General features: G+C 32.3%; 44 protein-coding genes, 2 tRNA genes and 2 pseudogenes (1 of these 48 only partly in view). 17 read left to right on the forward strand and 31 right to left on the reverse strand.

What is annotated here, in order from left to right:
• The first annotated feature begins 63 nt into the window (after positions 1 to 63).
• Positions 64 to 216 carry a hypothetical protein gene (locus tag HSX44_RS00900; RefSeq protein ID WP_275601908.1) on the forward strand — a complete coding sequence of 51 codons (153 nt, stop codon included), beginning with the start codon at positions 64 to 66 and terminating at the stop codon, positions 214 to 216.
• Positions 217 to 2,282: 2,066 nt separating this feature from the next.
• On the opposite strand, the gene HSX44_RS00905 is transcribed toward HSX44_RS00900, so the two are convergent.
• From HSX44_RS00905 to pgsA, 4 genes are all read right to left on the reverse strand, one after another.
• Complete coding sequence (locus HSX44_RS00905) at positions 2,283 to 3,140, reverse strand: M23 family metallopeptidase (protein ID WP_410543453.1); 858 nt, start codon at positions 3,138 to 3,140, stop codon at positions 2,283 to 2,285.
• A gap of 42 nt (positions 3,141 to 3,182) precedes the next feature.
• On the reverse strand, positions 3,183 to 3,923 hold the full coding sequence (locus HSX44_RS00910; RefSeq protein WP_275601910.1) for a YebC/PmpR family DNA-binding transcriptional regulator: 741 nt from the start codon (positions 3,921 to 3,923) through the stop codon (positions 3,183 to 3,185).
• 97 nt (positions 3,924 to 4,020) lie between these two features.
• Positions 4,021 to 4,710, reverse strand: coding sequence for an outer membrane protein assembly factor BamD (locus HSX44_RS00915; RefSeq protein WP_275601911.1), 690 nt, complete (start codon positions 4,708 to 4,710; stop codon positions 4,021 to 4,023).
• Between the two features lie 1,113 nt (positions 4,711 to 5,823).
• Positions 5,824 to 6,366 carry a CDP-diacylglycerol--glycerol-3-phosphate 3-phosphatidyltransferase gene (gene pgsA / locus HSX44_RS00920; protein WP_275601912.1) on the reverse strand — a complete coding sequence of 181 codons (543 nt, stop codon included), beginning with the start codon at positions 6,364 to 6,366 and terminating at the stop codon, positions 5,824 to 5,826.
• 144 nt (positions 6,367 to 6,510) lie between these two features.
• On the opposite strand from pgsA, the gene HSX44_RS00925 reads away from it, so the two are divergent.
• From HSX44_RS00925 to uvrB, 6 genes are all read left to right on the forward strand, one after another.
• Positions 6,511 to 7,827: a malic enzyme-like NAD(P)-binding protein gene (locus HSX44_RS00925; protein ID WP_275602398.1), complete on the forward strand. Its 1,317-nt coding sequence runs from the start codon at positions 6,511 to 6,513 to the stop codon at positions 7,825 to 7,827.
• Positions 7,828 to 7,889: 62 nt separating this feature from the next.
• Positions 7,890 to 8,108, forward strand: coding sequence for a BolA/IbaG family iron-sulfur metabolism protein (locus HSX44_RS00930; RefSeq protein WP_275601913.1), 219 nt, complete (start codon positions 7,890 to 7,892; stop codon positions 8,106 to 8,108).
• A gap of 16 nt (positions 8,109 to 8,124) precedes the next feature.
• On the forward strand, positions 8,125 to 8,454 hold the full coding sequence (gene grxD / locus HSX44_RS00935) for a Grx4 family monothiol glutaredoxin (protein WP_275601914.1): 330 nt from the start codon (positions 8,125 to 8,127) through the stop codon (positions 8,452 to 8,454).
• Between the two features lie 199 nt (positions 8,455 to 8,653).
• Positions 8,654 to 9,886 (forward strand): cytochrome b, encoded by a 1,233-nt coding sequence (locus HSX44_RS00940; RefSeq protein WP_275601915.1) that lies wholly within the window; start codon positions 8,654 to 8,656, stop codon positions 9,884 to 9,886.
• Positions 9,883 to 10,650 carry a cytochrome c1 gene (locus tag HSX44_RS00945; RefSeq protein WP_275602399.1) on the forward strand — a complete coding sequence of 256 codons (768 nt, stop codon included), beginning with the start codon at positions 9,883 to 9,885 and terminating at the stop codon, positions 10,648 to 10,650. Before HSX44_RS00940 ends, HSX44_RS00945 begins: the two co-directional genes overlap by 4 nt.
• An 80-nt stretch (positions 10,651 to 10,730) precedes the next feature.
• Positions 10,731 to 12,668, forward strand: coding sequence for an excinuclease ABC subunit UvrB (gene uvrB / locus HSX44_RS00950; RefSeq protein WP_275601916.1), 1,938 nt, complete (start codon positions 10,731 to 10,733; stop codon positions 12,666 to 12,668).
• A gap of 59 nt (positions 12,669 to 12,727) precedes the next feature.
• Here the strand turns inward: uvrB and HSX44_RS00955 are convergent, their stop codons facing one another.
• The 6 genes from HSX44_RS00955 to ligA all read right to left on the reverse strand — a co-directional run bounded on the left by HSX44_RS00955 (position 12,728) and on the right by ligA (position 18,404).
• Positions 12,728 to 13,471, reverse strand: coding sequence for a putative folate metabolism gamma-glutamate ligase (locus tag HSX44_RS00955; RefSeq protein WP_275601917.1), 744 nt, complete (start codon positions 13,469 to 13,471; stop codon positions 12,728 to 12,730).
• A gap of 2 nt (positions 13,472 to 13,473) precedes the next feature.
• Positions 13,474 to 13,959: a dihydrofolate reductase gene (locus HSX44_RS00960; protein WP_275602400.1), complete on the reverse strand. Its 486-nt coding sequence runs from the start codon at positions 13,957 to 13,959 to the stop codon at positions 13,474 to 13,476.
• The gene (folP, locus tag HSX44_RS00965; RefSeq protein ID WP_275601918.1) at positions 13,956 to 15,257 is read right to left on the reverse strand and encodes a dihydropteroate synthase; all 1,302 of its coding nucleotides are present in this window, start codon (positions 15,255 to 15,257) and stop codon (positions 13,956 to 13,958) included. The genes HSX44_RS00960 and folP overlap by 4 nt, the downstream gene beginning before the upstream one ends.
• Positions 15,257 to 15,661: a dihydroneopterin aldolase gene (locus tag HSX44_RS00970; RefSeq protein ID WP_275601919.1), complete on the reverse strand. Its 405-nt coding sequence runs from the start codon at positions 15,659 to 15,661 to the stop codon at positions 15,257 to 15,259. Before HSX44_RS00970 ends, folP begins: the two co-directional genes overlap by 1 nt.
• Positions 15,658 to 16,200 (reverse strand): iron-containing redox enzyme family protein, encoded by a 543-nt coding sequence (locus HSX44_RS00975; protein ID WP_275601920.1) that lies wholly within the window; start codon positions 16,198 to 16,200, stop codon positions 15,658 to 15,660. The genes HSX44_RS00970 and HSX44_RS00975 overlap by 4 nt, the downstream gene beginning before the upstream one ends.
• 152 nt (positions 16,201 to 16,352) lie before the next feature.
• On the reverse strand, positions 16,353 to 18,404 hold the full coding sequence (ligA, locus tag HSX44_RS00980) for an NAD-dependent DNA ligase LigA (RefSeq protein WP_275601921.1): 2,052 nt from the start codon (positions 18,402 to 18,404) through the stop codon (positions 16,353 to 16,355).
• 219 nt (positions 18,405 to 18,623) lie between these two features.
• On the opposite strand from ligA, the gene surE reads away from it, so the two are divergent.
• On the forward strand, positions 18,624 to 19,373 hold the full coding sequence (gene surE, locus HSX44_RS00985; RefSeq protein ID WP_275601922.1) for a 5'/3'-nucleotidase SurE: 750 nt from the start codon (positions 18,624 to 18,626) through the stop codon (positions 19,371 to 19,373).
• 867 nt (positions 19,374 to 20,240) lie between these two features.
• Here surE and HSX44_RS00990 read toward each other — a convergent pair.
• The 11 genes and pseudogenes from HSX44_RS00990 to rpsD form a co-directional block, all read right to left on the reverse strand.
• Positions 20,241 to 21,618 (reverse strand): annotated as a pseudogene (locus HSX44_RS00990) (PleD family two-component system response regulator).
• Positions 21,590 to 21,889 (reverse strand): Sec-independent protein translocase subunit TatB, encoded by a 300-nt coding sequence (tatB, locus tag HSX44_RS00995; protein ID WP_275601923.1) that lies wholly within the window; start codon positions 21,887 to 21,889, stop codon positions 21,590 to 21,592. The pseudogene HSX44_RS00990 and the gene tatB overlap by 29 nt, the downstream one beginning before the upstream one ends.
• Positions 21,890 to 21,894: 5 nt before the next feature.
• Positions 21,895 to 26,630: pseudogene (locus tag HSX44_RS04020) on the reverse strand (NAD-glutamate dehydrogenase).
• 24 nt (positions 26,631 to 26,654) lie between these two features.
• Positions 26,655 to 29,216, reverse strand: a complete 2,562-nt coding sequence (clpB, locus tag HSX44_RS01005; protein ID WP_275601924.1) for an ATP-dependent chaperone ClpB — start codon at positions 29,214 to 29,216, stop codon at positions 26,655 to 26,657.
• A gap of 202 nt (positions 29,217 to 29,418) precedes the next feature.
• Positions 29,419 to 30,291, reverse strand: coding sequence for a lipoyl synthase (gene lipA / locus HSX44_RS01010; protein WP_275601925.1), 873 nt, complete (start codon positions 30,289 to 30,291; stop codon positions 29,419 to 29,421).
• Complete coding sequence (gene rpmB / locus HSX44_RS01015; RefSeq protein WP_275601926.1) at positions 30,284 to 30,598, reverse strand: 50S ribosomal protein L28; 315 nt, start codon at positions 30,596 to 30,598, stop codon at positions 30,284 to 30,286. Before rpmB ends, lipA begins: the two co-directional genes overlap by 8 nt.
• Before the next feature lie 19 nt (positions 30,599 to 30,617).
• Positions 30,618 to 30,977, reverse strand: a complete 360-nt coding sequence (locus tag HSX44_RS01020) for a DciA family protein (RefSeq protein WP_275601927.1) — start codon at positions 30,975 to 30,977, stop codon at positions 30,618 to 30,620.
• A 498-nt stretch (positions 30,978 to 31,475) separates the two neighbouring features.
• A complete protein-coding gene (locus HSX44_RS01025; protein ID WP_275601928.1) occupies positions 31,476 to 31,646 on the reverse strand; it encodes a hypothetical protein in 171 nt (56 codons plus the stop codon).
• Positions 31,647 to 31,885: 239 nt separating this feature from the next.
• Positions 31,886 to 32,086 (reverse strand): Fe-S cluster assembly protein IscX, encoded by a 201-nt coding sequence (iscX, locus tag HSX44_RS01030; RefSeq protein WP_275601929.1) that lies wholly within the window; start codon positions 32,084 to 32,086, stop codon positions 31,886 to 31,888.
• 28 nt (positions 32,087 to 32,114) lie between these two features.
• A tRNA-Leu gene (locus HSX44_RS01035) sits at positions 32,115 to 32,201 on the reverse strand.
• 9 nt (positions 32,202 to 32,210) lie between these two features.
• Positions 32,211 to 32,825: a 30S ribosomal protein S4 gene (gene rpsD, locus HSX44_RS01040; RefSeq protein ID WP_014869080.1), complete on the reverse strand. Its 615-nt coding sequence runs from the start codon at positions 32,823 to 32,825 to the stop codon at positions 32,211 to 32,213.
• A gap of 113 nt (positions 32,826 to 32,938) precedes the next feature.
• Between rpsD and tkt the strand changes: the two genes are divergently transcribed.
• Positions 32,939 to 34,963 carry a transketolase gene (gene tkt / locus HSX44_RS01045; RefSeq protein ID WP_275601930.1) on the forward strand — a complete coding sequence of 675 codons (2,025 nt, stop codon included), beginning with the start codon at positions 32,939 to 32,941 and terminating at the stop codon, positions 34,961 to 34,963.
• 457 nt (positions 34,964 to 35,420) lie between these two features.
• Here tkt and prmC read toward each other — a convergent pair whose 3' ends face one another.
• Positions 35,421 to 36,257, reverse strand: a complete 837-nt coding sequence (prmC, locus tag HSX44_RS01050; RefSeq protein ID WP_275601931.1) for a peptide chain release factor N(5)-glutamine methyltransferase — start codon at positions 36,255 to 36,257, stop codon at positions 35,421 to 35,423.
• Between the two features lie 1,799 nt (positions 36,258 to 38,056).
• Between prmC and HSX44_RS01055 the strand changes: the two genes are divergently transcribed.
• The 7 genes from HSX44_RS01055 to HSX44_RS01085 all read left to right on the forward strand — a co-directional run bounded on the left by HSX44_RS01055 (position 38,057) and on the right by HSX44_RS01085 (position 46,220).
• Complete coding sequence (locus HSX44_RS01055; protein ID WP_275601932.1) at positions 38,057 to 40,033, forward strand: heme lyase CcmF/NrfE family subunit; 1,977 nt, start codon at positions 38,057 to 38,059, stop codon at positions 40,031 to 40,033.
• Positions 40,034 to 41,318: 1,285 nt separating this feature from the next.
• Positions 41,319 to 42,200 carry a protein translocase subunit SecF gene (gene secF / locus HSX44_RS01060; RefSeq protein WP_275601933.1) on the forward strand — a complete coding sequence of 294 codons (882 nt, stop codon included), beginning with the start codon at positions 41,319 to 41,321 and terminating at the stop codon, positions 42,198 to 42,200.
• A 457-nt stretch (positions 42,201 to 42,657) separates the two neighbouring features.
• Complete coding sequence (yidC, locus tag HSX44_RS01065) at positions 42,658 to 44,376, forward strand: membrane protein insertase YidC (RefSeq protein ID WP_275601934.1); 1,719 nt, start codon at positions 42,658 to 42,660, stop codon at positions 44,374 to 44,376.
• Entirely contained in the window at positions 44,354 to 44,785 is a 432-nt protein-coding gene (locus tag HSX44_RS01070; protein WP_275602401.1) for a 6,7-dimethyl-8-ribityllumazine synthase, read from the forward strand. The genes yidC and HSX44_RS01070 overlap by 23 nt, the downstream gene beginning before the upstream one ends.
• Positions 44,785 to 45,267, forward strand: coding sequence for a transcription antitermination factor NusB (gene nusB, locus HSX44_RS01075; RefSeq protein WP_338063350.1), 483 nt, complete (start codon positions 44,785 to 44,787; stop codon positions 45,265 to 45,267). The genes HSX44_RS01070 and nusB overlap by 1 nt, the downstream gene beginning before the upstream one ends.
• Before the next feature lie 115 nt (positions 45,268 to 45,382).
• Positions 45,383 to 45,646 (forward strand): translation initiation factor IF-1, encoded by a 264-nt coding sequence (infA, locus tag HSX44_RS01080; protein WP_014869087.1) that lies wholly within the window; start codon positions 45,383 to 45,385, stop codon positions 45,644 to 45,646.
• Positions 45,624 to 46,220: a Maf family nucleotide pyrophosphatase gene (locus HSX44_RS01085; protein ID WP_275601936.1), complete on the forward strand. Its 597-nt coding sequence runs from the start codon at positions 45,624 to 45,626 to the stop codon at positions 46,218 to 46,220. Before infA ends, HSX44_RS01085 begins: the two co-directional genes overlap by 23 nt.
• 1,094 nt (positions 46,221 to 47,314) lie before the next feature.
• On the opposite strand, the gene HSX44_RS01090 is transcribed toward HSX44_RS01085, so the two are convergent.
• From HSX44_RS01090 to HSX44_RS01130, 9 genes are all read right to left on the reverse strand, one after another.
• Positions 47,315 to 48,646: an alanine:cation symporter family protein gene (locus tag HSX44_RS01090; RefSeq protein ID WP_275601937.1), complete on the reverse strand. Its 1,332-nt coding sequence runs from the start codon at positions 48,644 to 48,646 to the stop codon at positions 47,315 to 47,317.
• Between the two features lie 219 nt (positions 48,647 to 48,865).
• Entirely contained in the window at positions 48,866 to 49,735 is an 870-nt protein-coding gene (locus HSX44_RS01095; RefSeq protein WP_275601938.1) for a P44/Msp2 family outer membrane protein, read from the reverse strand.
• A gap of 112 nt (positions 49,736 to 49,847) precedes the next feature.
• Positions 49,848 to 51,887 carry a type IV secretory system conjugative DNA transfer family protein gene (locus tag HSX44_RS01100; protein ID WP_275601939.1) on the reverse strand — a complete coding sequence of 680 codons (2,040 nt, stop codon included), beginning with the start codon at positions 51,885 to 51,887 and terminating at the stop codon, positions 49,848 to 49,850.
• A gap of 27 nt (positions 51,888 to 51,914) precedes the next feature.
• Positions 51,915 to 52,907 carry a P-type DNA transfer ATPase VirB11 gene (virB11, locus tag HSX44_RS01105; RefSeq protein ID WP_275601940.1) on the reverse strand — a complete coding sequence of 331 codons (993 nt, stop codon included), beginning with the start codon at positions 52,905 to 52,907 and terminating at the stop codon, positions 51,915 to 51,917.
• The gene (locus tag HSX44_RS01110; protein WP_275601941.1) at positions 52,904 to 54,397 is read right to left on the reverse strand and encodes a TrbI/VirB10 family protein; all 1,494 of its coding nucleotides are present in this window, start codon (positions 54,395 to 54,397) and stop codon (positions 52,904 to 52,906) included. Before HSX44_RS01110 ends, virB11 begins: the two co-directional genes overlap by 4 nt.
• Positions 54,398 to 54,413: 16 nt before the next feature.
• Positions 54,414 to 55,220 (reverse strand): P-type conjugative transfer protein VirB9, encoded by an 807-nt coding sequence (virB9, locus tag HSX44_RS01115; RefSeq protein WP_275601942.1) that lies wholly within the window; start codon positions 55,218 to 55,220, stop codon positions 54,414 to 54,416.
• Positions 55,207 to 55,890 carry a VirB8 family type IV secretion system protein gene (locus HSX44_RS01120; protein ID WP_025264062.1) on the reverse strand — a complete coding sequence of 228 codons (684 nt, stop codon included), beginning with the start codon at positions 55,888 to 55,890 and terminating at the stop codon, positions 55,207 to 55,209. The genes virB9 and HSX44_RS01120 overlap by 14 nt, the downstream gene beginning before the upstream one ends.
• 62 nt (positions 55,891 to 55,952) lie before the next feature.
• Positions 55,953 to 57,035 carry a GTP cyclohydrolase II gene (locus tag HSX44_RS01125; RefSeq protein ID WP_275601943.1) on the reverse strand — a complete coding sequence of 361 codons (1,083 nt, stop codon included), beginning with the start codon at positions 57,033 to 57,035 and terminating at the stop codon, positions 55,953 to 55,955.
• 29 nt (positions 57,036 to 57,064) lie between these two features.
• A tRNA-Leu gene (locus HSX44_RS01130) sits at positions 57,065 to 57,152 on the reverse strand.
• A 190-nt stretch (positions 57,153 to 57,342) separates the two neighbouring features.
• Here HSX44_RS01130 and HSX44_RS01135 point away from each other — a divergent pair.
• Positions 57,343 to 57,671 carry the start of a metallophosphoesterase gene (locus HSX44_RS01135; protein WP_275601944.1) on the forward strand. Its footprint extends 925 nt past the window's final position, so 329 of the gene's 1,254 nt are visible here — the first part of the coding sequence; it begins with the start codon at positions 57,343 to 57,345; its stop codon lies beyond the right edge, outside the window.

Consider the following 57,671-nt stretch of genomic DNA (forward strand, 5'->3'; position numbering starts at 1 on the left):
CCATAAGCTAGTGTATCAAAGTCAAGATGTTTTATCTCTATATCTACTGTAGCAATAGAAACTATGTTAGCGTTAAGTTTGATAACGGAAGTATCTATAACAGATATTAAACTATTGATTGATGATCGTAACTCAGGAAAAGTAGTTATATGTCAGCTGAGTAATTTACTAGAGTTTATACTGAATCTTGAGATAGTAAAGATGTGTAAAATATAGAAATGGTGAATTATTAATTATTGTTTTGAGGAACTAAAAAGCTCTCATAGAGATGAGTGATAATAATCTGTTTGATATTGTCAAAGAATATTTTCAAAAATTTTGCGGAAAGTTAGAATTAAAATCTGAGACAAACACATAAATAAAGCCTAGTTTTAGGAGTCAATTAAGTAGGTACTCCTACTTCCTATCCTTGAAATGGTAGACCTCCTGCTCATTGTAATGAGTATGTTCATGGTAGTTAAGAACTATAATTTATATATAAGCTGTTTCAGGGTTAAGATACTAGAATTCAGAAATTTTTGGACTGAAGCTTGTAATTAAAATGGCCAAACTTTTTTGATTGGCTATCTCAAGACCTCATTATACTAACAGTAAAGGTATTTTAGAACTCAAAACTCATCTCTGTTTGCGGATTTTCCATCTAAATAACCAAATTCAGTAAAAAGTTTAGCATGCCTTTGTTATGTACACTATACCTTTTCTTAATCTGTCTCTCTTAGACTATACTTATTATTAGTTTAAGCCTTAGTACATATTAGAAAAACAAAAGACGCCACTAATTCTTAACATTAGATAGAAAAATTTCATGCACTTTAGAATAACATGTTTTTTTACTTTTTTACTTAGCAAATCTTTCTTTCACTTCTTAATTTTATACCCCCAACATTATCTATTGCTTTTAAATAAATTATTGTTAAATATTTAGATTTGTGCTATCAAGATTCCTGTTATATAAATTATTTACTCCTCCATTCTATAGCAAAAATAGGTGGTATTACCTGATTTTAAAAATAATTAACCTCAGGTATTTTCCTATTGACCAGGATGGTATTGGTATCGTATATTACAGTGTTGCAGTGTAGTATATGGTTGTGATATTCTAGTGTAGATTTTGGATCATAATAATATTTTGAGTAATTGATGTGATGGTAATTACTAATCTAGCAATGCTGCTAAGCAGCACAGAAGTTTAGCTACACATGCTCTATATCCTTGAGGAAAATCCAATTAAGATGTAATCAACACAGTGAAGCGAAGAATTCTTTAAATTTATGTACATGTATTTTCTACTTTGTTTTAATAATTAAAATTATGTCAAAGGGTTATACTTTCTTACTCTCAGCTTTTTAGAACATTTCTAACGTACATGTTTTAATAACACTATTTAGTTGCCAGTTCACGCATCTGTTGTATTTTATGTCAATTATAGTCTAACTTATTTGTTAGATATGCGTCTTGCTTGGAGATTAGGACAAACGGTAAAACTATTGACAGTTGAACCTTTTGCTTGCCATTCAATTGTGCGCTTTTATTTTTTTTTGAATTAGCTGTTACTCCTCAATGGTTTTTGTTGCGTTTTGCACTATATATTTTCTTGTAGAGGTAANCAGTATATGCTTGTTTGAGTCTCAGCATCACTCGTGTAATTTCAGATAAATATGTAAAATATAAAAACATAATATTATAGCTTTTTATAATTTTAGTTTCTACAATATTTAATCCTTTTTGTAACATTGAAAACAATTCATCTGAAATTTTATTAGCAATTTTTATGTAAAAATTCTTTGTCATTTTTACTGTCACATAGGTAATTGCTTACTATAGTTCTCTTGTCATTGAGTTGCTTTGCACAAAAATGAACTTACAATAGTTACTGCATTATAATATATAATATGCCTTTACAGGACTGCTTACTCTTCAGATAATTACTACTGAAATTTCTATTGAATTCCCGTTTTGCGTCATTCACTTTAATTTTTCTACGTTAATGCTTAAAACTTTAAAAAGTAACATATTTGTTTGTAAATGAAACTGTAATAAATATTCTAGATTTAAAATAAGCTTTAATATAATATCCAAGAAATTTTGTCACTCTTGCTTTGTTAGGATTATTAACAAAAACTTTTAAAAAAAGAATCAGTACTGAAACAAGAACAGCTTCAAGTGCAACTATATTATCATAGGTCAAAAGTACAATAAGATTAACTTAATACTATTAAGTACGAGAAAAAACGGAATTGACTTAAATTTTTATCATTTATTGTCTCTTGTCCATGTACCTTTTAAACNTTTTTTTCACTGAAATTCTCTTTATTGACCGTTTTGTCTATCTTATTTACGAATAGTCTAAACTCCTTTAATTCATGATCAATTAACTTTACTTTGCTTTTATGTGCTATTGTAAGTGGATCAATATATTTACCGTTGTATATGATCTCGTAATGTAAATGGGGCCCTGTTGAAACACCAGTGCTACCAACATAAGCGATGACCTGCCCTTGCTTTACTTTAGAGCCTAATTTTATATCATAGCTAAATTTACTTATGTGAGCATAGCAGGTTGAATACCCATTTTTATGTTTTATTTTGATATATTTACCATATTTTCCATTATTTCCTATATATTCTATTACACCATCTGCAGCGGCATGTATGTGAGCACCAAATTTAGTTGCATAATCTACTCCTTTGTGAAAAACAACTTTACCGCGAATAGGGTGTTTTCTATTGCCAAATTTCGAGGATACGTGAAAATCTCCGTTTAAAGGGCTTGCGAAAATTTTGCCACCTCTTAAGCTTATTCCATCTTTATTAAAATACATTTTTTTACCGTTTTGTGATTTATAATGATACAAGCAAGTAGCTTTTTTGTTTGTTGTCAGTGAAGTGTATAAAATCTTTTCTTCAGTCTTTTGGTCATTAAACGATCTCTCAAAGAGAACTTTCAAATTACTTTCTGGTACAATGTCTTTTTCAAAGTTTGTACCGAAATCTTCATATATGTTGATTAACTCCATTACTGTATTTGGCGCTAACCCTTGTTCGATCCCAGTGGTAAAAAAGGAAGATTTTATGTTACTGGATATTAACAAGATCTCTCTATTGTTACCTGGTGTTTTAGAGCTATGTAAATTGAACATTGGTAAAGTGTAAAGCAATATAAGTATTATTAGCCTCATAGTTTAAATAGAATCAGCAAAAGTAAAATTACCGTCAACGTATTGTACATCATCATTATCTTCTAGCTCTTTAACTAATGTAGATAATTTCTTAATTAGTTCTTTATCACTAATTTTCACTAGGTCCTTTGGTTGCCATGAAAGGCGAACAAGCTCTGGCTTCCCAAATTTTGCATAAAAAGCATCGCGTACTCTACTAAAATCTTTTACTTTACAGGTTATGATGTATAATCCTTCTTTATTATTTTCTTCAATATCCAACACTTCTAATTCGATTCCATGAGTAAATAGACTTTCAAAATTTACATTCTCTGTTTTATAGATGATTAACCCTACGTGGTCGAAAAGGTAACTAACATTCCCTATTTCTCCTAAACTTCCACCTTTGCGAGAGAAAATATGACGCACCTCAGAGGTAGTTCGATTGCGGTTATTCGTTAAAGCATGAACAATGAGTGCAGTACCAGAGGGCCCATAGCCTTCATATTGTATTTCCTCATAATTTCCTCCTATAACACTACCAGTTGCGTTTCTTATTGCTGTTTCTATTTTGTCTTTTGGTAGATTCTCTTTGCGTGCAGTAGATACAGCAGAGCGAAGGCGTGAATTAAGTTCAGGATCAGGTAGCCCTTGTTTTGCAATAGCCATTATTTCTCTAATGAGCTTTGTGAATTTTTGAGAGCGTTTTGCATCCTGAGCGCCTTTCCGATGTTTTATGTTTGAAAATTGTGAGTGACCAGCCACATTTGAATAATTAAAGACTTGATTATATACTAAGGTATAGAAAAAACTAAAGCAAATTTTTAAACTTGCTATTATTATTTTTATGTGAACTTTATTTTTACTTTTTAGGGTTTTCTGCTAACAGGTTTTCATATTGCTGAACTTCCAGCTCAAGACCAAGAGCTAAATGGGCTGTTATTAAATAGCTAATAGATTTAGGAGAATAGCTAGAATCCTTATTGCTTATTACATTTTGAAAACGTTTAATCGCTGCTAAATATTCACCACGTCTTAAGTAGAACCTACCAGTAGAATATTCTTTTGCTAATATGTGCTCTGTGACTAGCTTTACTTTTCTTTTTACCTTTTCTGTATATATACTGTTTGGAAAGAGATTAATGTACTCGGTAGCTAGGTCTAAAGTTTTATATGCAGTTTGTTGTTCAAGTTGCACTTTATGAATTTGCATGTAATAAGATAATATCCTTAAGTAATATACATACGGTAAATCTTCACCATTTGGATAAGTCTGTATGTAATCATCTGTATTACTTGCGGCACTGGCATAATCACCCATGTTATAGTGAGAAACACTAGATAATAACCTGGCTTTCATTGCCTCATAAGAAAGGGGGTATAAGTCTTCAATTTTTTGAAATGCCCTAATAGCCTGTTTGTATTTTTTCTGGTCGAAAAGTTTAACTGCCTCCTTGTACAGCTCAGCTTCGGTTCTTTCATAATCATGCGCATAAGATTGCATAAAGGAACAAATCAAAAAAATAAAACACGTGATTAAAGTCTTACACATAAGATTTTTTTTAATCAAAACACAGTATAGACTAAATACCAGTTAAATAAATAGATTTTTGAGAATCTCAAAAATCATTAAGTAGTAGAAAAATTGTATAATTAATTCTTGTGTACCATTGTTACCTTCTAGATTTAAGACAGTGCTATTTGCCCTTTAAAGAACTTTTTCCTTTTACTTTTAGATTCTTTAGTGCTTACTGTGAAAAATATATAATTAATACTTACTGTATAACGCCAATACCTCTACCAAACCTAAAGTAGATCCAACAACATATGGCTTAACGGAGGTACCAATGCCATTAACATTGGCCTTCTTATTAAGAATATAGAAGCATCAGTAAGCGCTAATCCGACAGTAGATATTATTTGCTAGTTTTCACTCTGGACTTCTTATTAAAATCATGCTTCCTGTTTCCTTTTTCTTATTTTTTTCACACTCATTAACGTAAGAATAAAGAACTGTAAAAGAAAAAGAGATTGTATTAGCAAGAGTAAAATTGTATCCTTTGTTGTTTCAAATAAAGGTGTTTCACTCGTTGCTATAATTACAATAATTAGTGCAGTTGTTATGCCTTTGATGTAGATTAAATGCTTACTTACATTAAGGTATTATACTCTCTTCTCCCTCTTTTCAATATTTCTAACTCTTATTCTTTTTTGCTATCTTTCTATTATTATAAATTAAGTTTAGTATATAAATAAGATATAAGCCTGAGAAAGGCTAACATAGTGTAGCTTAGTGCACTATCTATACCATCAGCAGTCCCTGACTGCTACATATTAGCCATCAACAGTACAAGTAGAACCATTATGACTAACGATATGTATTGTTATTTATATAACTCTCTTTTTTTTCAACGTTAATAGTTCTTGTTCAAGCTCTTCTTTTAGTGTTAATAGCTTCTTGCTTAAGTCTTTTTTTTGAATTTCTTTATCAACTGTTAGCTAAAAGCCCAGAAAAAAAATCTTCAGTAGAAAGTTTAGCCCTAAAGCTGCTATTCATACTAAAATCCTATTGGCTTACATATTAATACACCATACAGGATTTCAATTACTTAATTAAGTTTATTGAAGTCTTAATTATTTATATATAAATTGTTTCTTGAAAAATTCAGCTAGTCTGTTTAATACCAGTTAAAACATAGTTATAGCCTGACCATACGGTTATGATAGCTGCAATCCACAGACAAGTTGTGCCTATACGTTGGGCTATCTCATAATTGTTTACTATTAGCGCTATAACAGCAACCATCTGTAAAAATGTTTTGATTTTCCCAACTTTGCTTACAGGCAAGCTGGCATTTGTAGCCATTAAAAACTCTCGTAAACCAGAGACTAATATTTCTCTACAAATGATTATAACTGATGGTATTACTGTAAAATCATTTATTTTGTGCTTATAAACTAGCATAATTATTGTTGAAACTACTATTAATTTGTCAGCAATTGGGTCAAATAGTCTGCCGAATTTTGATTGAACTTTCCATGTACGTGCTAGGTAACCATCAAAAAAGTCTGTAATGCATGCAAATATAAAGATTGATATTGTTATCAGGTTTGCATATTTGTTTTCTACGTAAAAACTTAATATTATTGCTGGTATTGCAAGTGCACGAGAAATTGTCAACAAATTAGGCAGGTTTTTCTTNAGCATGCAATGTAATTTTAATGCAGTACAGTAAACTTATACAGAAGTGGGGTGCAATTCACAAGCTAATAGTTTACGATTGAACATTTATAAAAACTCTATATACTTAAGAATTTATTAACTATGAACTCGAAATATAAGGATGTAATGATGAACGATGATTTAGATAGTACTACAAAACAAGAAGCACTTAAATATCACAATAGGGAAAATAATCCTGGTAAAATATCTATCTTGCCAACAAAACCTTTATTTACTCAGCATGACTTGTCGCTTGCTTATTCACCTGGGGTTGCAGCTCCATGCCTTCAAATAGCTAAAAATCCTGAAGCTGTCTATGATTATACAACAAAAAGCAATTGCGTTGCTGTTATTTCAAATGGTACTGCAGTGCTTGGGCTTGGTAATATCGGTCCTCTTGCCTCGAAACCTGTTATGGAGGGTAAAGCTGTTTTATTTAAGCGCTTTGCTGATATTGATGCAATCGATATAGAAGTTGATACGGAAGATATAGAAGATTTTATCAATGCAATAAGATACCTTGGGCCAAGCTGGGGAGGAATAAATTTAGAGGATATAAGATCCCCTGACTGTTTCATAATAGAAAGGCGTTTAAATGAATTGATGGATATTCCAGTGTTTCACGATGATCAGCATGGAACTGCAGTGGTTGTTGCAGCGGGTATAGAAAATGCTCTTGATATTGCAAAAAAAAAAATAGAGGACGTTAAGGTTATCATGAATGGTGCTGGTGCAGCTGGTATTGCATGTTTAGAAATACTGAGGTCCATGGGTGCTAAAAATATAGTACTGTGTGATAAAAAAGGAGTAGTATACAAAGATAGAAAAGAGTATATGAACAAATGGAAGGAAAAACATGCGATTGATACTAAAGAACGTTCTTTACTCGATGCAATAAAAGACGCTGATGTATTTATTGGATTGTCTGTAAAAGATGTGCTTAACGAAGAAATGTTAAAGAGCATGAGTAAAGATCCGATTATTTTTGCTCTTGCTAATCCTGACCCAGAAGTAAGGCCTGAGTTTGCAAAATCTGTAAGGCCAGACGCAATAATTGCAACTGGTAGATCAGATTACAATAACCAAGTGAATAATGTAATGGGATTTCCTTATATATTTAGGGGAGCGCTTGATGTGCATGCAACGGTGATAAATAACGAAATGAAAATTGCAGCTGCAGATGCAATAGCAAAGCTCGCACATGAGCCAGTGCCTGATGAGATATCCGCAGCTTACGGTAATCGTAGAATGAGCTATGGGCGTGAATATATAATACCTACTCCATTTGACCCAAGGTTAATTTCGATAGTCTCTCCTGCTGTTGCAAAAGCTGCAGTACACTCAGATGTTGCTAGGAAGGTAATACAAGATTGGAGTAGATATGAAAGCCAATTAAAATCTCGTCTTGCGAATGCTCTTAACACACTAAATTTAATGTCTTCGTAGTAACTAATTGCATATAGTTGTTTTAGATTTATAATAAAAATATTGTAATTCAAGGTGAATTAATGGTTATTACAGTTCATGAATTAGAGAAAATCATCAAACAGTCATTTCCAGATTCTGATATAGAAATTAATGACCTTGTTGGAGATGGTGATCATTATCATTTAAAAATAATTTCCAAGTATTTTCTCGGGAAGACAAAAGTGGAACAGCATAAAATGGTATATAAGGCTCTAGAAGGCCAGTCCATACATGCGTTACAACTAGAAACTAGTGCTTAATTTTGGGGTGATATTTATGAACGATTTTGAACAAATAAAAAAAGATATAACGGAAAATGATGTAGTATTGTATATGAAAGGTACTTCTGATTTTCCTCAATGTGGGTTTTCTGCGCTCGTTGTTTCGATTCTTAAAAAATTAAATATTAAGTTTAAATATGTTAATGTATTAGAAAATAATGAAGTGCGTCAGTCTATAAAAGAGTTTTCCGATTGGCCAATGATTCCACAATTATATATAAAAGGAGAGTTTATTGGTGGTTGTGACATCACTCGTGAGATGTATGAAAAAGGTGAGCTGCAAAGCCTGCTAAAAGAAAAAAAAATCATACAGAATAAGGAATAGTCTATCAAAGAGTATCCACCTAAATAGGTAATCGGTTGTTTCTATGAGCTATTCAAGTAACAATATATGCCTACTGAGGGTTCAAATCACTTACAATTTTTGATGCAGTGAGATCTAATTCCCTAGTTTAAAGTTTTTATTGTTTACAGGAGGTAAGCTGCTATACTAGATAAGTTAGAGGTAAAGAAAATTTTGAGTTATGCAAGATGATATTAAAAAAGATTCAACAATGAAGGAAGAAAAAAGCATATTAGGTTGGATAGAATATAGGTTACCCATATTCTCTTTTTTGAAACATACTGCTTCTTACCAAGTGCCAAAAAATTTAAATTATGCTTGGAATTTTGGTTCTTTAGCTGGTATGGCGCTGATTTTGCAAATAATAACAGGGATATTTCTCGCTATGCACTATACTCCGCATGTTGATTATGCGTTTAACAGCGTAGAGCGCATAATGCGTGATGTAAATTATGGATGGCTAGTACGCTATACTCACGCTATTGGAGCTTCGCTCTTCTTTATGGTGGTCTATATTCACATAATGCGTGGATTATATTACGGGTCTTATAAAAAGCCGCGGGAAATGGTGTGGTTTATTGGTATACTCATATTTTTTACAATGATGATGACAGCTTTTATGGGATATGTTCTTCCCTGGGGACAAATGAGTTTTTGGGGTGCAACAGTTATAACTAACTTATTTTCAGCTATACCTTTAATTGGTGATAAAATAGTCATATGGTTATGGGGTGGTTTTTCTGTTGACAATCCAACACTTAATCGTTTTTTTGCTCTGCATTATTTTCTGCCTTTCGTTATTATCGCTTTAGCTACTCTGCATATTATTGCTTTGCATAGGTTTGGCTCTGGTAATCCAAGTGGAATAGAAGTGAAATCAAATAAAGATACCATTCCACTCTATCCATATTATGTAGTTAAAGATTGTATAGCTCTTAGTATATTTTTTATAGTTTTATTTATGTTTGTTTTCTATGCTCCTAATTATCTTGGACATCCGGATAATTATATAGAGGCTGATTCTATGGTCACTCCAGTGCATATAGTACCGGAATGGTATTTTTTACCTTTTTATGCGATGTTACGCTCAATTCCAAATAAGCTTATTGGTGTGTTTACCATGCTTGGGTCTATTTTAGTATGGTTCCTATTACCTTGGCTTGATAAAGCAAAAGTTAAAAGTGGTGCTTATCGTCCATTATTTAAAGTTTTTTTTTGGGTCTTTACAGTAAATTTTGCATTCCTTGCTTGGCTTGGAGGGCAGGAAGTAAAAGAACCTTACATTACCTTAAGTAGACTTTCTACTCTTTACTATTTTTTATACTTTGTAGTAATTTTACCGCTACTTAGTAAATACGAGAAGCAAGGAGAGCTGCCAAAAGCCATAAGTGATTCTGTGCTGGAGATGAAATAGTGCTAGTAAAAAATATATTTGCTGTGTTTTGTTCATTGTTTCTTGTTAATTTTGTATATGCAGAAGAATTTAAACCATTACCCAATAAAAAAATAAACTGGAGTTTCAATGGAATTACTGGATCTTTTGATAGAAAGTCAATTCAGCGTGGCTATAAAGTATATAAGGAAGTTTGTGCTGCTTGTCATTCAATGAATAGGGTGGCGTTCCGTAATTTACAAGATGTCGGTTTTTCTGAAGAAGATGTGAAACAGATTGCAGCCTCTTATCAAGTTAAAGATGGTCCAAATGATCTAGGCGAAATGTTCTATAGACCTGGGATATCTTCAGATTATTTTATTGCACCTTTTAGTACAAAGGAAGCAGCTGCAGTAAGCAACAATGGTGCAGTTCCACCAGACTTATCGTTAATTGTTAAAGCAAGATATGACGGTGCGAATTATGTTTATTCACTTTTAACCGGCTATCGAAATGGTGAACACGATGGGAACGATTTGTATTTTAATCCGTACTTTCCAACAGGTAAGTTAGCTATGGCACCACCTCTCTCTGAAGGGATGGTGGAATATGATGATGCAAGACAAGCAACAGTTGAAAATATGGCGTATGATGTAGTAAATTTTTTGCAATGGACAGCAGAGCCAGAATTAGAGCGTAGGCACAAGCTTGGATTTAAAGTAGTAGCGTATTTCATAATCTTGACGGTATTTTTTGTATTAACCAACAATAAGGTTTGGGGTGAACTTTACAAAAATAAAAAATAGGCTTTTTGGACATTTATTTTTATATCTTTTTTATCATAGCAGGTTTATTAATAATAAAGTATTATAAGAGCATAGGAGTTATGGAATTTCAAATTGTTACACACTTTAAACCAGCTGGAGATCAGCCACAAGCAATTGATAGTTTAGTTACAGGGCTAAACAATAATAAAAAGGATCAGGTTTTGCTTGGAGTTACTGGCTCCGGAAAGACTTTCACTATGGCAAATGTTATTGCAAGAACAAACAGGCCTGCATTAATTATGGCACATAATAAAACTTTAGCGGCACAGCTCTATGAGGAAATGAGAGGATTTTTCCCTTATAACTCTGTTGGATATTTTATTTCTTACTATGATTATTATCAGCCTGAAGCTTATTCGCCTCAGACTGACACTTATATTGAAAAGGACTCCACAATCAACGAAAAAATTGATATGCTACGTTATTCTGCTATTTGCTCTCTTTTGGAGCGCAAGGACACGATTACAGTTGCCAGTGTTTCCTGTATATATGGTCTTGGTTCGCCTAAAAGCTATGTTAATATGACTATATCATTAAGTGTTGGAGATAAAATTTGTGTTGATGATTTTCTGAGTAATTTAGCTGATCTTCAATATAAGCGCTCCGATATTAGATTTGAACGAGGATATTTCAGAGTACGTGGAGATGTTATTGATATTTTTCCTGCTTGCCATAAAGATAAAGCTTGGCGTTTATCGTTGTTTGGCAATAAAATAGAAAAAATCTCTCAAATTGATGCTATGACTGGCAATGTTATTGAACATATAGATAAAATCACTGTTTTTCCAAATAGCTATCACATTACATCACGTAAGACTCTATTACAGTCAATTCAGCTGATTAAAAAAGAACTGCATGAACGCTTGGATTATTACTACTCACAAAATAAGTTTGTTGAAGCAAAACGTCTTGAGCAGCGTACTAATTTTGATATCGAAATGATGGTGACAACTGGAACTTGTAAAGGTATTGAAAACTATTCACGTTATCTCTATGAGATGGAAGCTGGATACCCGCCACCTACTTTATTTGAGTATTTACCTGAAGGTGTAATTTTATTTGTTGATGAAAGTCATGTTACCATTCCTCAAATTGGTGCAATGTATAGTGGTAATGAGGCACGTAAAAAAAAATTGGTTGATTATGGCTTTAGACTTCCTTCCGCTTTTGATAACCGTCCGTTGACGTTTGAAGAGTGGGAAGCGGTACGACCACAGACTATTTATATTTCAGCTACCCCTGGAAAATATGAGTTAGGAAAGACCAATAATGTATTTATAGAGCAAGTTATTCGTCCAACAGGGCTTACAGACCCAGTCTGTATTATAAAATCGACAGAAAATCAAGTTGATGATGTAATCCATGAAGCACAACTGACAATAAATAATGGATTTTGTGTTCTAATTACCACATTAACAAAAAAAATGGCTGAAAAGCTAGCTGATCATATGAGTGAGATGAATATAAAGGTGAGTTATTTACACTCAGATATTGATGCGTTAGAGAGAGTTGACATTATATATAAATTAAGATCAAAAGAAATCGATGTGTTAGTTGGTGTTAACTTACTGCGTGAAGGTCTTGATATTCCGGAGTGTGGCTTAGTTGCAATTTTGGATGCTGATAAAGAAGGATTTTTGCGATCGGAAACCTCTTTTATTCAAACGATAGGGCGTGCTGCACGTAATGCTGAAGGTAAGGCAATTTTGTACGCAGATAAAATAACTGGTTCTTTGGACCGTGCGTTGAAGGAAACTGAAAGAAGAAGAAAGAAACAACAAGAATATAATGCACTGCATAATATTACACCAAAAACTATAATAAAGAATATATCTAATACCCTACAAAATAAAGTAGTAGCTGAGGAAGGTATTAATAATATTAGTAAGGTTGATCTAAAAAACTTAAAGAAGCAGATGTTAAAGCATGCTGAGAATCTAGAGTTTGAAGAGGCAGCAAAAATAAGGAATATTATTAAAAGGTTTAATAATAAATAATTTATGATATAAAAGGAAAAGTTAGGTTATATGTACTTAGTTTTGTAAGTTTTTTAAATTTATTCTCCGTTCTTTAACCACCTAGTTCCCATGAGGAGAGGAGAGTAAAGGTCCTCTTGCATTGATATCTTAACACTTTTTTCCTCTTCCATAGTTGGTAGACGGGTAAGAAAGCGAATTTTTGGTGCATTTCTAATTATTGCTAGTGGTGTTTGTTCTGCACCTTCTCCCATAACTAAAACAGCAGATGTTGCCAACGCGTCAAGAAGATTGACTTGTGTTACCTGGAGTGGATTATTATAAAGATCTGGTTTGCCTATATAAGAATAATGTGGTTCAAACCCGCACCAACCAAGAGCAATCCCTGTAACCCCAAGGCGCATAGGTGTTATATTACTATCTGTAATTAAAATACCAAGATGTTCTATGCAGTGTTTTCTTCTAAGGTAGCTCCATACTGATGCAGCTGTTTTCTGAACATCTTTTGGATATAAAGTATACATTCTATCACTATTTGATTCATCGATGCCGGCAGATGGAATTAAGATATCATCTTTAATTGTTAAGTGAATTCCACAAAGATGGTAACGTGTATCAGCAATCGCACTAGCTTCCTTTCTAATTAGCTCTTCTTTAGAACAAGCGGTTTTACGAATTACTCGTTTTTGGCAAACGGAAATGATTTTTGATGTAATAGCAAGCACAACCTTTTCTCTTAACAATTTTGGAATATAGTAATCAAGGATCTTTTCTAATGCCTCACCACATTGAATACGGTGGGTGTAAACTGCTTCAACATGCATATCTAATTTGTTATTCTATATATATATATAGAATAATCTTGTGTTTTTGTGAAGATAGTTTTATTCCATCTATCAAGGAGTATTAAGTTGAAATATGTATCACCTTTATAAGGCTTATGAATTTCTGTTATAATAAACTCTGAGATTAGATTATGCCTTAAGAAAAGATGTGCTATCTGTGCTCCACCGATCATGTAGATTTTAGAATTGTTCTGAGTTGATAGAAATTCTTGCATAGAAGAGATAACTGTACATTTTATATCTCTATTAAAACACGAATTTAACTTATTACGAGAAAAAATAATGGGAGTGCGACCTTGTAATATGCTTTTAGGTATTGTTTCAAATGTTTTTCTTCCCATAACAATGACTTGTTTGTTGGTTACCTGATGGAAATGCTTTAACTCACTTGGATAATACCAAGGCAACTTGTTATTTATCCCAATTACTCCATTTGGATCAACAGCCATAATTCCGATAGCCATTATTTTTGTAAGGCAGCTTGAGCTACAAAAAACTGCATGTGATCGCGTACATTATGTACTCGAAGGAAATCAACTTTGTTGTATAATGCGGATGATACAGAAATTGTTTCTAAATCTCGATTAAAGGCAGGCTCTGTGGAAAAAGAAGAAATGAATGATTTTCTGGAATGACCTACTAGGACTTTGCAGCAGCCAAAACTTTGCAATGTTTCTATATTCCGTAAAAGCCAGATATTTTGATATAGAGATTTTCCAAAGCCAATACCAGGATCAATGATTATCGAATTTTTATCAAAACCAAAGGTAAGTAACTTGTTAATGTTCTTTTCTGCCCAACGATTTATGGTGTTGATGGGGTCAGTATCACTTGGAATAATATTATCCTTGTGTGGTGGTATAGAGAGTGAATGCATGATGACTATACTACATCCGCTACTTGCAATTGTTTTTAAGGTATTATCGTTTAGATTTCCTTTCACATCATTTATCCAAGTAATACTATAGTGTTCTAAAACATTTAAAATAACATCCGGACAGAAACTATCAATGCTAACTTTCATATCATTAGCTTTCATATAATGACTGAGATTATCAAGTACCGGCTTTAAGCGTGCATATTCTACTTTCGAAGGCTGTATAGAAGATCCAGGCCTTGTTGATTGAGCACCAAGATCAACTATGCTTGCACCATCTGATATCAATTTTAGTGCCTGTTTAGTTGCTTGATCAGAATCATAATAAAGGCCACCATCTGAAAATGAATCGGGAGTAATGTTAACAATTCCTACAAATTTTGGTGAAAGCGTAAAGCTTTTTAAAAAGCAATCCTTAGTATTAAGCTTGTTATAAGCAACAGTATCAAATATTTTGCTAATTACTGGAATATTATCCATAGGACTTAGCATTGCCATTAGGTGAAGCAAAAATGGCCTATTCATTAATTCTGGATGAGGAATTGTAAGATACGGTGTATTGAGTATTAGGTTATCCCATAACAAAATATCTAAATCAATAACACGAGGTGCCCATTTTTCATGGACCTGTGTACGACCAATGTCATATTCGATTTGCTTGAGTCCTCTTAGTAGCTCTTTAGGAGAAACAAGACAACTTCCATATACAACCATATTGAGAAATGGCTTGTTCCACTCATCTGGAGCACCATTTGGTAAAATGGCCTTAGTTTCTAAAATAATTGAAGATTTTAAATCTTTTAAATAGCGCTTTTTTAGTAGCTGAGTAGCCTTTTGTAAATTAGAAAGGCGATCCCTTAAATTTGAGCCAATAGAAATGTAAATCATCAGTTGTTCTCCTGTTTTTGCAGTGCATTGCAATAAGTGAAGACAACACCTCCGTGTACATCGGGAATAGGTGGTACAACTTTGTGAGTGATTACTTTTATAGAAGAAATAATATGCTTTTTCTGCATCACGAGGTTACTAATAGTTATGTATACATCATGAGTAAAATGCTCGATTAAATTGAATTGCTTGCTTTGAGCAAGAGATTTAATGTTCTGTACTACTTCTAAATAGCAGATAGTATCTTCAAGTCGGTCAGTGATAAGTCCTAAAGGAGGAGATTTAAAGATAAAATCAACACTAATGCTTACCAGTTGGAGATTAAACTTTTCTTCCATACTATGCCCTAAATGAATCCAAAGCCGTAGATCCTGGACAAAAAGGTTACATAAAGGTTGTTTCATACTTTATCTCTATCTTTATATTTTGCTATTCTCTCCTGCATTCTCTTGAAGACCACTAAAAACAATATAGATAGAAATTTTATTCCCTTTTTAGGGCTTTGTACAACTTTTTCTTGTTTTTCTTTGTTTAAATCTACGATAAAGTTTGCATATTCATCAGTATGCCATTCATCAGTGGCTGTATGAATAGTGAAAAATTGAAGAGAATATTTATCACTTATTGAATAGTACTTTTTCAGATCTTCAATTTTAGACTTAGAAACCTTTGGAGCTTGGTGTTCATAAGCATGAAGAACTCTAAGACATATTGTAAAGTCATAAAGATCAGGCCATGTAACACCAAACCTTTTAGCAAAACATTGCCGTAACTCTAGGTGATTTTCATCATCTTGCTTTTCTTTTATTAAATTGTTAAACAAAATCTGTTGCATTTTTAGATTCTGATACAAAGAATGTACATTATTGCTGATGTAATAAAGAAATGCAGCAACATGATATAATGTAAACTTGTAAGATTCAAAACTCAATTTCCCTTTCATGATTGGTAAAACTGCTTAACTCTCTATCAAGTAATTGAACAAACGTTACCATAACTCTTTGAATTAAACAAAGCTATTCTAGTTTATTTATAAACTTATTAATGTCAAGAGATATAAGCACCTATAAACTACCTAAAAGATATAGATAGTTGTTACTTAGACACTTCCAAATTTATCATTCTATGCCACTGACCTTCATCTAAAATTTCTATACCTAACTCTACTGCTTTTTTGTATTTAGATCTTGGATTTTCTCCTATAATTAGGTAGTCAGTTTTAGTAGAGAGATTTGAGCTGATTTTCGCTCCTAGAGCTTTGGCTCTTACTTTTGCCTCTTCTCTACTCATGGTAAGTAGCTTACCAGTAAATACTATAATTTTATTGTTCAAAGTAGAATTGCTAGAATTAGAAGTAACAGGAAGGATTTGGAAATAGGAGATTAGATCATTTACCATTTTGATATTATATTTCTTGGAAAAAAATGATTTCAAAGACTCTACTGCTTTTTCTCCTATTCCATCTATACCTATCAACTCATCACTAGAAGGCTTGTCTGTTTTCTTCTCTGTAGCACCTATACCTATTTCAGCACCACTTGATGACAGTTTGATCATTGAGTTGTACCAGGTCTCATAAGAGACATAATAATTTGCAAGCAATCTTGCTGCAACTTGTCCAATAAATCTAATACCCAAAGAGAATATAAATCTATCTAGAGTTACTACTTTTCTGCTTCGTATAGAATTTAATAAATTAGTTAGCGATTTCTTACCCCAGCCAGACTGACCTTTCAGATTAAATTTATTTAATTTTTCTTCTAGGGCAAAAATATCTGGAATTTGCTTTACTAGGCCAAGGTTATAAAAAAGCTTTATCTGCTTTTCACCAAAGCCAACAATGTCAAACGCATCTTTTGATACAAAATGCTTCAGTTTTTCTATTACTTGAGCTCTACAGGTAAACTCTTCAGGACATCTTACTGCTACTCTCTCAATCTGTAACTTACTACCACATTCAGGGCATTTTTTAGGAAACACAAATTCAGGCATATCTACATGACGAGAACTTCTATCTACTCTAGCAATTTGAGGGATCACGTCTCCTGCTCTTTTGATTGTTACGACATCTCCTTCTCTTATATCTTTACGTTTTATCTCATCTTGGTTATGCAGGCTTGCCCTACTAACTAGCACTCCACCGATATTAACTGGTACTAAACTTGCAACTGGAGTTAAAATTCCTGTCCTACCTACCTGTATAAATATTTTTTTCAATTTTGTCTTTGCATAAACTGCAGAAAATTTATATGCAAGTGCTGAACGCGGTGCTTTATTGGTTCTTCCTAGACGATTTTGCAGTACCAAATCGTTAACTTTATAAACTATTCCATCAATATCATAATCCAAGTTATAGCGACAATCGTAGATCTCATTATAAAATTTTAACATTCCATCCAAACTACTTGTTAAAGATCGATGTTCATTTACACAAAAACCAAGTGCTTCAAGCCTTTCTAGTACTTCACTTTGGCTTTTTTCTACTCCACCGATTAAAGAATAAGCAAAATATCTAAGAGGTCTACTTGCTGTAACGTTTGCATCTAACTGCTTTAGAGAACCAGCAGCTGCATTTCGAGGGTTGGCAAATTCATTATTTTTATTTAGTCTTAAAAAGTCACTGTTACTAATGTATATTTCACCTCTCACTTCTAACCTGCCTTGTACACCTTGCAAAAATTTAGGGAAGCTTTTTATTGTTGCAACGTTGTGAGTGACATCTTCTCCTACGAAGCCGTTACCTCGAGTTGCAGCCTTAACAAATTTCCCATCTTCATAAACTACAGAAAATGATAATCCGTCAATTTTTGGCTCACATAATATTTTTATTTCATTCTCGATTAAAAACCTCTTTACCTTAGATAAAAATCTCTCTACACCTTGCTCGCCATAGGCATTTTCTAGAGAAAGCATAGGTTCTTGATGTTTTATCTTGGAAAATCTCTCATCAGGTGCGGCACCAACACTCTCTCGTATTGTATAAATTTCTGGAAGTTGTACTTCTATTTTAGTTACTTTTTGCTTTAGCTTGTCGTATTCAGCATCAGTGATTTCTGGCTTATTTTTTTGATGGTATAAAACATCATGATAATTTACCTGAATTTGCAATTCAGCAAGCTCTCGTCTCAAATTTTTTAAATTAATCATATTTAAACTACTCTTTAAATATTAAAACTAGTGTACAAAAATGTGTCATATTAGGTTTTCGTCAGCTGTAAATTTTCATGTGTTTAATGTATGGTAGAAATAAAATGCTAGAGAATCAAGAAAAACCGCAAATACTAAAAGTAGATAAGAAAAATAGATTTATTTGCAACTAATGGTCAGAATTACTTATTATAACTTTAGGGCTATATAAAATTTTGTATGATTATATTAATAACTAATGATGATGGTTTTGAAAGTGAAGGAATAAAATTACTCAAAGAGGTTGCAAGAGATCTTGCTTCAGAAATATGGGTAGTGGCACCAGATACTAACAGGAGTGGAGCAGCAAGGTCTCTTGACTACCCAATAAGGCAATCTATTAGAGTAAATCGACATGGCGAAAAGGAGTTCAGTGTGTCTGGTACCCCGGCGGATTGTGTTATCATTGCACTGAATAAGATTATGGATAAAAAACCAGATTTAGTACTGTCTGGAGTAAATATTGGATCAAACGTTGGAGATGATGTTTGTTATTCAGGAACAATTGGTGCTGTAATGGAAAGCGCTGCAAGATCTATACCTTCTATTGCATTAAGTCAAGTATATTATCATAATGGGATAGATTGGTATAATACAAAGGTTTTTGCGCCAAAAGTTACTGCTAAATTAGTCGAAATTGGCTGGCCTAAAAATATAGCAATGAGTGTAAATTTTCCTGCTACAGAAAAAGTGAAAGGGGTAGAATTTGCCGAACAAGGCGAATATAATATTGATGGAGATTTGACTTTTACTGAAAATTCAGATGGTTCTTTAAGTTTAGATTGGTCTCGAGAGTATTCAGGTAGTGGTAGTGTAGGTAAAATCAAAGAAGGATTTATTACTATTACGCCAATAAAACTAGATTTTACAGATTACGATACATTGAATATTATGAAAAATTCTTATGCGAATAAATTTTTCCTTAGTTAATTAAAAAACATTTGCAAATCTTTTGTTAGCCAAATAGTATGTACCTACTAGGTGTAATAGCTTCCTGCTTCGCACCTTTTTAGGTGCGAGTGAAGTGATAGGTTGTATCACTAAGTAACTGTTCATTGGGCTTCAGTTATAAAGAGCAGGGTTAAAAACTGCTCAACAAACTCTTCTATTCTCTTTATTATAAGAATAAGATTATTTAATTATCTTCAATCTATATAAATTGAGCAACGAAAGTATTATATAGCTGGTATCTTACGTTTAATTTTGTGTGCTATGTGTACTTTATGTCTTCATTAAGTTTCAGGATTTTACTATATAAGTTGAAGCACACCTATAAAGCATTTAAGGCAGTATAGAACATCACCTTATAGGGTAAGAAAAAATAACTAGCTATTACGGGGTTTCTTTTGTCTTCTTTCTCTGCTTAGTAAATTTCTTAATATTTATAGTTGAAAATTGTATAAATATTACAATCATAAAATCAATTCCTACTAATGAGAAGTCATTTTAGCACTTCTATTACGTCATCCCAGTTGTTCTTATGGAATCATCTAAGTAGCTGATGATGACATCTAGTATGAAAAGTTATTATATTTATATATTTTATAAATAAACACAATAAAATTCTACACAACGGAGTTTGGGAACATAAGAACAGGGTTATTTTCAGCTTTACATTAAAGTATGATGTGTGGAAATTAGTTTCCTTTAAGGAATTTCAAAACGTGAACTCGGCTTTTAATAGAGAAAATTACTAAAAAGCTGGAAAAGAGAATTAAAAATTGATTTAATTGTGAAAGGAAAACTATACCTGTGAATGTACATTACATTACCTTAATCATATGTCTCATTTAGGGATTAGTCAGTAACTACTTTATTTCTGCCACTATTTTTTGCTTTATATAAATACCTGTCAGCACGTACTATAAATTTTTTGATATTATCAAGGTCAGATTTTTGCATTTCTGTAATTCCAATACTTACAGTTACATTGTGAGTTTTATTTTTTTCTGAAAACGTAAAAGGTTCTATAGCAATGATTTTACGTATCCTCTCAGCAACAACATACGCATCTGATGTGCTAGCATCTGGCATTACAACAATAAATTCCTCGCCACCAAACCTAACTAGCAAATCTGTTACTCTTATGTTTTTAGAAATTCTTTTTTGTATTTGCTTTAAAAGTTCATCGCCAGCACTATGTCCGAAATTGTCATTCACTACCTTGAAATAGTCTATATCAAGTATCATAAGGGATAGCCTTTTATTCTTTTCTACAGAGTTCTTCACAAGGTTTCTTAAGTGTGTATCAAAATATCTCCTGTTGTAACAGTTAGTTAATGGGTCCTTTATAGACATTTCCACATTATTGAATAAGTTCATTCTTAAAGCATCTTGATACCTCTTGTGTTTCACTTGTAAATTAATTCTTGCTATCAATTCACTTTCATCTAAAGGCACTGTTAAGTAATCATTAGCACCAACGTCCAGCGCTTTTACTAAGTTGCTTTTATCGTAATCTTCAGAAAGAATCAGAATAGGTGTATAACGTGTTTCTACTTTACTGCGAAACTCGGAACATAAACGTAGGCCATTGGTTCTCGAAAATTGCATGTCCGAAATGATTAGATCATAATTATCTTTAATACTAACCTTTAATGCTTCAGTTGGATCATTTAGTATTTTAATCAACCTAAAGCGTTGTTTCAGTACATTATATATCTGCTCTGCCTGAAAGATATCCTCATCTATAACAAGTATGTTAGCATCAGAAATCAGGTTGGAATAACCCATGATACTACTTCCTTCTACCAGATTAATTTTAGCATTAGTTTCTCCCTCTTAAACGCAATTCATCTATTATTATCTTTAGGCGTGTAAGAGACTTAATTCGTGCAGACAGAGCAATTTCATCTATTGGTTTAGTTAGAAAGTCATCTGCACCAGCATTAATACCTTTCACTCTATCGTGAGTATTATGCAGTGTAGTTACCATAATTATTGGAATATGAGTTGTTAAGGGATCCCTCTTTAGTTTCTTGCAAACTTCAAAGCCATTTATTTTCGGCATCATGATATTAAGCAATATAATATCTGGTTGTTGCTTTGCTACTAAGTCTATAGCTTCTTTACCATCATGAGCTACAATAACTGCATAGTACTCAGCTTTTATTTGAGATTCTAAAAGCTGAACATTGGATAGTATGTCATCGACTACCAGTATCTTCGCTGTCATTATCTTTGGATATATTATCTATATTGTAACTAGGATAAAACTTGCCATTTTTACCAACTATGTAATTTACTTTTTCAGTATCATGCTTTTTATAATATAAGTCTTCGATTCCAGTATTTTTTAACAAGTTTCTAGTTCTTGACTTTATAATTATAAAGTATCTATATATACTTCTAATAAAACTAATAAATACAGGTACTTTGCTTTTATCAAGAACAATTATACCCACTAAAGCTACAACTAAAATTTCTGGAAGACCTATGCTAAACATTTTTCCTATGAGACAAGTACTTTAATTCTTTTAATTATAAATATTAATCTGCTTAAATCAAGTTTAGAAGCAACCATTTCATCTAAGAAGCTATTGTAACGTTCTATGTAACCTATATCATCACGGGCCCAAGTTTGAACCTTATTTTCACAGTCATTAGTAAATTTTATAACTTTAATAGCTAACTTATAGTGATAATTGCTTAAATCATCCAATAAATCATTGATTAAGCTACGATCCCAATAAGAAGAACGATTTTTCATCTTAATGGCAATTGTTCTAATCAGATCGAATCTTAGTAGTGATTTTAGCTCAAAGTATATTTTGCCAACATCAAGAATAGATAAAGATGTTTGCTCAGAAATGAGTATAATGTCCAATGCATAGGCTAAAATGCATAAGTCAGCAACTTTCTTAGCTAGATCTTTGTCTATATTAAGTTCTATTAAAGAAACGGATCCGTAACGATAGTTTTCCAACAGATGTTCATCTAAAACATGAGTTAAGTTCTGGCTTAAAGTTTCAATTGCATTCTTAAACTTTGTGACATCATCCAAATCTATAAAGCTAAGTTTATCTAGATTTTTTACTAACCAAAATGATACCCTGCCAATGAACTTTTGCACACTTCTTACCACTTGCAAGTATGAGTTAACATCAATCTTTTCATCTAATTCATCAATTTTTCGCCATAAGCTACTTANGCCATATAGGTGATTGACAATAATATATAAATTAACTGCTTCGTACACCTTAATTCCAGTTTTTTCAACTAGATTATTAATAAATATACACCCCATCCTATTCACTACATCATTCGCAATGCAAGTAGAAATAATTTCTCTGCGTAATTGGTGTTTCAATATGAAATTCCTGAATTCTGTTACTATCTTTTGTGGAAAATAACTTAGTAAGTAATCATGACAAAAGGAATCCTTTTCAGGCAGGTCAGAGTGTATAATTTCACTTTTTATTGCTGTTCTAGTATAAGACATGAGAATAGCAAGTTGAGGAGAGCTAAAGCCCTCTGCTCCAGTCAACATTTTTGCTATTTCCTCATCAGCTGGAAGGAATTCTATGCTTCTTTCTAACAATCCAGATTTTTCCAAATTGAGCAATAACCTATGGTGCTGTTCCAACCTTTCCTTAGCTTGCAAGCATTCAAGGAGTAATGCTTTTGTTTCAATTCTGTTATGGTCTTCAAGTACTTTAGATGCAACTTCATCTATCATGCTAGCCAGTATTTCATTTCTTTTTTTCAAAGAAATACCACCTTCTTTCATAATTGAAACAAATGCAATTTTGATGTTAACTTCAAGGTCGGAACATATTACTCCTGCTGAATTATCAATAAAATCTGCATTGATGTATCCACCCCTTTTAGCATATTCTATTCTTCCAAGCTGTGTACAACCAAGATTACCACCTTCTATGAACATAGAAGCTCTAATATCTCTGCCATTTACTCTTAATTCATCATTTGTTTTATCACCAACTACGTCATGGCTTTCACTTTTTGCTTTAACAAACGTACCAATTCCTCCATTCCATATCAAATCTACCTCTGCCTTTAACAAATATCGGATTAAGCTGTTTGGGGATAATACATTTTCTGTTATACCAAAGCATTTTTTCATTTCTTGAGAAACGTTTATCTGTTTACTGCTACGCTCAAACACTCCTCCACCTTGAGAGATCAAACCTTTGTTATAATCCATCCAAGTTGAAAATGGTAACTTAAAAAGACGCTTACGCTCTGTGAAACTATTTTTTACATCAGGGTTTGGATCGATGAAAATGTGCATATGGTTGAATGCGCCGATTAAACGCATATTTCTTGAAAGCAGCATGCCATTTCCAAATAGATCGCCAGCCATATCTCCAATCCCAATAACAGACACATCTTGATAAATACTTTTGTTCATCTTCCAAAAATGTCTTTGTGCTGCAATCCACGCACCTCTGGCCGTGATACCCATCTTTTTATGATCATAACCAGCTGATCCACCAGATGCAAATGCATCACCAAGCCAAAAATGATATTCAGAGGCTATTTGGNNTTAGCATAATCAGAAAATGAAGCAGTACCTTTATCTGCCGCAACTACTAAGTATGGATCATCTTCATCATACCTAATCACATTTTTTGGTGGAATTATTTTATCATCAACTATATTATCAGTAATATCAAGCATTCCTCTGATAAAATCCTTATAACACTCAATACCTTTTTTTCTTAAAGTATTTCTGTCTTTATAGACTTTCTTTATTACAAAACCACCTTTTGCACCAACAGGAACAATAACTGCATTTTTTGTCATCTGAGCTTTCATAAGCCCTAAAACTTCAGTGCGAAAATCCTCTGTTCTATCTGACCATCTTAAACCACCACGTGCTAATTTTCCTCCTCTTAAATGGATTCCCTCAAAGAGGTTTGAGTAAACATATAATTCACGGTATGGGCGCGGATTAGGTAAACTGTTTATTTTGTTTGAATCAAACTTTGTAGATAAGTAAGGTTTATCGTTCTGATAATAACTGGTTCTCAAAATAGACATTATCAAGTTAAATATAGAACGTAAAACATAATCATGTGAAACATTGCTGACTTCCTTTAGAAGTTCTTCAATTTTTTCTTTGAAGATATTAGTAGTTTCTACTCTATCGATATCTATGTTAGGGTCAAATCTTACATGAAACAGTTGTATCAAATACTTTACTATTTTTGGATGCTCTGAGACCACTTTTTGAATATATCCAGGGTTATAGTTAAATGATATTTGCTTTAGGTAAGCGCTTAATGCTCTAATTAGAAGCACTTCTTTCCACTTCAGCCCAGCAATAATAATTAAACTATTAAAATAGTCATTTTTGATTTCTCTACTGAATACTTTTGTAAGCGTCACCTCGAACTGCTCTTTTAGAGTGATATTATTTATTAATTCATCGACTCTTGATAACACAAAATGGTGTATCCACATTCCATCATTAATTTCTATGTAATAACTATTATGAGATAGGATCTTTGTTCCCAAATTCTTAGTAATTTTCAATATTTTCGATAATTCAAGTCCCCCGTTGCTTGGAGTGTAAACCTTTAATTGATAATTAAGATTGTCATGAGTAAGCCTTAGATCAACCTCACTTATTCCTTTCCTTCTTACTATTTCCAATTTCTTCATATCATAGTATGCACTGTGAGGTTCAAAACTCTCCTGATAGCTTATTGGAAATGCTTTGCAGTAACGGATGAATATATCCTCGACAGTATTGAAAGTGCTATATAGATTATCTATAAAACGATCTTCCCACTTTTCTGTGATGTTTCTTAATTTGTTTTCGATGTGCAAAACTTTATCGTCAAGGACACTAACATTTTTAGTCTTTAGGACTACATGTAATTTCATTAAATCATATTCATTGATAATGTGGTTGTTGTAAATATCTGAACTTTCCGCACTTGTCTCATTTTTCAATATATCACGTATCTTGAACATTAACCTGGCACTAGCATATCGCATTGGTATTAGTATTATACAACTAATAAAATTCCCTACTTTTCTTAAAAAGAGTTTAACTCTTGGCCTAATTGCAAGAGACATAATTGAAGTACAAATCTTAAATAACTCGTCCTCATTTAACTGGAATAATTCATCACAAGAGAATGCTTGTAAAATAGAAACTAAAGCCTTATTATTGTGCCCACCAGGCACAAATCCTGTTTTTTTCTCTATTGCTTTGACTTTACTTTTTACTATCGGAATAGTGCGAATGTCTTGAACCTCTGTTACTGAAGTAAATAACCCAAAAAAATATCGCTCTTTTACCACGTTACCATGATCATCTAATTCTTTCATTCCTATACAATTCATGTATGTACGTCGATGAACTATTGAGATCAGATCTGACCTTACTATGTACAAATTCAAATTCTCAGAAGAAACAGAAGAACTTTGATATTCTTTGCTTACTCTCATTAAACCAAGATTTTTCTCATCACTAGAAACAAGTTTGCCATCTTTATCAGCAATGCGCTCTTGGTAACCTAAAAATAAAAAATTATTATTTTGCAACCAATTTAGAAAATCTACAACTTGATTAGCAGTGTGTGACGGTTGAATATGGACCTTGATACCTGTTGCCTGAACGGGAGAACAAAGTTCATTTTTCACTTCATCTATCTTCTGGAGCATCAGAAGCCAATCTTTTACAACACAATTAACCGCTTTCAGTGTTTTTCGTAGAGATTCTTTTAGAGTGTTAATAAAACTATCACTTATACCCTTAATAATTACGTATATTACTGACTCCTTTACACCATTATTCTCTTCTAAATCGTAAATCTCATCAATCAGTCCACTTTTTCTTTTAATATTAATTATACTATTACTATAATAACATATAGTTAAATTGTGCGATTTAATAGTAGCAACAATAGAATCAACTAGAAAAGGCATGTCGTCACTTGTTATTTTAACTACAGTAAAATTGCCTTTTATTCCTGGTATATCATTTACATTATTTATCTTCAATTTGCTTTTTTCTTTTTCCTTTTTGAGGATGAAGTTGTATGCGTCTTTTGCAATGTACAAAAGGAACCCATTATTAACCTTTAAATCACTATTGTAAATAAAACTATAAAAGTATTTTATAAATTCTTTAATTTTTTCTTTTTCTTTTTTGTTCTCTTGATTAATCAGCTTGAATAAAGATTCAGTGTCAACATTATTATCTATATACATTTTTTTATGCAACACACAGTCACTTTAAACCTTTTTAATTAAGATTTCATTATTAAGAGCGTATACTATTAGCTCACTACCTTCTGTTACTTCTTCCGATAAAAGTAGCTTAGCTAGATTATTTTGAATACATTCCTGTATTACTCTTTTTAGAGGTCTTGCTCCATATTCAGGGTCATAGCCAGTTTGTGCTATTAGTTCTTTAGCCTCCTGTGACAAACTTATACTTAGTTTAAGCTTAGCAAGTGTTTTTTGTAAATGAGAAAATTGAACATCTATTATTTGATAAATGTCGTCCTTGGTTAAACTATGGAATATAATAATTTCATCCAGTCTGTTTAAAAATTCTGGACGAAATGCTAACTTAACTATTTGCATCACTTCACTTTTTATAGAGTCAGCAACTCCCTTTAGCATTATCTCAGCGCCAAGGTTAGAAGTTAAAATTAGTATAGTATTGCGAAAATCAATCAATTTGCCATGGCTATCGGTTAGCCTACCTTCATCTAAAACCTGTAACAATAGGTTAAATATGTCCGGATTTGCCTTCTCTATTTCATCAAATAGAATTACTTGATATGGTCTTCTTCTCACTGCTTCGGTCAATCTTCCGCCTTGTTCATAGCCAACGTATCCTGGAGGTGCACCAATTAGCTTCGAGATGGAGTGTTTTTCCATATACTCAGACATATCAAAGCGTAGGGGTGTTCCTTGGTTGTCAAATAAGAACTCAGCAAGAACTTTCGCTAGTTCAGTTTTTCCAACTCCAGTTGGGCCCAAAAATAAAAATGAACCAAAGGGACGATTAGTATCCTGTACGCCAGAGCGAGAGCGCCTAACCGCATTACTTATTGCTTCTATTGCATCTTTTTGTCCTACCACCTTTTTCCCTATTTCATTTTCCATGCTAAGAAGCTTTTCTTTTTCACTGTGCATCATACTATCAACTGGAATACCTGTCCATTTCGAAACAATATTTGCAATGTCGTTCTCAGCAACTTCTTTTTTTAGGAAACTATCAGTAACTTTCTCCTGATCTTTCAACTCATTTTCAAGCTGAGGAATTATACCATACATCAACTCTCCTGCCCTCCCTAAATTTCCACTGCGCTGAGCCAATTCCAACTCTTTTCTAGCGCTATCTAATTTTCCAGCTGTCTCTTGTATTCTAGCTATTTTACTCTTTTCCATCTGCCATTTGCTGTTCAAATCAGCAAATTTGCTGTTTAGGTTTTCAATTTCTTCATTTATTTTCTTTAAACGCTGCTTAGAGTTTTCATCGTGTTCTCTTTTTAGAGCTTCTGACTCAATTTTCAACTGTATTATTTTCCTCTCAAGTTCGTCAATTACTTCAGGCTTGCTATCCATTTCAATCCTTACTCTGCTTGCTGCTTCATCAATTAAGTCAATCGCCTTATCAGGTAAAAACCTGTCTGTTATATATCTATTGGACAACGTTGCAGCAGCAATTATTGCACCATCTGTAATTCTTATACCATGATGCACTTCATACTTTTCTTTTAAACCTCTGAGTATTGAAATAGTATTAGCTTCAGTTGGTTGAGAGATAAACACAGGCTGAAAACGTCTTGCAAGTGCAGGATCTTTCTCTATGTACTCACGATACTCATCTAACGTTGTAGCTCCTATACAGCGAATTTCTCCACGTGCAAGAGCAGGCTTCAGTAAATTTGAAGCATCCATTGCACCACTTGTTGCTCCTGCTCCGGCTAAAGTATGAAGCTCATCTATAAACAAAATAACTTTCTCATCCGTTTTCAAAAGCTCATTAATAACTGCTTTTAGTCTTTCTTCAAACTCTCCTCTAAATTTTGTTCCAGCAATTAATGCGCCAAGATCTAAGGCTAAGACCTTTGCATCGCGTAAACCAAGTGGCACATCGTTTGTAACAATTCTATTTGCTAGTCCCTCAACTATCGCAGTTTTCCCAACACCAGGCTCACCTATTAGCACTGGATTATTCTTTGTTCGCCTAAGCGATACCTGTATAGTTCTTCTAATTTCATCATCACGACCAATTACAGGATCAAGCTTGCCTTGCATAGCAAGCTCTGTAACATCCTTTGTATATTTTTTTGCTACAGTCAATTTTCCCCTTATTCTTGACGCGCCTGTACTGTTATCTCTCCTTGTTTCTGTAATAACTGAGTTCAATTTCTGCTGTGTAACACCGTTTTCTGTTAGAATTTTACCCACAGTATCACTTCTCTGTGCAGCTAAACTCTGCAGTAATTGCTCAACAGTAACAAATGTATCTTTATTCCTCCTAGCAATACTTACTGAATCCTCAAAAACTCTTGCCATTTCTCTTGAAAGTTGAAGGCCACTGCTTCCTGGACCTTCAACTACTGGGAACTTTTTTAGTGCACTATTTATAGCATCAGAAATACTCTGTATATCCCCACCACAAGCTACTATTAAATCCTGAACTAAATCTGATTCATCTTCAAGCATTGCTTTTAGTAGATGCTCAGGCATAAAAATTTGATGTCCAGCTCCTAACGCTTTCATTTGAGCACTTTGGATTAAACTCTTTGCTTTTTCGGTAAATTTATTCAAATCCATAATGTAAGTTTAGCTAATATTTACTAATATATATAGTAACTCCTTCCTTAATTTTAAACTGAAAGCAGCTGACTAGGTAAAAATTTATCCTAATGTACGCAACTTAAACTTTATACGTATAATACCACTACCAAACTCCTGGAAATCACATAAAATCAAAGATTAATGCTATATGTTGTGGCTAAAGCTCGTCAAGTATTTTCTATGTTGGAAAATAGTGAGCTTTGAGCTTACTAAAACCTTCTTCAGCATGATATGATGACCTGGTTAATGGACTTGATGCAACCATTAGAAATCCTTTAGAATAAGCAATATATTTATAATGCTCAAATTCTTCTGGGGTAATATACCTATCAACTTTTGCATGTTTTGGAGTTGGCTGCAGGTATTGACCTATTGTTATAAAATCAACTTCAGCATTTCGTAAATCATCCATGACCTGAAGTACCTCTTCTTTTGTTTCTCCAAGACCAACCATGAGCCCTGATTTTATGAAAAGTTTAGGATTAGTCTGCTTTACCATTTTCAACAAATACAATGAATGAAAATAACGTGCCCTTGGTCTTATCTTTGCATATAACCTTGGCACTGTTTCAATATTGTGGTTATAGACATCAGGTGATGCAACAGCAATTGCTTCAAATGCACCTTTTTTATTTAAAAAATCGGGAGTTAAAATTTCTATTGTTGTTTCTGGAGTAATCTTTCTGATTTCTTCTATACACTTTATGAATTGACTTGCGCCACCATCTAATAAATCATCACGGTCAACGGAGGTAATGACAACATATTTCAAGTTTAATTTTTTTATTGCCCTTGCTAAATTTTCTGGCTCGTGAGGGTCTAATTTATCAGGGGTACCAGTTGCAACGTTACAAAACGCACAAGCACGAGTGCAAACAGAACCAAGAATCATCATAGCAGCGTGACGTTTGTTCCAGCATTCACCAATATTTGGGCAAGCGGCTTTCTCGCACACTGTATGTAAGTTATACTGTTTAACAGTGTTTAAGGTTTCATTAAATATTTTACTAGCTGGAGCTTTTGTCCTGAGCCATGGAGGTTTACTATGCATCTGAAGTGGCTAATTCTACCTCTTGCCTTGCTAGAACTTTTTTTAACCTTCTTTTTATTTTCTGTGCTTTCTCACTTAGCTTAACTGTTTTTGTGTTGAGCAAAAAAGCATCAAGGTCACCTTTATAATCTATAGTCCTTAAAGTTCTCGCTGCCACACGAAACTTAAATTTCTTATTTAAGATGTTGCTCATCAACGTAACACTATGCAAATTTAAGAGAAAGGTGCGTTTTGTTTTACGGTTTGAATGTGATACCTTATTACCAAAAGACTTCTTTCTGTTTGTTAGTTCGCAAACTCTACTCACTTTGATATACCAAGTTATTCTATGTACTAAGATTATCTTGTATGGTGAAATAATCAACACTTTCCTGTTTAATTTTTATGCTATATACTGCTTTATAGCCAAAGAATATCGTGATTCTCTCTATTATAAGAGAGATCATATGTTGAATTTCCAGTGCCTTACTACCATTTGCTACTGTGAGATGTAACACACCTGTATTTATATTTTGTGCATAGGAAATCTTTCTTGGCTTTGTACACTCTGCTATTTCTGCTCCAACTATGTTTCTCCAGTTTAAAATAAGACATATTTCATTTTTGCTCATCCTACCCTTCATGCATTTTAATGCATAACTTTCTATTATAGATCTTAATTTCCTTGGACCACTTTGTCTAAGCATCTTTTTACTATGAACTAAATTCCTTCCTATAGTTATAATATAGTAGTAATGAATATTATTCACAAGCCTCAGTAATCGCGTCAATAACAAAACTAGTCCATCACGGTAAGTTTAATAAAATCAACCTCGTTGAATAACTACTACCTTAGAATCAAGTGTGATAGGATGACTTATTAAAGGTAGATCACGTACAATATATTTAAGCTTTTCTATTAAATCACCTTCATCATCTACCAACTTTATTTAAATTGTTTGTGTAGAACTGAAAAAATTGTGATAAAACAATCAGTAAATAAATTTATTATCAATAATATTAAAAAGGTATTCCTTAATCTAAAGATTATATAAATATAGTAGTAAAATATTCTGCACTATAAAATAGCTTTTTGTTATCCTTTCGTCTTACAATAGGTCAAAAATCTTGCATTATAGTGGTGTGCTGGAATGCAGCTTTACTCCTTATCTTCATACCGTAAAAGATAATATTTTATGAAAAATCTATGCTGATACAGAATCTGTCAGGCATACTACAATCACTCCATTTACTAAACTTTTATATACTATGCTGCCACTCTCATTTCGTAATTGATTAACTTTTCTGCTTTTAATTAGAATTAGTTTAATCATTACTACCGGAGTGAATTTTTTCCTCTCGTTGTTATTCAACACTTTATACTAAAATCCAGGAATTTTACTTATAAGTAAGCACACTGAACTGCTGCTAAATATAAAAGTAGCTTTTTATATTATACTAAGAGAAATTTTTTTGACAAGCTTGCACAGCAACTGGCTACTAGTGTTAGCTACTTACACGATATCCTGCTGGTAGGTTCAAATCACAATGTTTGTATAGCTATGGATTATATGTTAAAATGGTAAACAAGATCATTTAATAGTAGCTGCCATTTCTATTTGTAAGATCTCTCCTCAATCCAAGCTGCTTGAATAGCTTCAAGTATTTTTTCATTGCAGCGCTTTTCATCATCGTTAAACTTTTCTAAACCTAAGACTTTTTTCTTAAGCTCAGTAAATCTGATATTAATTATGTCCTCGTTTGGAAATTTTTTTTCTAAAGCTTCTACAATGCTTTCTATATTGATCCATTTCATATTTCTTGTATCTTTTCATAAACTAAACTGGTGCCCATGGGGAGACTTGAACTCCCAAGGCCGCAAAACCCACGGATTTTAAGTCCGTTGCGTCTACCAATTCCGCCACACAGGCCCTTTTATTTTACCTAGAGTAAAATTCTACTACTAAATTAACTTCCATATCTGCTGAGTAAGGAACTTCAGAATACTGAGGTACTCTTAAATACTTTACTGAATGCTCTTTACTATTTATTTCTAAATAACCTGGAGCTTTGCGTTCTTGTTTTTCTATAGTCTCTATTACTACAGGGATTTTTACTGCGCTTTCTCTTATTTTCACTATATCACCAGGTTTTACTCGATAACTTGATATGTTAACTACTCTATCATTAACTGTAACATGCTTATGAGATATAAGTTGCTTTGCTGAGTAAATTGTTGGCACAAGACCAGAATGATATAAAACAGCACTTAACCTTGATTCTAAGATACCAATAAAATTATCAGCTGTATAACCTTTTCTATTATAAGCATCTAAAAATATACGCCTGAGTTGTTTACTTGAAATTGCATAATAAAACTTAAATTTCTTATGTGCAGCAAACTGCTTACCAAAATCAGATAACCTTTTGAACCCAAGAATACCATGCTGTCCTGGAGGGTATTTCCTTTTGTTTACTTGGTCTTTTACCCTACCCCATAAATTCATGCCAAGCCTACGGCTGATTCTATACTTTCTACTAACAACAGTTGTCATATCAAAATCTTAACAATATAACTCTAGATTATTAAAGATTTTAGTATTAAGTGTCAACTTGTTTTTGCTAACATAGTATATTACACTTTACTTTTAAGTTCTCTTATCGACATATGAATTATCTACTTTTGAAATCTATGGCAAATGCCATCCGCTTTTTGTCAATTGATGCAGTGCAAAAAGCAAGCTCTGGGCACCTAGGTATGCCACTTGGCATGGCAGATATTGCAACTATCTTGTTTACCAAATACTTCAATCACAACTCTGATGATTCTAAATGGTTCAATAGAGACCGTTTTGTTTTATCAAATGGTCATGGTTCAATGTTACTATATTCCATATTATACCTGACAGGTTATATTAGTATAGATGAGTTAAAAAATTTTAGGCAATTCAGATCTAAAACTCCAGGTCATCCAGAATTTTGTCTAACTCCTGGGGTGGACGCAACAACAGGTCCACTAGGGCAAGGGTTCGCTATTTCAGTAGGTATGGCACTTGCTGAATTGATTCTTGAAAAGCAGTTTGGAATTAATCACTACACTTATGTAGTGTTAGGAGATGGCTGTCTCATGGAAGGAATAAGTCACGAAGCAGCATCACTTGCTGGGCATCTTAAATTGAATAAGTTGATAGCCTTTTTTGATGATAATGATATCACCATAGATGGTGCTACTAGCATCTCTTGTTCTGATGATGTAGAAAAGCGTTTTTTAGCATATGGATGGAACGTTAATAAAATTGATGGGCATGATTTCGACTCTATATCGCTCGCAATTGAGCAAGCGCAAAGGTCTAATAAACCTACATTAATTTGTTGCAAAACTATCATTGGGAAATTTTCAAGCTGTGCTGGCACAGCTTCCGCTCACAGTGGTGCTTTTACAGAGAAAGACATAAAGCAAATAAGAGAAAAGTTAAATTGGAACTATGAACCGTTTTACGTTCCAGAAGATATAAAAAATGCTTGGATGAAGGCAGTTAAGAGAGCAAAGCAAAACTATAATTCGGTGTTATTTAAACGTATGGATAACGAAGAAAAAAAAGAATGGATTCCAGTATATGATACTGGAAGGACAAGATATCATGCAGAACTTCAAAGACGGCTAGATAAACGTTTACCAGGTAATATTAACAGTGATTTAGCAAACTTAAAGAAACAAATACATGAAGCAATGCCAAGTGAAGCTACACGATTTTCTTTCGGCAGGGTAATGGAATTTTTAACTAATTCTATGCCAGAATTAATTGGCGGGTCTGCTGATCTTACCGGGTCAAATTGTACTAAATATGAGCATATGAAGATAATAGATAGAGATAATCGCAATGGTTCTTATCTTCATTATGGAGTGAGAGAGCATGCTATGGCAGCCTGTATGAATGGCATGGCTCTTCATGGTGGTATTATCCCTTATGGAGGCACTTTTTTGGTATTTTCTGACTATTATCGTCCCGCTATACGCCTTTCAGCCTTGATGAAACAGCAGATTATATATATAACAACTCACGATTCAATTGGAGTAGGAGAAGATGGCCCAACTCATCAACCGATAGAGCATTTATCCTCTTTTCGAGCTATACCGAATTTGTATCTTTTTAGGCCGGCTGATGCACTTGAGACTCTAGAATGCATTAGTATTGCATTGGAAAAAAAAGAATCACCTACGTTGTTTGCGCTTTCAAGGCAAAGTGTGAATTACACACGCAAATTCCACTTTGACATTGATCAATCCGCTAACTTATCAAAGCTTGGTGCGTATATTTTATGTGAATATTTAGAAAAATTACAAGTAACGATATTTGCTACCGGATCTGAAGTTGAAATTGCGGTTGAAGCAAGGGAAAAATTACAGAGAAAAGGGATAGGTACAAGAGTTGTTTCTATGCCATGCTGGAGACTTTTTGATGAGCAAAGTGATGAGTATAAAAAGACGATATTAGGTAATGACAGCATTAAAGTTGCAATTGAAGCTGGAAGTGAAATTGGTTGGCACAAATATATAGGTTCAAACGGTATATTTGTTGGCATGGAGAGCTTTGGAGAATCGGCGCCTTATAAAGTACTTTACAAATATTTTAACATTAATGCTGATTATGTAGTAAAATGTGTGTGTGAGAAACTGATTTATGTTGAGTAAGCTTATATAACTATATGAAACCCTATTCTTTTTTGTGTTAGTATGTGATGCACAACTGTATAAATATTATGATTTGAGGGAATAGGAGAGAAGAACTGCCTAATAAATTTCACTAGCCTCTTTGGTATAGAGTATCGAAGATGCTTATTTATCTTTATTCTGTGCAGATTAAATAACAGAAAAATTTAGCGTATTTGGTGCACTATGTACACCGTATGTTTTTAAAAGCTTCTGTGTCTTTTGCTTATACAAGTTGAAATGTGCTTATGAAATGTTTAAGACGTCAAAAAACATCTATATTATTAAGATAAGCAGTGAATAATTAGCTGTTTAGAATTTCTTNTGCCTTTCTTCTTTGCTTGTAAATTTTTTTAAGATAGTTTAAGGGCATATAGTACTATAAAAAGCACCAATATGTTAAAATGTACACTCTTTTTCCAAGTTATATAAGAAAAGTCTATTGCTTAATAATAATGCATCTTTTTGTTCCCGTTAAATCATACACATATTCTTGCAAAAATAATCCATATGAAGGAATTATTTTATCAATATCACTTTGATCTTCACCTACTTCTAATATCACAAACCCATTTTTCCTAAGGCACTTTCTCAATATTGGGAAAATACTTAAGTAACAGTTTAAGCCATCAATACCACCATCAAGGGCTATTCTCGGTTCTTTTTGTACTTCGGCTTGCAGATCTTTCAATTTATTTCTTTTGATATATGGAGGATTACTAATTATAAGATCAAATAAGCCTCTGCACTCTGTCCATGAACTTGGAAGTATTTTAGCTCTGTCAAGTAAATTATGTCTTTTTACATTCCGGCAAGCAACTCTATATGCTTTTAAACTCTTCTCAAAACCAACACCAACGGCATATTCATATTCACTAAGTAAGGATATTAGTAAGCAACCTGTGCCTGTGCCAAAATCTGCAATTTTTAATCTCTGCTTTTTGTTTGGATAGCATTTTAACACTGCTAAAATTATTGTCTCACTGTCTGGTCTTGGATCCAAAACATGCTGATTGACTATAAAATTTTTACTCCAGAATTCACGTTTACCTATTATTTGTGATATTGGATACCTTTTCGCTCTTTTTTTTGTTAATTTCCAAAATAACTTTTCCTTCTCCATCGGTACTTGATCGGTACGGTTCATAATTATGTATGATCTCTCTACTTCAAGAACATGCTGCATTATGATCTCACAATCCAAACATGGTGATTCAACTTTATGCGACGATAACAGTTTTGATCCTTCTTGAATTAAAGTGCTGATCGTTTTCATTGTTCTAAAAGTTTAACCTTTTTAATTGTGTGCGAACGTTATGATTTAAGTCTGCTAGGGAAAACATTACATTTTTTGCTTATCATCTTCAGGTAACTAATACTAGGACCTAATTTTCATTATATAATTCTATTAAAAACAGTACACCAATTTGCAATTAAACTTTCTAGATCTCAAATGCCAGTGCCATTTGGATGACAGCTTGTAGATATACATAAATGCAAAGCCTAAGTTAGAGTAACTGTACTAAATTCTAGTGTCAAATAAATTATAGCTTGATCTACTTCAGTTTTCACCGTTATTTTGTGAAATTTTTCTTAGTTCTATTAAAGGATTCTCTATTTTTCTCAGCTGAGAGTATCTAAATTGTTATGTATGTTTTGTTTGATAAAGCTGAATCATAATTTTTATTAACCTGTCTTGCTCCATATATTATTTACTAATTTCTTAAATTCTTCTACATTGAATAACTTCTTAATTTCATGCAACATACTTTCGAATATTTTTTTATTTAAGATAAGTTTTGACGAATTTTTCTGATATCCAGCAATCTTTTACTGATATATAAGTTTAATTATTTTTTAGTATGCGCTATCCCTAAATGAATATTCACTTTTTTCTTATGCAAGAACTCTGAAAGTTTTTACAATTAAGGGCTACCTAACCATATTTTTTATGTCACTTAATTATGCTAGCATTGACTTACCTATTTTCCTCAAGTTTTTCTTCCGTTATTCTTTTTTTTCGATTGCATTCTTGGATTCATCTTATCACATAAATTTCTATATTCTTTATATAAGGTACTATTCTATTGGTTGCAATACTTCTTTTTCTCTATACCTTTGTCATAAAGACTCTTTAACTCATTACTTTGATAGTACTGCTGTAACGTTGTCTCTTTTACCATGTAATTTAGGATACGTTTCGTTGAACGAATTATCATGGTTTAATAGGAAGTCTTTAATTGGTTCTTTTCTTTTTACCTAAAACGATTTCTAATATTCTAATACATTTCAACATTACTACAAAAAGTTGAGCTTAACTAACTTAAATAGATAAAGAGGCTATCCTTAACTCCTATAAAAATTTTTAATTATTTCTACTACTGATTGTCTATTATCAGTAAGTTTTTTTAGTTTTGCTCTCTTCATTTTAATCTTTTCTTGAGTTTCTTTCACATTTTTTGAAAACTTTCTGGTTTGCTTTTTTGCTACTGAGAGTTTATGAAAGGCTTTTTTATGTTGACCTTTTTGAAAACACCAATAGCTTCTTTAATCGTTTTTTTCTTTATTTATTGCCTTGGTTCTTATTCAGCACTAGATTATTAGATACTTAACTTTCGTGAAAACATTACCATAAGCACTTCTAGTAACATTGTAAATAATATATTTTACAACTTACTTAGTTACATATAATCTGTTTTCTTTGCAAGCTAATCAGCAAATAGTCGCTAAATTTCTTTATTAATAAATTTGCTTTTCTTATATTTGAAATCTTCTTTACTTTTAAAATCCCAAAACAGCGTAGAGATTTTTTTAAATCAATTACTAACTTGTTATTGCTGTTCTATTTTATTATTTTTACTAATATAAAGATTTGCTAATCTTGATTGTACCTATGATATTACTTCAACACCAATCCTACAGAATAAAAGTGTAAAACTTGATATTTAATTTTACTTACTGTTACCGTGATTGGTACAGTAAAGTATGGAAGCATCATGCTAGTTTTATTTTTATATTAAAACTTTAACTTTCAACTTATTATTAGTAATATCATTGTATAAATATCTATAACTTATGTCTGAGCTTGGAAACATATTGCTACTAGCAGCTTGCTTATTATCATTAATATATTTATTTCTACCGCTCAGTTCTCACCGATTTATTACTATTGCTGTATTTTTCTGTGTATCAGCGTCAATGGCTATTTTGATTTACTGCCACATTACAAACGATTTCTCACTCGAAAATGTATATTATCACTCTCATACAACAAAGCCTTTGATCTATAAAATCTGTGGTGTTTGGGGGAATAAGGAAGGGTCAATGCTGCTTTGGACCTTGGTGCTTACTTTTTACCTGTTTCTGATGAGTGCTTTCATTGATAATAGCAGTAAATTGAAGAGGGTGTCCTTAATTACTCAAAGCTTGATTTGCTTCTGTTTTTTGTTGTTTACTTTACTTGAATCTAATCCTTTTGTTAAAATGACAAGTCTTGAAACAGATGGCCTTGGTTTTAATCCGATATTGCAGGATATCGGTCTTGCAATCCATCCACCGATATTATATTTGGGATATCTTGGGTTTAGTGTTCCCTTCTCGCTTTCTATAGCTGGGTTAATTGTAGACACTAAAGGAAACATTTGGGCTAGGATTATCAGGCCTTGGGTACTTATCTCTTGGTCATTGCTTACTTTTGGCATTAGCTTTGGCAGTTGGTGGGCATATCGTGAGCTTGGTTGGGGTGGGTTTTGGTTTTGGGACCCAGTAGAAAATGTTTCCTTGATGCCGTGGTTAATTGCAGTAGCGCTGATACATTTGCTACTTGTAGTACAAAATTTTAATGTTTTAAGGAATTTTGCTACTTTGCTTGCACTTACAACTTTTACACTAAGTATAGCTGGAACATTTTTAGTTCGCTCAGGAATACTTGCTTCAGTGCACACGTTTACAGATGATCCAAGGTATGGATTATATATATTAGCTTTACTTAGTGTAATTGTAATTAGCAGCTTAGTAATATTTGTAGTGTGTACGAGAAAAAAACATGTGTCTTTGTTGTCATTACAGTATTTAACACTGAAATCTAGAGAGAAAGAAAGCATAAAACCTGGTGGTCAAGTTGATCAGATACCAGGGAGTAGAAGATTCTTTTCACGATTTACAATGATGTTGATAAACAATTTATTGTTTATTACAGCATTTTTTATTGTTTTTGTTGGTACATTATACCCTATAATGCTCGAATATTTGACTGGTGAACTTATTTCAGTTGGAGCACCATATTACAATTCCTTATTTAACCCTATTGTGCTAGTCGTTCTAGTGCTCATTATAGTAGGACAATATTGTTGTTGGCAAGGAAATAGTTTATCATCAATACTCCGTAAATATAAATTCACATTTTGTAGTGCTGCAGCTATTTTACCATTTATTTTTCATATGAAGCTAATGATCATATTATCAATTACCATTTCTGTAGCATTATTAGTCTTTATTTTGGAAGCATATAGTAAAAGAATCCGTTTATTTAAGATGGCACTGAGAGAATCAATTTTATTAGCAAAGAGAGTTTCCGGGTCTTATTATGCTATGATGCTCGCTCATGCTGGAGTAGCAATTCTAGTACTTGGTATAACCTGTTCAGTTGGTTGGCAAGAGAAAAGAGAAAACTACTTAAAAATAGGGGATAGCATAACAGTCAATAAATTTGAGGTCACTTTACGAAATATCGAATTAATAAGAGAGAAAAATTTCCAAGCAGTAAGAGGCACAATGGATATTAGGAATCTATTGAGTAACAGGGTGCTAGGTGAAGTAACTCCTGAATACAGATTTTATCTTGTGGAAGGTCAGAGAAATACTGAAAGTAGTATTTATCACAATTTATTTTTTGATATTTACGTTATAATCGGCAAAATCAATAAGAATAAGATTGCTACTAAAGTATATTACAAACCTGGAATGTCTACAATTTGGCTTGGATCTTTTCTCATTGCTTTTGGCTCATTTTTCGCTGCTGTTTCTTCTTATAAACGAGCAAAGGTTATCTAGCAACAGGTTGTAGCTAATACCACTGTATCTTGGAAAAGGTTATATTAAATTTAATTGAGAAATATAGGTATCTTATAAAAGCTTACAATAGAAATTTTATACAGCTGATACCATAGAGATAGCTGTATTATGAATATATAAAGAGTTATAAAAATTAATATATTATGGTAAAGCCTTATGCAGGATATAGTTTATTTACATAAAAAATAGTGTTAGCAATATCAATGATGGTAATGATAAGAAACGTACTGATTCTATAAATTAGAAAATATAGCAAAAGATAAAACATTGGAGGCTAGTGCGAAAATATACTCAGAAAAATTTGATAAACAAAATTAGAGTACCGAAACAGCAAGTACTAAGATATGACAAGGGTAGAAGAAGTTTATCTATACGCTCTCTATATTAGAGTAAAAGTGTTTTATTCAATTGATATTGAAGATCTGCTTCTTGGACTAAAAATTCTAAGAGAAAACAGCTATTTTAATTAAAAGTAAGTACAAGGGGAGCATAATCTCATAGAAAAGTACACAAAGCAATTCTTGAACTAATCAAATCTATCTAAGCTGAAGAGAAAAGTAATGCAGAAGCAGCGAGAATAAAAATAACAGAGATCTTACTTAAAGCAGGATTTTCTGCTAATATTATTTATTAAGCAACTGACTTATTAGCTGATGAATAGATAATTAAAGAGAAAAAAGTATATGTAAGATCTTATTTATAAACTATAGGACAAAAAGATAAGGGATAAGAGGTATGTTCAGGCAAATTTAGCAAGCAAGGTCAGAGTGTTATAACAGCAAATATAAAGATATAAAAAAGTTACCAATCTTTTGCGAATTGCAAATTAGATGCTATAGCAAAGAAACTATTAACGATAGTTGAAGTTATAATATTTAATGTAAAAGAAAATTGTTAGAAGTTGGAGATCGTAAAACAGAAAAAGAGTTATTAAGTTTAATAGAGCATGCGAGAGTGCAAAAAGTTAGTAACCAAGACTTACAAAATGAATTAGATGTGTTGATATAGTTTTTTTATTCAAAAGAATGTAGATTCACAAAGAAAAGATTAACAAAGTAAAAATTAAATTATTAGTGACTTATTTATATTAGGTATTTCTGTTGATATTATATTTTAAGTAACTATAGCTTATTAATTGGTAAAATTATGTGATCTAAAAATTATATTACTTGACCGTAAAAAGTAAAGCTTAGTATAGTTCAATCACAAGATAAACTAGTAAATCTTTTGAAAAATATATAAAGTTAGAGTTTAAGTAAAGAGTATGGCAGTCAGACTCGTTTCAGGTAACTTTGATATCGAATTTAGCAAATACAGAAAGTTGACTATACTAATTAGTATTATTCTGGTTATTCTTTCAATATTTACTGTCATGTTACGTGGAGTGAATTTAGGCATAGATTTTACGGGAGGAATTTTGATAGAGATAAAGTCTTTAAATGAAGATCATGTTATTCTTAATGTATTAAAAGAAAACAGTTTTACGGTGCAGAGTTCAAAAGCAGGTGATAATTTAGTTATGCGCTTTAAAAAAGAAGGAAGTGAAGATAAAATTAAGAAGATAAAAAGTATACTAGAAGAAAAGCTAGGTAGTTCGATAAGCTATCAAAAAGTAGACTATGTTGGTCCACAAATAGGCTCATCACAGGTGTTTGAAGGAATATTATCAATGTTAGTTGCAATTGTTGGAATATTTTTTTATGTCTGGCTTAGATTTAACTGGCAATGTGGGTTTGGTGGAATAATAGCACTTGTTCATGACATAATTTTAACTGTTGGTTTCATTAGCCTGACTGGTATTGAGTTTAATACTTCATCAATCGCAGCTCTTCTTACTATAATTGGTTATTCAATCAATAATTCAGTAATTGTGTACGATCGAATTCGAGAATATCAAAAAAATGGTGAAGAGAGGCATATAAGTAAAATAGTAGATGCAAGTATTAACGCTACATTATTTCGTACTGTTTTAACCTCAGGTACAACTTTACTTGCTGCTCTTCCCTTGATGTTAATTTGTACAGGTATAGTCAGAGACTTCAGCTTGATCATCTTCTTTGGTATTTTAATTGGCACTTGCTCTGCAATATTTATTTCTGCTCCTATATTAACCTGCAGAGCTTTAATAAGGAGATTCATAATATAATATGTATAATATTAGCTTATTCTCTCTTACAGAGAAACAAAAATACCTCAAAAACCTATTTTCGCTTAAGATATTTAAGCCATTCTAGCTCTTACTTAACCTTTTCCAGCTTCATGCATTTTTAAATTTTGAATATTTTATAAGTTAAGGTAAGCATAAGTGTATTTTTTAGATAGAACAATTTGTTTTGAATTTTTTCTTTATATGGTGAAAAAGTACTGAGAAATCTATTTTTTCATCTACTCCTTTATAAGTCAATAAGCATTCTAGTGATAACTATTATTAGTAGTTAAATAAATGGGTTTTTTACTGTGTGTATATTGTTAAAATGTGAAGCTATTATAATAGATAGTAATAAAAGATTAGTGTTAAAAGTTATTATTAAAAATAGGCAAACTTTATTGTTTCAGTACAATATTTAATATACACTTTAAGGAAGTATATTTAGCTCAAATTTATGTCAGAAGCAAGAAATCTAATTTTGGCAGCTATCCTTTCTGTATCAATTATAGTATCCTGGTGTGTTATTTACGATAATTTTCTTAATATAGACCAAAATAATCAATCAATTGAAAATATTGAACATATAGAATCTTTTAATGATCTTGCTTCTATGATACACCAAAATCGTTCCGAAATTATTAATTCTACTCAAGGACAAAGGATTAACCTAACCAATAATATGGTTAAAGGGTCGGTTTCCTTAAAAGGTGTCAGGTTTGATGACTTAATCTTAACCAATTATTACTTAGAACTAAATTCTCCTTCTTCACAGGTGGTATTGCTGTCACCTGCAGAATCAAAAGATGTATATTTTGCAGAATTTGGTTGGCTCGATCCAAGTGGCAAAATTAAAATTCCAGATTCTAAAACAATTTGGCAAACTGATGAAGCTGAACTAACTAATCGAAAAATAGTTAATTTGTTTTGGGATAATAAAAATGGCATCGTATTCAGAACAAAAGTTAGCCTTGACGACAGCTACATGTTTAAGATTGAGCAAATTGTTGAAAATAATACAAAGGATAATGTAATCTTAGTTCCTTATGGTAAAATTAATCGTAAACGTGATAATATTAATGAATCTTATTGGATATCGCATGAAGGAGTACTAGGTACGTTTGATAATAAGCTAGAGGAATGGACATATAAGGATATTGCCAAGAAACGTTTAATAAAAACAAGTACAAGTGAAAAAAGTTGGTTTGGTTTTGCTGATAAATATTGGCTTACAGCCATTATACCTGAGAAACCTGACAAAATAAACGTTAGTATCAAACATATAAATGTTAATAACATTGATAAATTTCAAGTGGATTTTGTCAAGCCTTACAAGAGCATATTTCCTGGTACAAGTGTTTCTAATGTAAATTATTTTTTTGCTGGAGCAAAAAAATTGAATTTATTAGATTATTATAAAAGTACTCTCAATATACCTTTGTTTGATAAAGCTGTAGATTTTGGTGTCCTTTACTTCGTAACCAAGCCAGTATTTTTACTGCTTGAATATTTTAACTTAATCTTAAAAAATTTTGGTTTAGCAATATTGGTGCTAACCTTAGTAATAAAACTTTTGATGCTTCCTTTGTCTAACAGGTCATATGTTTCAATGTTTAAAATAAGAAGTCTGCAGCCTGAAGTGAATCGCATAAAAGAATTATATAAAAACGATAGTTTAAAGCAGCATAAAGAGGTAGTTGCACTGTTCAAAAAAAACAACGTTAACCCAATGTCAAGCATTCTTCCTATAATAGTACAAATACCAGTATTTTTTGCTCTGTACAAAGTATTATTTGTTACCATAGAGATGAGGCATGCTCCTTTTTATTTATGGATCAAGGACCTTTCAGCTCCTGATCCGACAAACATCTTTACACTATTTGGATTGTTTAATTACAATTTTCCTATTTCTATAGGAATTTTACCAGTAATTTTAGGCATTACTATGATAGTTCAGCAAAAAATCAGTGAAAAAGATCAGAATAATAAAGATGACATTCAAGTAAATATCGTGAGGTTTTTACCTTATATCTCCATCTTTATTTTTTCTTCTTTTCCTACAGGCTTAGTAATATATTGGATATTTAGCAACATTATAACTTTAATTCAACAATCTTTAATGAAATTTTTCTTAACAAGAAAAGTGGGTGTAAATATTGAAAATACTAATAGTTAATTCAGTTTATTATGCTAAAGTAGCAGATTTTTTGCTTAAAGGTACGACTGATAAGTTGAAAGATGGTAATACTAATTATGACCTAGTTAAAGTTCTTGGTGTATTTGAAATACCGGCTGCAATTCTTTTTGCGGTCAAAAATAGGCATATTAATTATGAAGGTTATTTAGTTTTTGGATACGTAATTTGTGGTGAAACTGATCATTATCAATACCTTTGTAAAGGAGCAATCGAAGTATTAAATGGAGTTATTATTATGTATTATGCAATACCTTTTGGCATGGGCATAATTACTGTTGATAGCAAAGATAAAGCTTTAGTAAGAACTGGTAAAAACAAAAAGAATATAGGTGATTACGCAACCTTGACTGTTTTATACATGATAGATTTATATAAAAAGTTAAGCTAATGGAGGAAAGGCTTGTAGAAAGAAAGTGGTATATGAAGAGAAGTACAGCGAGATTTTTTACTATACAAGTTGCTTACTCAAATATTTTTATAGACTACGACAAAAGTACCTTTAAGCTAGAAAACTGTGAGCTTAGGAACTATGTAAATAAGTTAGTAGATATATTTGAATGTAAAGAGTTTGATTATCAATTTTTAGAAGAGCTATCATATAAAGTTATAAGAAACAGTGAAGAGTATGATAAAATAATAGAACTTTATTTACACCCAAGCTGGTCTATTGCGCGGTTGAATCTCATAAGCTTATCTATTTTGCGTGTTGGAATATGTGAGTTAATTAATTGTGATACGCCGGCTCCAGTTGTTATTAATGAATATACTAACATCGCATCTGATTTGCTTAATAAATCAAGCGAAATTGGTTTCATTAATGGATTATTAGATAAAGCGAAAGATGCAGTTAAGCTAAATAAGTGTTCTTAATAATTCTCTTAACGGTATTAGCATGGAAGAATGAAAGAAGTTAGTGAAAAAAGGTCTTTTATCTTCTTTAAGATCTATGGTAGACTGACAAAGATTATTAACTATAGTATAATAAATGATAAAAGACGAAAAGTCGAAAACAATTTTTGAGGTAGAAGGAATAGTGACTGTTTTATTACCTGCGGCAGAATTTAGAGTAAAGTTAGATAATGAGCATGAAATCATCTGTCATGTGTCAGGAAGAGTAAGAAGAAGCAAAATACGCATTGTTATCGGAGATAGGGTGCTAGTTGAAATGAGTATTTACGATAGGAATGCAAAAAAAGGTCGGATAATTAGAAGGCTTAAAGGTATAAGTGAAAGAACTATCTCTAAATAGTCTTATTCTTGCCTCATCATCAGAAGGGCGAATAGCTTTACTAAAACGAATAAATATTAAACCAGGCTTAATTTTGTCAGCAGATATAGACAAAACTCCTTCGAAGAAAGAACTTCCAAAAGATTATTCAATCCGCATGGCAAAAAGTAAAGCTGAAAAAATACAAAGTTTAAATCCAAGTTACTTTGTGCTTGGTGTTGATACGGTCGTTGCCTGTGGCAGGAGAATATTGCTCAAAGCCGAAAACGTTGAACAAGCAGAAAAATACATTCGTTTATTGTCGGGAAGAAGACACAGAGTATATACCAGTGTGTGTTTATTAACTCCTAATCGATTTAAACAGCATATTAGAACTGTAGTTACAATAGTGAAATTTAAACGTCTCAGTGTACAAGAAATTAAATTTTATTTAGCATCAGAAGAGTGGAAAAATAAAGCAGGAGGGTGCAATATACAAGGCCTTGCTGAAATGTTCGTATTGTTTTTACGTGGCTCATACTCTTCTGTTATAGGGCTACCATTACATGAAACTTATTGTTTACTAAGTAATTATTTTAACCTCAACTTATATTGACACACTTTTATCTTTTTCTTGTTGCTGCTTGATACGTTTAGTCCAAGGTAAATCTGGTTTACAATTTTATGCATAATCACTACTATCAGCATGTTCTACTATGCGTTTTACTACTGTGATTTTTACTATCTTTCCCACGTTCTCCTGATAATTTGCCTTTCTTTTGAAGACTTAACCTCTCTTCCTCAAGCTTGTTAGTTAAATATTTATGGTCTACTTGAGACTATACATGATTGATTATTGTGGATTGGAAATGAATAGCTTGGATTTAATTTGTCTAGTATTTCTTCTTTTTTCCTTTTATTTTTTAAATGCTTTACTTCTTTTTTAAAGATTCTTCTCTTTTATAAGAACTTTTCTATAATTAAGCTTTATTATTTTGCCTAATATCTACATTTTCCTCGGTAGTAACGAAGATATTGATTCTACTACTATCGCTATAGAAGGCACACTATGTGCGTCCGCTTTTCTACACCTAAATCATTTCTACTGTTTGGTGTTGAAACAGAAATATCAATAGTTGATCTGCCGTTTTTTGTATTTGTTAAACTGTCATTTTGTCGCTTTTTTTGATTGATGCTTTCCTATTGCTAACATCAACATGCCGTAAATCATTTTTTATTATATAATTTTAATATTATCCTATAAACCTTTTCTTTCTCCTAATTTTCGGAACTCAGGTGTTAAATTTTTTTCTTATTTCTTTATTCACCTCTGAGTGAACTAGTTCTTAGGTGACTATGGTAGAGAAGTTTCTTTTTTCTGAGAGTTTTTTCCGTCACTTAAATCATTTTCACTAATAGACTGTAATCTAGTGTTCTGAAAACCTAAACTTTCATTCTCAAGCAGCTTGAACAATACTAATAACAGTTATTTATATTATTTCTATAAAAGCTTTAGATGATTGTCTACTGTCTTGTTTTATTTCATTTTGCTTTTCTTCACTTTCCTGAATTGTATTTTATGTAAGAATAAACCACCTATTTTTAGATCTCTGTTTACCTTTTAGTTCTTAGCTAGTATAATTATTACGGTAATTAGTTAAGTTTTTATAAAAAAGTTGTGCTACTTAGATGGTGACCGCTGCATTTTAGTTATGCTTGTAATTTTAAATATCTGCTACTCATAGTAAATACTTCTGGATTTCTAGAAGTTAGTTTGAGTATAGTAAGTATGTTAATAAACAATAAAGCAGCAATCGAAATATCAGCAATATCCCAAAGTAATTGAACTCTATTTATTGCACCAACCGGAATAATCACAGTAAAAATTACAATCCAGATTTTAATATATTTATCATTCATAGATACGTAGCGTATTGTTTGTTTTGAGCAAAAAAACCAAGTAAAAATAGTAGTAAAAGCGAAACAAAACATTATGACCATGATTAAATAATCAATATAAGGCCAACTCATAGATCTTTTAAAAGCAAATATACACATATTAGTACTCTCTAAATCAGTGACCCAAGAATCTGTAACAAGTAGTACCATTGCTGTAACAAACACTATAAATGCAACTATAAAAGGTGATATTATTGTAATCAGACTCTGTTCAATAATAAATTTATTGCTATTTTTTTTAGGAACAATTGAAGAATGTACAGTGCCTTCAAGGCCAAGTCCTATATCTGTTGCAAAAATACCACGTAAAGTTCCTACTCGAATAATGGTTAACACTTCCAAAATTAAGCCTAGAGATAAACCAGAGTTGAAACTACTAGTTGTAAGGAAACTGCTTGTTATTAGTTTCAAAGAAGGGAGAATGTTTTTGCTAAACTTAAATAATATAATACCACAAAGTGTAAGATAACTTACCGTCATTATCGGTATCATAGCCGATATAAAAATTTTAATTTTTTTTAAGTTAAAAGCTGCAACAGCAAAAAATATTATAGCTATTATAACCCCGCCAACAACCATAGGAACATCTATTATGCTAAGCGGTATTGATAGAGAATTTACTTGAACAAGATTACCAACAGTTATGGAAGCCATTATCATAATGGCTAGGAACATAGCTGTAGCTTTCTTAGAGTTAAATGCATCAGCCACACAAGATATAGGACCACCTATAAACTTTCCATTTTTTTTCTTTCTGGTCTTCATACTCAGATAACAAGTAACATATTTTATTACAGAAGTGATGACAATAATTATTGTCATCCATAAAATGGAGCCAGGTCCACCGGTTTTTAGAGCAACGGCAGTTCCTGAAATATTTCCTACTCCTAAATTTCCCCCTAAAGTTGTAAATAGGGCAGCTATAGAAGAAAACTTATTTTCTCTTCTTTTGATTCCAATGAGTGAAAGCGCGTATGGTAATCTAAATATTTGTAACCATTTTAGTCTAACCGATAAGTAAATACTGGTAATTAATATGAGTAATATTGTCAGCATTAATAAAACAAATTTTATTGTGTCCATCTACAGGCTGAAAATAAGTGTTTTGACTTGAGTATACAAACAAAAGTTAAAAACACCTAAAGCTATTTCTGTAAGAGTTCATGCAATTAACAAGCTTGTTTCTATCATCTTATAGCTTCTTTAGTATGAGCTAGATAACCCAGCGTGCTAGGGTGACAAGGAAGGAACGTTAGAATGATATCAATGGAGGTGCCTATTGTTTTTTTTAGGATTTAGGCTTTAATTAGCAAAATAAAAAATGAGACCAGCCTCTATACCATGTGTAGTCAATAATCCACTACCTGTATTTATATCTTCTTGTTTTTCAACTCCTATTAATGAAGCTTCTTTAACATTATCATCAAGTGTCGATTTTGCTCCTGAGGTACCTGGCTTTACTTCTCCTAATAAATCTACTTTTAGCTTGTAGCCTTTGCCAAAGGTACCAAAATGTCTATATCCAACACGCATATTTGCATCTTTGCTTATGCGATAATCAAGACCAGCTTTTAATTGATATGCAGGTCCTATTAATGTTTTCCCGAACATCTTCATTCTTGTTAAACCGGTTCCAGCTCCAATATAAGGGGAAAAGGAGAAACTGTTACTTTTTAAGTGATAGCAAGTATTTACCATTACAGATACATTTTCAATTTGGTCACTATCAGCTTTAGCAGCATACATATAAGTTTTTCTGTTTGCACCTTCTCCAATTCCCTTGAAGTATAATATACTCATCCAGCTACCTTTTTGGCTAACATTGCCTACCTTTACAGAAGAATATATTCCTTCTAATTCAGTTCTATAGCTACTGTTACCTAATTTTCCTTCATAACCGAATGCTATACCTCCAGCAAAGGGTGGATTGTAGTCTTTTTTATGCTCACTTAGTTTTTGATCTTTAATCTTATTGGAAATATACATCTTGTTTATAGTTATGTGTTTTCTAGGGTTATTCTCTATTTTTTTCACTTTCAGTAAACCTATGTTATTAAAAAATTGACCGTGGTATCTACTACTAAAGTAAAACCTTTCTGTTTTACTTGCAAAAGACTGTTGCGGTAACAATAAAGCAAATACTGTAACCGCTAATATTTTTTTGTTACTCATTATTATTTCTCTATTTAAAATAGTTAATTTAATACTAATTAATTAAAAATGGCTTAATGTAGAAAACTTAATATAACTTATTTTTTGAGTCAGAAAATAGGTAAGGTTGGTTTTACTTCTCATTATTTTTTAGCTTATCGCTAATATTTTCATCTTCAAACTCATCCTCTTCGTCATCAAACTTGTCATAATCTTTTTCTTCTTCAAATTCATCATCGAATTCATCGTCATCTTCTTCATCTTCAAACTTACCGTCAACATCTTCATTATAGATATCTCCATCTTCAAATTTATCGTTGATATTTGATTTATCGTATGCTGCATCCTTAGTTTGAGCTTTAATAGGGTAATCAACAGTGTTAGACTTCTCTTCAACAGCATTACTTTCTTCGTTATTAACTCTACCATTGCTAGTAGTAGAAAAGACTTTATTTGGATCATATGGTTCCTGTGTAGGTACACGGGTTGGCTTAAGTAGTTTTCTTCTGAAGGTACTATCATTATAGTATAAAATTTTCTTTGATTTAATTGGGTAAGTCGATTCTATCAAGATTATTTGCTCATCACGCGGCAACATAATAATCTCTTGAGGCAACAGCAATGCTCTCTGTGTTTCAGAGATATGTAACGACCTTGAAGCAGGGTTCAAATCTAAAAATTTAGGTTTATTTAACGATTCCTGTTGTACAGTTTTGTTTCCTATAAGCTGCGATATTAAATTAGCCGTTTCAATGTTATTGGCTGCAAAAGTTATTCTATAAGTTGAGTTTGATAAAAAAGAGTTCATTCCTGCTTCTTCGTATATTCCTTTGAGTTGCTCAGTATCTTGAACAATTAAGAATAATCTAACTCTATACCCACGAAAATATGCAATACCAGTTTGAAACTGCTCCATTTTTCCAAGTGTTGGAAACTCATCCATTAAAAATAATACGCCATAAGGCTCGTCATCCAAAGGTAATTTTCTACACAAGAACTCAGTTGCTTGCTGATAGAAAACTTGCATTAAAGGTCTTAACCTATTTAAGTTATCTGGAGTTAAACCAACGTAAACTGTAACTTTCTCCTTTTTAAAATCTAAAATATTAAAATCACTCGTTGTAGTTGCAGTATCGATTAGAGGATTTGCCCATAACTCGAGTGATGAGTTCATTGTTGAAACAACACCTGATCTTTCTTTGTCAGCTTTTTGCAAAAAGGCTGCAATATTCATATATGCTACAGGATGTATAATTTTACCCATCGTATCTAAAACAACAGCAAGATTATAAACTACATCATCACTACGCATCGTACGTACAACTTCGCCAAAAGATTTCACCTTCTCTGGTGTAGCAAGTAAGTATAATACTACTCCAACAAATAAGCTTCTTGCTTCATTTTGCCAAAAATCTTGCTCAGGCATGATTAAGTTTGCTATTTTTTGCACGTCATCAACCATTTGTCCAGGTTTTTCGCTAATCCACTCTAATGGGTTATAACAGTGGCTAATTCCATCTGGCTGTGCTGGATTCCATACATATACTTTTTGTCCTTGTCGTTCTCGCCAACCACTTGTTATTTCATAGTTCTCTAATTTTATGTCGTGTACAATTACCGAATCAGTCCAGAATAGTAAATTAGGAATTACGAAACCGACACCTTTACCAGAACCTGTAGGTGCAAACAACAATGTGTGTTGATATCCGTCAGCAATAAAGTAGCCTCTTTTATCCTTACCAAGCAACAATCCTTTCTTGCTTCTTAACCCTGCCTTTCGTATGTCTTTCTCTGATGCCCACTTTGAATCTCCGTGGAGCGATTCTTTCTTTTTAAATGGACGCCATTCAATTATCCTCTCTCTTAGATTCCACAAAACAGTTATTAAAACAATGATAGGTAGTACGGAAGATGCAATTAATTTAATTGTGAGTTCAGAGCTATATAACTCTGGATGATGCCAACAATATTGTATGTGATCAAAAATTGTTGGCCAGAGAGATTGAGGAAAAGGAGTTAAACTAGGATTAACTGCTTTAAAATCTACACCATCTGGGCCATCAACAAATAGATGGAACAATATTCCAGATAAATAGAAGCAAAACTCCAGTATGCTGAAAACTACAACACCTCCTATCAAAATATTGCGTAGATGGTTTCCACTATGACTCATAAACTACTTTCTTTTATTCATATAAATTTATAAGTTTTTATTTAAAGATCTAGTAAATAATATTTCAGAAATACTTCTTTTTCCCCCGTTGGTTCTTTTTAGTTGAATGATAATATCAATTACATTCTTAATGTATGGCATGATTTGATCTGGAGACATACCGAGGTTTGCTTGCATAATCATCAATTTTATTTGCTCAAGGGCCATCGTTGGACTATCAGCATGAATGGTTGATATTGACCCTGGGTGACCAGTGTTTATTGCTCTAAGGAAACTAAAAGCTTCTATTCCACGTAGCTCGCCAACTATTATTCTATCTGGCCTTAAACGTAAGCACGCTTCTATCAAATCTTGAGTAGTTACTTTTGCCCTGCCCTGCCCTCCTTTGGAGGCAATTAGATGTACTCTATTGAGATGATCATTCAAAATGATTTCCCTTGCATCTTCAACGGTAATGATTCTTTCTTTAGCTGGAATAGCACGCAAAGTAGCATTAGTGAAAGTAGTTTTACCAGTAGAAGTTCCACCACTAATTATGATATTTTTCTTATTTACTACAGCGTACTCTAAAAACTCTTTTATTTTCTTTTGCTTTAATAATAAATCCAGGTGACGATCTACTGGATTATCGGTTACTTCTATAGCAGTTTCAGAAAAAGCTCCCATTTTCTCATAATCGTCTAATACCAATTGCATGGTGGAAGGTTTACGAATTGACATGATCGCTTTATCATGCTCACATGCTGGAGGAAATACTATCTGTATACGGTAACCATTTGGTAATGTTGCTGAAAGCAGTGGTTCTTCCTCACTCAGTTTTTGTTCTGTAGCTTGAGCGATTAATCTCCCAAGAGATTTTAAATGGTCAAGATCAAATACTTCTAATTTTTCACACCTCATTTCACCACGATTTTCAATCCATACTTCCTTTGGCTTATTTATTGATATTTCATTTACACCTTCTTCCTTAAAAAGGCCTTGTAAGGGCTCTAAATATGTGTCAAGTGCGGTATAGTTCATCTTATTAATTTTAATATTGCCTGTGGAGAAAATACTATATCTTGGTTAACAAATACTTTCAACGCAGTGCCTTGATCAACATAAATAGTTGTTTTTTTATCTGTATATTTGTTAACTATATCTCGTATATCTCTAGAAAAATCGTTGATTGATTTTCCAATTGCTTCTTCATAAACAGACTTGTTTTCTTGCTTTTGTAGTAATAGTTTTATATCTTCTAAAGTAACTTCATCAACTTTATTACTGTCGATCGAATTTAACTCTAGGTCTTTTACTACTTGCTTAAATATCTCAACCAGATTTCGTTCGTTAGATGCATTCTTAATTTTTCTAATAGCTCCAATCTTAAGTTTCCACTCATCATTTTTTGCCTTCTCTTCATCTTGCTGGAAACTGCTCTTTCTGCCAATAATGTCCCTAAGAGGAGAGATATCTATTTCAGTTGCAGTGATAGATCTCACTAGATTCATGACAGTAAATACATTAATAAGATTGGAAGCTTTTTGTGCTATAACAGCTGAACTAATTGAGACGCCTGCTAGTAATATTGAAGAAAATAATGCGCTTGCTATTTTGTTATCAATTATGCCAGTGATTCCCGCTCTACCAAGTTTATCGGTACCAGGTGATGAAATAGTAATATCTATTCCATGAGGAAGAATAATTCTATTCCAATTTATATTTATGCTGGCTCTTGCCATATCTGAATCGAACGAATAGCTGCCTATTAATCTCGAACCTTTAGGTATTAAAACTGTATCACCAGCTTCTGCATAAACATCATCACTAACTACAGCACGCAACACACCTTGCAGATCAGAATCTATTGCAGTCTCAAGGATAGCATCGATAATTTTACCTTGAGTAATCATAAATTCTGGTTTTCCTACTTTGTTAGCTGTGCTTAATTGCGCTGAAGTGTTGGATAAAATAGCATTGGCAGCCTTCTTCTCTTTTCCACTATCTAAAACTGCTAACATTTGTGTATTACGTCTATCTTTAGGATAACCACTGTTTCCTATTGTGGGCAATGAAGTAGGTAAATTGCTACTACTAATACTGCTGTAAGGGAAGTTTTGTTTCGGCAGGACAGGTATATTTGACAGATGAGCTTCTTTTGGTTTTTCTTCTTCTCTTTTTACTACTTTTTCTTTTTTAATCTGCCTTACTTCTGGTATAACTTGTGGTGTAGAAAGAGGAGGTAAAGACGGCAAGTCAGTTATTAACCTTTCATGAAATATCGTATCATCTGGAACTTTTTCTAATTTTTCTTTTAACTCTTGAACATTTTGCTTTATTTCTTCTTTTTTAATGACTTCTACATTCTCTTTATCAGAAGAAGGATTAAAATAGAGGTAATACACTCCACTAACTAGAAATACTAAAATAATAATCACTAATACTCTATGGCTTTGATTAGAGCCAACTGTTACTACTTTGCTCTCTATTTCTGACTCATTATCCGAATTATTATGCATCTCTTTATTCATATTATATGAACCAAAGCTAAAGTGATCTATTTATAATTTCGATCTCATCATCTTCGTAGCGTATGAATAGCTTCCTATGCACCCCTTTTATTATAACATAACCATCAAATAACAGTCTTTTACAAGGCAATTTAGCTTTGTTTTCCTCTACAAAAACCTGAGGTATTTTGTTACCATCCCTAAATTTAAAATAGGTTAAATAGCCGTCATCAAACAACTCTATTGGTATTAGATCAGCTTTAACACCTTCATTGATATACGTATAATTGTACTTTGTGGCATTTTCCTGTACTACATCTTCGAGATTATCTACAACATATTGCATTTGGGTAGGAGTAGATATTTCATCTAAATCAACGTCAAACTCATCTTCCTCTTGAGGATAATAAAAACGTACTACATAAGATATATCTTTTTCAGTAGAATAATCATAGCTTGTTTTCTCAGCATTAGTATCTGGGTGTTTATCATAATTCGGTCTTGAGATTAAATCAAAAATATAATCCCTTTTTTTNGTAGTTGTAATAATCATATTAGTACGACCACTAACTTCAAATGGCATAATAAGTAATTTATTATCATAAGGACTAATTTTCCAACTAGATGCATCACCAACGGCGATATTTTTGACTTTCTCTCCTTCTGCAAACTGTATATAAGAATAGTAACCTTGACTGAAAACAACTGTAAATACTTCGTTAGGACTATACACAAAAGTTTTTATTCTGCTGTCTACAGAAATAGGCCTACTATAATTGACTGATGCATTTAAATCATTACTTACCAGTAAAGCTAAAGCTAATAATGTTCTATACATATTCATCATCTACTCTATAAGAAGTAACCTGAAATCCTAACGGGTTAACATACCTTTGCTGATCATTCATTTCAAGTGACGCATATCTATATGACATAATAGCTATTTTATTTTTTCTTATAGAGTTTCCATCTTTTTGTGTAAATTCTACAGTGAACCTCACCTGAAAGGTATTATCATGCAATTTCTGAATTGAGCGAATCTTAAACTCATTTTTAATAAAGTCTGAATATAAACTAAAAAGATCATCCATATTCTGTAGTTTTGTGTAATTTTTAAACTCATTATATACGCTAGGTGAGGAAAATAATCTTACCTTTGTGTAGTAGTTATAATTGTAGTTATATGGGTCAAAAATTTCTCTTGACTTTATATATTCTGCAATAAAATGATTATTTAGCACTTCATCTGCGGAATATTGCTTTACCGTAACAGGATCAACCCATTGCACTATTCCTGATTTTTTTTCAATTTCTATAACAAATGGCTCAATAGTACTACTAGTGCTAATTTTGAATATAGCTAATATGCTTATAAAAATTGCTACCGACAATATTAATGTAAATAGAAGTAGAGTATTTCTCTGAGCAACAACTATGCTATAACGATTCGAATTCCAATTTATATCTTTATCCAACAACTTATTATTTTTTTCTTGCTTAAAAAACTTTAGCATCTTAATTATTTAAAATCTCAACTTATATTAATGAACCCAGTAAATTAACGAAGTAGTTAAAACTAAAAAACTTTTAATCTATGACCTAGCTTACTAAATTTTGTCTCCATATATGAATCATTATATTTATTACGTTCCGTAATAAGTGGTAGACACTTTGTAACCTCTATGCCACTACTTTTCAACTCTAATAACTTCTTATCGTTATTTGTAAGTAATTGGATTTTTTTGATGCTTAATTTCTCAAGCATTTTAGCTGCAACAGTAAAGTTTCTTTCATCATTTTTAAAGCCCAGTATTCTATTTGCATCTACAGTGTCAAGGTTATATTTTCTCTGCATACCATATGCTCTCAACTTATTAGTTAAACCAATACCTCTTCCATCTTGCATCAAGTATAATATAATTCCGCTCCCAGAGTCAGACATTATCTGGATTGCTTGATGTAACTGGCTTCTACAATCGCATGATAAGCTGTCTAACAAGTCACCTGTGTAGCATGAAGAATGAATTCTCACTAATGGTTCACCTTCTTCATTTGGATTGCCAATAATGATTGCATAATGTTCTTTTCCGCGATTTTTAGTTCTGTAAGATATGATATTCGCCTTTTGGGTTTGCCTCAAAAATAGAGATGTTTTGCATACTTCATATATATCATAATCTTGTTGGTAATGATTTATGAATGATGTGTACAATGCAATAACATCATTCTTCTCACACCAATATTGCATTTCATTCTCATCTTTAAAAGTCATATCAACCACCAACGCATATGGCAATAACTCTGAAAACTTAAGCAAAGTGGTAGCATATTTATCTATTGTTTTTGAGCATTGTAACCTCTTTGTATAATCTTCTATCGAACAGTTTATTAAATCGAGCAGTTCATTAAAGTTGCTTACTTGCAAGCGTTTGTTACCACTTTCTCCATTCTTTAATGTATGCTGCATCTTGCTTGAAGTTAAAGTGATATACAGATTTTCTGATATAAGCTTATGCTGATTAAATAAATCTTTCTCCAAAGTTTCAGCAGCAGTAAACAATAGATAATCATTTTTATTATATATTAAAATTGGTAAGCCACGCTTGATTTCGCTAATGGCTCTTTCTACCTTATTTTTACCTTGATTCTCTGTAAACATCTTACCTATATAAACAATAATAAGAAAACTGGTGCGGACGAGAAGACTTGAACTTCCAAGGCCTTATAAGCCACAGCGACCTCAACACTGCGTGTCTACCAATTCCACCACGACCGCACTTCATTCTAGTTTTTATATAATTATTTTAAATTACTTAATCACTTTAAGATTTTTTATCTGAAGTGTCAATCTGATACTAGGATAATTTTAAAATTGCCTATACGATTAAGTAGCGGATTTTATGATTGTAAACTTTACCTATTTAAGGTGATTACATTACTGACTTTTAACTTAGGTTTTTATATAAATGAATGTAGCTAATATTTTTGTTTTTTTGACTTTACTCCTTATAACTAATTTCTATTCTGTTTACGCACAAATATTGTATACTTGGTCTCAAGTTATTCCAGGAAACAAATTAAGTGTACGTGCAATTATAGGTAATAATATATGTCCAATTGCTTATATTGATGGTGAGAAAGTAGAAATGCTAAATCGCAGCTCAATTAACAGTGGCAATCACACCGAAACGGTTTGTGAACTGATAATAAAGGCAAGTGCTAAAAACATTAGTATTGATAATACACAAATTCCCACACTACCAGAAAAGATTAGTAAAATTGCTTTTATTGGTGA

This window comes from Wolbachia endosymbiont of Onchocerca gibsoni (assembly GCF_029169405.1).
In the GTDB taxonomy this organism is placed as follows: domain Bacteria; phylum Pseudomonadota; class Alphaproteobacteria; order Rickettsiales; family Anaplasmataceae; genus Wolbachia.

What these genes read in the sequence shown, in the direction of transcription:
- HSX44_RS00900 (WP_275601908.1), top strand. Translation starts at nt 64, where the DNA reads ATGTTAGCGTTAAGTTTGATAACGGAAGTATCTATAACAGATATTAAA.
- HSX44_RS00915 (WP_275601911.1), bottom strand. Translation starts at nt 4,710, where the DNA reads ATGTGTAAGACTTTAATCACGTGTTTTATTTTTTTGATTTGTTCCTTT.
- HSX44_RS00925 (WP_275602398.1), top strand. Translation starts at nt 6,511, where the DNA reads ATGAACGATGATTTAGATAGTACTACAAAACAAGAAGCACTTAAATAT.
- HSX44_RS00930 (WP_275601913.1), top strand. Translation starts at nt 7,890, where the DNA reads ATGGTTATTACAGTTCATGAATTAGAGAAAATCATCAAACAGTCATTT.
- grxD (WP_275601914.1), top strand. Translation starts at nt 8,125, where the DNA reads ATGAACGATTTTGAACAAATAAAAAAAGATATAACGGAAAATGATGTA.
- HSX44_RS00940 (WP_275601915.1), top strand. Translation starts at nt 8,654, where the DNA reads ATGCAAGATGATATTAAAAAAGATTCAACAATGAAGGAAGAAAAAAGC.
- uvrB (WP_275601916.1), top strand. Translation starts at nt 10,731, where the DNA reads ATGGAATTTCAAATTGTTACACACTTTAAACCAGCTGGAGATCAGCCA.
- HSX44_RS00955 (WP_275601917.1), bottom strand. Translation starts at nt 13,471, where the DNA reads ATGCATGTTGAAGCAGTTTACACCCACCGTATTCAATGTGGTGAGGCA.
- folP (WP_275601918.1), bottom strand. Translation starts at nt 15,257, where the DNA reads ATGATTTACATTTCTATTGGCTCAAATTTAAGGGATCGCCTTTCTAAT.
- HSX44_RS00970 (WP_275601919.1), bottom strand. Translation starts at nt 15,661, where the DNA reads ATGAAACAACCTTTATGTAACCTTTTTGTCCAGGATCTACGGCTTTGG.
- HSX44_RS00975 (WP_275601920.1), bottom strand. Translation starts at nt 16,200, where the DNA reads ATGAAAGGGAAATTGAGTTTTGAATCTTACAAGTTTACATTATATCAT.
- ligA (WP_275601921.1), bottom strand. Translation starts at nt 18,404, where the DNA reads ATGATTAATTTAAAAAATTTGAGACGAGAGCTTGCTGAATTGCAAATT.
- surE (WP_275601922.1), top strand. Translation starts at nt 18,624, where the DNA reads ATGATTATATTAATAACTAATGATGATGGTTTTGAAAGTGAAGGAATA.
- tatB (WP_275601923.1), bottom strand. Translation starts at nt 21,889, where the DNA reads ATGTTTAGCATAGGTCTTCCAGAAATTTTAGTTGTAGCTTTAGTGGGT.
- clpB (WP_275601924.1), bottom strand. Translation starts at nt 29,216, where the DNA reads ATGGATTTGAATAAATTTACCGAAAAAGCAAAGAGTTTAATCCAAAGT.
- lipA (WP_275601925.1), bottom strand. Translation starts at nt 30,291, where the DNA reads ATGCATAGTAAACCTCCATGGCTCAGGACAAAAGCTCCAGCTAGTAAA.
- HSX44_RS01020 (WP_275601927.1), bottom strand. Translation starts at nt 30,977, where the DNA reads ATGCTTAGACAAAGTGGTCCAAGGAAATTAAGATCTATAATAGAAAGT.
- iscX (WP_275601929.1), bottom strand. Translation starts at nt 32,086, where the DNA reads ATGAAATGGATCAATATAGAAAGCATTGTAGAAGCTTTAGAAAAAAAA.
- rpsD (WP_014869080.1), bottom strand. Translation starts at nt 32,825, where the DNA reads ATGACAACTGTTGTTAGTAGAAAGTATAGAATCAGCCGTAGGCTTGGC.
- tkt (WP_275601930.1), top strand. Translation starts at nt 32,939, where the DNA reads ATGAATTATCTACTTTTGAAATCTATGGCAAATGCCATCCGCTTTTTG.
- prmC (WP_275601931.1), bottom strand. Translation starts at nt 36,257, where the DNA reads ATGAAAACGATCAGCACTTTAATTCAAGAAGGATCAAAACTGTTATCG.
- HSX44_RS01055 (WP_275601932.1), top strand. Translation starts at nt 38,057, where the DNA reads ATGTCTGAGCTTGGAAACATATTGCTACTAGCAGCTTGCTTATTATCA.
- secF (WP_275601933.1), top strand. Translation starts at nt 41,319, where the DNA reads ATGGCAGTCAGACTCGTTTCAGGTAACTTTGATATCGAATTTAGCAAA.
- yidC (WP_275601934.1), top strand. Translation starts at nt 42,658, where the DNA reads ATGTCAGAAGCAAGAAATCTAATTTTGGCAGCTATCCTTTCTGTATCA.
- nusB (WP_338063350.1), top strand. Translation starts at nt 44,785, where the DNA reads ATGGAGGAAAGGCTTGTAGAAAGAAAGTGGTATATGAAGAGAAGTACA.
- infA (WP_014869087.1), top strand. Translation starts at nt 45,383, where the DNA reads ATGATAAAAGACGAAAAGTCGAAAACAATTTTTGAGGTAGAAGGAATA.
- HSX44_RS01090 (WP_275601937.1), bottom strand. Translation starts at nt 48,646, where the DNA reads ATGGACACAATAAAATTTGTTTTATTAATGCTGACAATATTACTCATA.
- HSX44_RS01095 (WP_275601938.1), bottom strand. Translation starts at nt 49,735, where the DNA reads ATGAGTAACAAAAAAATATTAGCGGTTACAGTATTTGCTTTATTGTTA.
- HSX44_RS01100 (WP_275601939.1), bottom strand. Translation starts at nt 51,887, where the DNA reads ATGAGTCATAGTGGAAACCATCTACGCAATATTTTGATAGGAGGTGTT.
- virB11 (WP_275601940.1), bottom strand. Translation starts at nt 52,907, where the DNA reads ATGAACTATACCGCACTTGACACATATTTAGAGCCCTTACAAGGCCTT.
- HSX44_RS01110 (WP_275601941.1), bottom strand. Translation starts at nt 54,397, where the DNA reads ATGAATAAAGAGATGCATAATAATTCGGATAATGAGTCAGAAATAGAG.
- HSX44_RS01120 (WP_025264062.1), bottom strand. Translation starts at nt 55,890, where the DNA reads ATGCTAAAGTTTTTTAAGCAAGAAAAAAATAATAAGTTGTTGGATAAA.
- HSX44_RS01125 (WP_275601943.1), bottom strand. Translation starts at nt 57,035, where the DNA reads ATGTTTACAGAGAATCAAGGTAAAAATAAGGTAGAAAGAGCCATTAGC.